Origin of the sequence: Verrucomicrobium sp. BvORR106 (genome assembly GCF_000739655.1) — a bacterium.
Lineage (GTDB): Bacteria > Verrucomicrobiota > Verrucomicrobiia > Verrucomicrobiales > Verrucomicrobiaceae > Verrucomicrobium.
On record NZ_BATR01000093.1, the window covers coordinates 1 to 55,192 of the forward strand.

Consider the following 55,192-nt stretch of genomic DNA (forward strand, 5'->3'; position numbering starts at 1 on the left):
AAGCTCGATAATGTGGGTGACGATCTCTGCGGGGAGATCCAGGGCAGGGCGGAAGCGGATGGAGCGCTCTCCGCAACGCAAGGCGAGCACTCCCACCTCAAAGAGACCACGATGAAACTCATCACGCTCCTCCCGGGTGGGCAGGTCAAAGGCGATCATGAGTCCGCGGCCACGTACGGCAGTGATCATTGGCTCACGTTCCGCCAGTGCTTCAAGGCTGCCCGTCAGGAGTTTGCCGACCCGTCGGGCATTCTCGAGCAAGTGGCGTTTCTCGATCAACCTCAGGAAGTGCGTGGCCCTCACCATGTCCACGAGGCTGCCGCCCCAGGTGGAGTTGATCCTTCCCGAGAGCCGAAAGACATTGTCTGGCACCTGATCAAGCCGGGGGCCCGCCATCACGCCGCAGGCCTGCGCCTTCTTGCCAAAGGCCAGCAGATCCGGCACCACCCGGAAGTGCTCGGCGCACCACATGCGGCCTGTCGTGCCCCCGCCCGTCTGGACTTCGTCGAAGATCAAGAGGACCTCATATTCATCACAGATACTGCGGAGGGTGCGTAACCACTCACCGCGGAAGTGGCGGTCTCCGCCCTCTCCTTGAATGGGCTCGATGATGATGGCGGCGATATCCGTTCCCTGCTGGTCCAGCAGCTTGCGCAGCTGTGAGGAGGTGCGCTCCTCTGTGGCCTCGGCCCGTGCGTTGCGAAGATCGGGCGGCAGGCCGTAGTCCAGCGCGGGGGCTGGGAGCCGCGGCCAGTCGAACTTGGCAAAGTAGTCCGTCTTGACTGGGTCCGTGTTGGTGAGACTCAGGGTGTAGCCGCTGCGTCCGTGGAAGGCTTTTTCAAAGTGAACGATGGCAGTGCCGCGCTCGCCCAGGCCAGCGGCGAGGTTGCGACGGACCTTCCAGTCCATGGCGGCTTTGAGCGCGTTCTCCACGGCCAAGGCACCCCCTTCGATAAAGAAGTAACGCTCCAGAGGAGGAAGTCCCGCCAGGTCATGGAAGGCGCGGACGAACTTGGCGTACAGCATGGTGTACACATCTGAGTTCGCCGCCTTCACCCGGCTGGCGGTGAGGAGATCATGCTGGAAGGCATCCACATCCAGATCCGGGTGATTGAACCCCACCGGGAGGGAACCAAAACATCCATACAGATCCAGCAAGGATCTGCCGCTGGCCTGGTCCACCACCCAGCAACCGTGGCTCTTGTCGAAGTCCAAGACCACGCCGAAGCCGTCCAGAAGGACGTGTTCGCCCAGCTCGCGGAGAGCCTCCGCGGGCTTGTGAAGCCTGCGCGCACTCATAACTCCCGCATTATAGCGGAATGGCTCTACGGGGGCAAGCCCGGTAAAAAGCGGGGCTAGCGCTACTCGCGGCGGATCTTGGCGAGCACGGCAGGATCTGCGCCGATCCCTTCATGTGCAGCAGGGGAGGTTTCCCACCGGGAGCTCTCCTCACTGGACACGAGCTTCTGGAAGTCGCCAAAGGTGGCGGCGTTGAATGTCGTCTTGTCCATCTTCAAACTGTTGAGGTCGTAAACATTGGAGCCGCCTGTCCAGGTGGCGGTCGACCAGATCGCGATGTTTGGTTTGCGGGTGCCGGTGACGATGCTCGACTGAAGACGGACGGAGGCGCCAGGAGTGGCGGTGACGTTCAACCCCTCAAAGGTGCAACGGTCTGCCTCAAACTTCCCGCGGGATCCAAGCCGTATTTCCTTGATCCCATCGGCCGTGCGGCGCAGGTGCAGATTCTTCACCCGGAGGCTGGCGGTCTTGCCTTCCGGCAGGCGACCTCCATCGAAGCTGAGCGCGGAGCTGGCGCTGCTTTCCACCAAGGCATTCTCCAGGGAGTGGTCAAGACCGATGAAAAAGAGATCATGCCCGATGCAGTCTTTGATGAACACATTGCGGTAGTGCGTCACGCTCTCGCCCACGTCACAGAGACCGGTGGAATTCCCGATGCTGACAAAGCCGTTGATCTCACATTGCGCATCTTCGTGTGCGCTGAAGCCATCGTCTCCGCACTCGATGGAGGCGATGTTCTCGAACTTCAGACTGCGTTGGGCACCGTGGACGTTGAAGCCATCGTTCCACACGTGAGTGCTGGTGACGTTCTTTACCACGAGATGGGCACCACGCCCGGCCATGACGACGCCATTGCTGCGGGCTGGGTACCGGATGTTCGCGCTTCCCAGGTCCTGTCCTTCAGGCAGTTTGAGGTAGAAGGCATCCTCCGCTGCGATGTAGGTCCATTCCTTGGGCTGGAGTTCTTCGGGTTTCTTGAAGGGGGCGCTGGGCCCTTTCGAAGTGCGGCCCATGTGGTTCATCTTCCCATCCCACAGGAAGAACCAGCGACCTGCGATGGCGGGGCCCATGTTGGGCAGGATCTTCGTTTTGCGATAGAGACCTTGCCCCAGCGATTCCCAGTCCGCAGCGAGCACGGGTTCGCTGCCATCGAGCACTGCGCCGTGGCCATCCACGGTGATGGGTTTGTCGGCTTCTCCCATCTTCAAGGAAAGATCCAGGGACTCATGATAGGTGCCTGGGGCGAGGTTCAGTGTGTCACCGGGTTGGGCCAGGCGGACGCCTCGGGCGATGGTTTTCACGGGCTGGGTGATGCCATCATGAGTGTCCAGACCGGTTTGAGGATTGACCTGCAACTGCCTGCCGACGGCGGAGGGCTCTGCAAGCAACGGGCTGGCACCGAGGGCGGGACAGAGCAGGAGGGGGAGAAGGCGGGCAATCCGGGGCATGGCGAATTCCCAACTAAGGACGTGGGCGGGGTAATCTTTCGCGGCAATCACCATCGGTGGCGCGCGGCGTCATTTGACTTGCGGGGTACGAAGGGCCGTGGTGAGATGCCCGCGCCGTCAACCGAGCCACTGCCATGCATCGTTCCCTCGCCACGTTTCTCATCTGGACCGCCCTCAGCGGTAGCGCCGCTTACAGCGCCAGCTTCAAGTTTGTCAATGAAGGCCTGGAGATTGACGCAGGCAATCTGGGAAGGCTGACTCTGGAGTATCCTCAGCTGCTGGATGCCGGAAACCAGCCCCTTCACAAGGTGGTGGAAACAACCATCAGTGGCAAGACTGTGAAGCTCCGCTATGTAGGCGGTGGCGTGGCCGAGGTGACACTGGGCAATGACGGAAAGCTTTCCTGCAAGGTGACCCAGATCCCGGCCGATGTGAAAAACATCGGCACCTCCCTGCAACTGCCGATTGCTTACAACCAAGGTGGTTCGTGGAAAATGGGCGGCAAGTCCGGCGAGTTCCCCAAATCCAAGCCTGCCAGTCCGCATCTTTATCAGGGGCATGCTCCGGAACTGGCGTTGACCAACTATGAGGGCAGAAAACTGACGGTGCAGGTGCCGGACAACAGCTTTCTGCAACTGTCTGACAATCGCGAATGGAACTGGTCGATTTTCCATTGGCACAGCTTCACTCCCTATGACGCGAACAAGCCGGAGTTCGTGTATGAGATTGCGGAGACAGGACCGGCGGGGGTGACAAAGCCTCTGGTGGATAGCTTTGGCCAGTCCACCCGTGAGGAGTGGTCCGACAAGGTGAAGAGTCTGGAAGAACTGAAGGCGGATGTGGTGGCCGAGAAGAAGTACTACGACAGCCTGACTCCACCCAAGAGGGATGAATTCGGCGGCCTCCTGGGGAGCAAGGAAAAGCTTGGTCTTAAGGCGACAGGCTTCTTTCATGTGGAGAAGAAAGGGGATCGCTCGATTCTGGTGAACCCGGTGGGCAATGCCTTCTTCCATCTGGGGCTGTGTGTCGTGAATCCCAATGACGACTACACCCTGGTGAAGGGGCGTGAGGCGGCGTATGAATGGCTGCCGAAACCGGAGGGTGAGTACGCCTCGGTATTCCGTCCGGGAAGCAACGGGACGATTCTTTCCTACCACCTGATCAACCAAGTGAGGAAGTATGGCGAACCGTACACGGATGAGAGCTACACCGCGCGGATGATCGCCCGCATGAAGCAATGGGGTTTCAACTCCATTGGCGCCTTTTCCTCGGGGGGCGACAAAGCCCGGGCCACGGCAAAGTTTCCGACCGTCGCGCATCTGCCCATCAATGTGTGGGAGGGCGTACCGCGGATCTCAGGCATTCATGAGACGTTTGACCCGTTCGATGAAAAAACACGCGCTGCGATCGAGACCAACATGGCCCGCGAGCTTCCGGCCAAGGCGCAGGACCCGTTGATCATCGGGTACTTCATCGTGAATGAGCCCATCTATGAGCAAATTCCCCATGTGGTGCCTTCCCTGAAGGGCAGTGAGCATGCCTGCAAGCGTGAGCTGGTGAAGTGGCTCCAGAACAAGTACCAGTCCATAGGGGCCTTCAACAAAGCTTGGGAAGCCAACGCTGCCTCGTTTGATGCGCTGCTGGACGTGGGGCTGACGATGACTGCTGCAGCGGCCAAGGCAGATGCCCAGGCCTTTGCCACGCACTTTCTGGATGAATACCTGAAGCTGGTGAAAACCGCCTTTCGCAAGCATGATCCGAATCACCTGCTCATCGGGAGCCGCCTCCAACCGGGCACGATCAGCCACGAGTGGATCTGCCGGGCCATGGGGCCTCATCTGGATGTGATGTCCTATAACTACTACACCTATGGTGTGGACAAGGACCACCTGCGCAAGGTCCATGAATGGACCGGGGGGCTGCCCATCATGCTGAGCGAGTTCTTCTGGTCCTCACCCAAGGACAGCGGCCTGGATGGAGGACGTGAGGTGGGGAGCCAGCAGGAGCGAGGTCTGATGTACCGCAATTATGTGGAGCAGAGCGCCGCGCTAGGGTTCGTGATTGGCGCGGAATGGTTCACGCTGGTGGACCAGTCGGTGACAGGTCGGTGGTTCTCGGGCTTCGATGGGGAGCGTTCCAACTCCGGCGTCATCTCGGTGACAGATCGTCCCTGGAAGCCGTTGCTGGAGGAGATGATGAAGACGAACTACGACATTTACCGCGTGTGGTTTGGCGAGCGGGAGCCGTTTTCGTATTCCATTCCCGGAAAGCGACTGGTGAAGTGATCGTCAGGAATTGAATTGAAGTTCTTCCTCGAAGAGGATGGGGCCACAAGCCCAATGTTGGCGAGCTTCCAGCGAGCCTACATTGGGTGCCGTTCGAGGATGATAGTCAGGTGGGGAAGCCGACAGCATCTGCTTTTCCTCCTACCGTCTCCGCCGCCTGACGTTCCCGGCAAGATGCCGCGAACAGCATGCAAGATGCGTGCGCTCCCCGAGCTTCCCCTGGATAGAACATTTTCAGAAATCGTCAGGCCGCGTGTCACAACCCATGTTCGCTTGGTAGGCACTTTCATCTTCGAATCACCTCCGTGAATTTCTGAAATTTGCTATCGACATTCCTACTCGATTTTCTTAAAGTATAAGTGGTGTGATTGCCGGAGAGGTAAAAGAAAGGACGGAGCGGAAGCTTTGATCCTGGAAAAAAATCGCGGACGGGAGGAAATCTTCCCAAATGTCGCGACCTCCGGCAACCACACCCTTTCTTTTTTGGGGCGGCAAGGAGACGAAAAAGTCCGCCACCAGAATGCTTCCAGTGGCGGACAGGGATGTGATTAAGGGGCGTTGATGATTGCTCTCCGCAGCTCTCAAGGAGCAAAGAACTTCTGCATGAGGCGGCCCAGAATTTGGCTGCCGCGGGCATTGGCGTGGACCACATCACGCTTGAAGGAGTCCGTGGCATAGCCGCTGGACTTGATGTATTCCCACCAGGGGGCGGTCATATCAAAGAAACCGCACTTCTCCTCTTGGGCGAGCTTCTGTAGATTGGCGCGATAGGGGTAAGCTTTCGCGTCTGGTTTTAGAGTGTAGTTCTGCAGCATGGCGCTGTTGTTGGACCCGAAGGTGGGAGGGAGCAGCAGGACTTCCAAGTTGGGCAGCTTGGCCCGGCTCTGGTGAATGACAGACCGGATGGCTTCAATGTCATCGCGCTGGCTGATGCCGCCGATGACGAGCAGATCCGGATTGTGCTGGATGACGTAGCTCTCCACGCGGTTTTCATCTTTGTACCACCAGCAGCCGGTGGAACCGCGGAGGCTGAGCACTTTCTTGATGCTGCTCTTGGGATAGTCCCGTTGCATGAGCAGTTCGAAGTTGGATGCTGAGGTGTCACCGATGATGCTGTCACCGAGCAACACCATGGTGAAGGAGGGACCGTTGGCGAGCTTTTCCCGGGTCTTCTCCAGATTCGTCCAGCGGTCTTCCGGGGCGGTCCAGGTGACTGGTTTCATCGTGGCATAGATGTTGTCGATGCGCTTCAGCGGATCGATCCCAGCGTTGGGATCGTTCACGGTGCCGTCCACCAGGAACCAGCCTAACCGGGTGTAGATGTCCTTGCTGCCTTCCGGCTTGTCGGCGGCGATGCGGATTTTGATTTCGTGCTCTTTGGAGGGATCAAGGTTTTGCGCCAGCGGGGTGGCGTGGGGACGGGCGTAGGTGAGGCAGTACTTGTCGAAGTTTACCTTCTTCTGCCAGTCGCCTCCGTTGAGGGAGAACTCGAGGTTTCCAGTGTCCGGGCCGATGATGTCATAGATGCCGACCTGGGATCCTTTGAACTTGAAGGAGATGGTGGAGCCCGGTTTGTTGCTCACGGCCAGGTGGGGAATCTGGCTGGCGGAACTCAGCTGCCAGCCGAGCCAGCCTTCGTCCAGGGTGGTCCAGTCATAGGAAACTAGCTTCGCCTTCTCCATGGCCTGGGGCGAGAGTGGAGCGGGCACCTTGCTGTTTACCACGGTGGCGGACGGCGATGTGGTGAAGACCTGACTGAAGAAAGGCTTCAAGGCTTCGAGATAGAGGGCATAGCCAGCGTCCGTCGGGTGAACGTTGTCCTTGGCGAAGGCCTCCATAGTCATGCGACCGCTGAGGATCTCTTCCGCGCCCCGTTTGGCCATGACAACACTGGGGATGCCATAGTGGGCAGCCACCTTCTCATGGTACTGCATGGTGGGCGGCAGTTTGCCCGCCTTGAGATCATCCAGGTGCCCTTTGACCAGGGTGTACACAAACAGGATGTCGGGCTTGGAAGGTGTATTCAAACGCAGCTGCCGGACAATGCCCTCCATGCTGGCGATGACTTCAGCTTCCGGAGCGCCGCCATCGTTGACCGCGAACTCCACAATGACGAGATGAGGGCGCTGGTAGCCGACATCATTCCAGCAGCGGAAGGCACCCAGCCATGAGCCCGTGCCGCCGATGGCGGCATTGTAGGGAGTGAATCGCGTATCGGGATGCTGCTGCTTCAGCCACGTGTGCAGGAGTTCGCGGTAACAAAACTGGGGCTTGCTCGATCCAGCGCCTGCCGTGATGGAGCCGCCGAAGTAGGAGACGCGCACCTCCTCCTTGTTGGCGACCATGCGGGCAAAATTGGGCAGGCCGTCGCGCATCGTGAAGGCGGGGATGCTGGCCAGGGCAGCCAGTTCCGCTTGAGTGGCAGGGGCTGATGCAGGCGCGGGCGTGGCGGGTGCCTGAGCCCGGAGGTCGGCACTGCAGAGGGGAAGCAGAGCCGCGCAGGCAAGAGTGATCGGGAGATACGAATGGGACATGGGACGGGGGAGGAAGAGGGGGCTGGGCCGGATCAAAAAGTGGGGCTTCAGTTTCCTGAAGCCCCACTTTTCACTTTTGACGAATAACTTTTCAATCAGCAGTTACTTCTGCTGGGACTCGTAGCCGGGGAGCGGCTTGCCCTTGTCATCGAGTTTGCCGCAGGCCCAGAGGAGTCCGCGGGCGACGAGGTCCAGGAAAACAGGGTCTTCCATGGTGGCGTTGCCGTGGCCGAGGGTGGTGCCGAAGACCTTGCCCTTGCCGTAGGTATTCACCCAGATGACGGCGTGGTCTTTCTTGGTCTCTTCACCGTAGGCCTGGGCCAGGGGGACGAAGTTCTCCCAGAGCTTCTCGTTCTTGTAGAGTTCATCCGCCTTGTTGAGCCACTCCTTGGGGAAGCCCTGCATCACAGGATGCTCGGCATTCACCGTCTTCACCAGGAGGTCCCGGTTCTTTTCATGGCTCATGCTGGTCTGGCCCAGCGCCTTGCGCCATTCGTCCGTCTTCGCGGCACGGTAGCTGTGGGTGGAGCAGTGCAGCATGACAGCGGGTACGCCATCGAAGTGAGGCTTGGCGATGCGCTCGACAAAGGCCACGTCATCCACGGCGCCGAAGCACTCGTTGTGCAGGATGAGGTCATATCCCTTGGCCCAGTCATCTTTTTCATAGATGCTCACCTTGTGGTTGCGGGCATCCTTGGCTTTCGGGTCCGGGCCCTCATGCACGATGGTGAACTCCACATTGGCGCGGGAGCTCAACCCCTCAGCCAGAATGCGTTTCTGGTTCTCGTAGTCATGGCAGCAACCGCCTGTGACCATGAGGACACGCAGGGGCTTGGGTTTTTCCTTGGGGGCCTCTGCCGCCCAGATGCCGAGGCCGGTGGCTACGGCCACCAGTGCGGGAAGAAACAGACGTCGTTTCATAGATATGAAAACTTGGAACGGATCATTTCAAACTCACTTCTGCGTGGCTTCGTAGCCGGCGACAGGCTTGCCGTCATCACCCAGCTTGCCTGCGGACCAGAGCACGCCACGGGTCACGAGGTCGAGGTAGCGAGCATCACCTACGGTTTCGTTGTTGTGGCCGATGGTGGTGCTGAAGGTGCGGGTCTTCTTCGGGCCGTATTCGTTGGTCCAGGCCACGACGGTCTCCACATCTTTGGTGGTGCCGTCTTTGTTCTTCACGGTCTGCTTGCCGGAGGCCAGGGGGTGGGCGGTGAGGATCTTGATGTTGTTGTAGAGTTCCTCCTTGATGGTGGTCCAGTCGCCCAGGCCCTTGGTGATGGGGTGCTCTTTGTCTGTGAAGGTGATGGCGACCGGCTCCTGGGGCCCGTGGCCGTTGGACTGGAGGCCGATGAGGTCAAACCACAGGGCATCCGGGGAGCCAGACTGCACCGGGTCACGGAAGTTGCCCACGCGATAGCTGTGCATGGCGCAGTGGAGGTTCACTGCCGGGACGCCGTCCTTGTGAGCGTTGAGAATGTTGTCCACATAGGGCTGCTGCTTCACATCGGCAGAGCATTCGTCATGAATGACCACGTCGTAGTTCTTGGCCCAGTCGGCCTTGTTGTAGATGTCGAAGCTGGCCTTGGTGCTCTTGTCATCGGTGTGGGCAAATTCCACCTCGATGTTGGCGCGGGAGCTGAGTCCTTCGGCGAGGATCAGGCGTTGCTTGGCGTAGTCGTGGCAGCAGCCGCCGGTGACGAGCAGGACTCGCAGAGCCTTGGGTTTGGCGGGGTCGGCGGCGCGAAGGAGGGTGGTGACCCCGAGGGAGAGGGCCAGTGCGGCGACGGAGGTGAAGTAGAAGAGGCGGCGTTTCATGAGTGGGTGAAGCAGAGCGGAAATGCTGGCGGGAATTGCCCGCGCAGGCAAACTAAACGCGAGGAGGGGGCGAATATTTGCGCCAAGGTTCACCCGCTTTTGCCCGGCCGTGAGAGGGGCGGGCTGCGAAGTGATACTGCGCCCCGATTCCCAACTCCTCCCGCCATGCCTCAATTGATCCAGACTCCCGCTGAACTCGACGCCTTGCGCGAAACGCACCCGGAACTCGCCCTGGTGGACGTCCGGCTGGCGGAGGACTACCAGGAGGGACACTTGCCCGGGGCTATCAATCAGTGCGTGTTTGAGGTGGTGTTTCTGCACGATCTGGCGGGCAAAGCCCTCCGCCGGGACCAGCCGGTCTGCGTGTACGGCGTGGCTCCGGAGAGCAGGGAATCCTCCACGGCAGCCGCCAAGCTGGAACGTGCCGGGTACGGCCAGGTCTATGATTTTCGTGGTGGGTTGGAGGCCTGGCGGGCCGAGGGGAGACCCGTGGAGGCCCCCTCAGTGTCGCCGGGCGGGCAGGCCGTCCGGGACGGCCGGTTCCCACTGGATCTGGCGGAGAGCAAGGTCGTGTGGGTGGGGCGCAACCTGATCAATCATCACTGGGGGCATGTGGCCATCAGCGAGGGGTACGTCAATTTTCTAGAGGGGGCACCAGACTCCGGGGCGGTGACGGTGGACCTGCGCGAGATCACCTGCGCGGATCTGGCCGGCGGGCCGCTGCATGATGTGCTCATCCACCATCTGGAGAGTGACGACTTCTTTGACGTGGAGAATCACCCGGAGGCGGTGTTTGCCTTTGATCGGGCGGAGGTGTGCTCTGAGTCCCCAGGCTGCCAGAATCTCAAACTCCACGGCACCCTGACGCTGCGTGGAGAGACGCGCGCGCTCACCATCAGCGCGGCGGCGGGCTTTACCCCGGAAGGGAAGGCGGCCTTGCAGGCATCCCTGGCGCTGGACCGCACCGAGTGGGGTGTGCTGTACGGGTCAGGACGTTATTTCCGCAGACTCGCGGGTCATTTGGTAAACGACGTGATCGAGCTGCAACTGCGGATCCTCACGGCCAGTGCGGTCTTGAAATAGATAGAGCCCCTATTTCACGAGCACATCCATGGGGAAGTCGTCATCCGGTTCGATGGCTTCGTTTTCCCACACGGGCTTCCCGTCGTCATAGGTCAGCACCCGGTTGGCACTGCCGGGGGCGGCGTGGGCATTGGTCTTGGGCAGCCAGCGGGCCAGTTCTTGTTTCACGGCGGAGCGGGCGGGATCAGATGCGAGGTTCTGCCACTCATTCGGGTCAGCTGTTTCATCGTACAACTCCTCGCTGCCATCAGCGTAGCGGATGTAGCGCCACTGCTCCGTGCGGATGGTATGGTTGTGCTGGTTGTGCGTGGTGATCGCGGGAAACTCACGGGGTGCCTGCGCATCCTTGAGTTGCGGGACCAGGCTGTGACCTTCCAGGTCTGACCGGGAAGGCAATCCTGCCAGTTCCAGAAGAGTGGGGAAGGTATCGAGCAGTTCTGCGGGGCGTGAGCAACTCTGGCCCCGGGTGATGCCGGGACCTGCCCAGATGAAGGGCACCCGGGTGCTGCGTTCCCAGAGGGTGTTCTTTCCTGTAATCCCTTTTTCCCCCAGGTGCCAGCCGTGGTCGCCCCACACCACAACGATCGTGTTGTCCAGCTTGCCGGTAGTTTGCAGTGCCTCCAGCAGCCGTCCCACCTGGCTGTCCATGAAGCTGATGGAGGCCAGATAGGCACGCACGAGAGGCCGCCATTCATCCAAGTCCTGCAAGGTCTTCAGCCGAGGTTCTGGAAGCTTCCAGTGAAGATAGCCTGCGAACCGCGGCAAATCGTCGCGGTCATCGGATTTTACCAGCGGCAGCTTCACATCTGCTGCAGGGTAGAGATCAAACCACGCCTGTGAAGCAAAGCAGGGCACATGAGGCAGGCGGAATCCTGCGGAGATAAACCATGGTCGGTCGCCCGGCACAGTTTTAAGCTTCTCAATGGCTGCATTTGCAATCTTCCAGTCGGGCTGGTCTTCATCCCGCTCGGGATAGACGCCCCAGTCCATGGCAGGATGGCGACCGGCGATAGGTAGTTTTGCGATGGGTTGCGCAGGCTTGGGCATCCCCGCTGCGGGCCCATATTCTGTGAATTCCCCCGTGCGATCTTTAGGTTTGATTGAGCCGTCGTGGTAGATCTTGCCACAGGTGAAAGTGTAATATCCCGCCTGCATGAACTGCTGCGGCAGCGTGACATGATGCTTGAGGGATTCGACCTGACGGAAGCCTGGTTGCAGACCGTAGACGCCAGTCGTGCTGGGGCGCAGTCCAGTGAGCAGGCTGGTGCGTGAAGGATTGCACAGCGGGGCCTGGCAATGGGCATTGGTGAAGTTCGTCCCCCGTGCGGCCAGACCATCCAGGTGCGGTGTCTTCACCTGCGGATGGCCTCCCAAGCAGCCGAGCCAGTCATTCTGATCGTCAATGGCGATCATGAGCACATTGGGAGGCGGAGCGCTCTGGACCAGGAGCGGAAAGAGGAGGAGCGAGGAGAGGCTGAGAAGAATGCGCATGGTATCAGCAGGAATACTTGGCTATAAAAATTATACCAGGAGCGACCAGGGTCGCCTGCGCTATGAAACGTGAGGCGGGTCAAGGACCCTTCAGTAACATTTCCACTGAAAATAATTTCAAATTGTTGCTCGACACTCTTGTCACATGTATGAAGTCTCCCCATGAGCTTCTGGGACAATCTCAAAGACAAAGTGGCCGGGATGAACGCATCCCTGCAGACGAACATCAGCAAGTTCAAAAATGCCGAGTTTGCGAACGGGACCATGGCCATGTGCGCCATGATCGCGGCGGCAGATGGCACGATCAGTGGTCAGGAGAAGGGCAAGATCGCCACCCTGATCACCAACAACGAGATGCTGAAGATTTTCCCGGCGGCCGAATTGAAGCAGAAGTTTGACCACTTCTGCGACAAGATGACTGCCGACTATGACTTTGGCAAAGTCGAGGCTATCCAGGCGATTGCCAAGCTCAAGAGCAAGCCAGATCAGGCTCGCGCTGTGATTCAGATTGGCATCATCATTGGCGGTTCTGACGGCAATTTCGACTCCGACGAGAAGAAGGCTGTCAAAGAAGCCTGTTCCGCCGTTGGCATCAGCCCGGCAGATTTCGATCTCTAGATCGGATCAGCAAGTTGCATTTGGGGAGGTCCTTGTGACCTCCTTCAGTTTGACCCTCCACGCAACGGACTTTACCAGTTCCGATGACTCCCCTTGCGCGCGGCCAAAAATCCACCCTCTCCAGCCTCGGTGTTGGAATCTCGGGGGTGAAAGTGCAGGTGACCCTGCGAGTCCCGGCTCCTTCGACCGTTGATTTGAGCTGTTTCGGGCTCGATGCCCAAGGACGTCTTTCGGACGAGCGCTACTTCGTTTTCTACAATCAGCCAGCGTCTCCCTGTGGCTCCATTCAAGCCAAGGGGACGGCAGGCGATGTGGATCAAACGTTTGTGTTAAATCTTGCGGGACTGCCCGCTGGCATCAAAAGGCTCGTCTTCGCCGCCACCATCGATGGCGCTGCCAGTATGAAGGACATTTCTAAGGGGTATGTCCAAGTGGGGGATTCCGGCAAGACGGCCGCGGAGTTTCGGCTCCAGCCCGCTGACTACGCCGGGGAAAAAGCCCTGATGTTGATCGAGCTCTATTGGAAGGATGAATGGCGCCTCGCGGCGACTGGGCAAGGATTCAACGGCGGTCTGGCAGCCCTGCTGAAGCACTTTGGTGGTGAGGTGGCGGAGGAAAAGCCGAAACCTGCAACCGCCGCCCCCGTGTCAAAGCCAGCACCTCCTCCTTTGCCAGCGAAGGTGTCCCTGTCTAAAATCACGCTGACCAAACCCGGGCAGACCCATCGCGTCTCTTTGGAAAAGGGCGCAGGAGCCCCTGCCAAGCTGATCGTCAAGGCGAGTTGGACAGACAACGGCGATGACTCCGACAGCAATGACGACCTCGACCTGCGGGTGGGGATGCTGCTGCCTGATGGGCGCATGAAGTTCATTCAGGCGCCCGATTTTGCGGGCAGCTTCGATTCCATGCCCTTCGCCCGCCATCTGGGTGACGTGACAGTGGCGTCACTCAATGCCCCCGCCACCGAGACGGTGGAGGTGAATCCGGCGATCGCCCAGCGCATGGGTGGCAGGGTGGGCATGGTATTCAGCGTCTATTCCGCAGTGTCCAACGGCGCAGTCTCCGTGGCGTCTCTCCGCCCCATCATGAAGATGGAGTACGGGAACCAGGTGGTGGAGTGTGCCTTTGACTTCATGAAAATTGCGGCGTCGAAGGATGACACGGTTTACAGCTATGTGATCGGGCTGGCGGTGATCGATGCCGAGGGTATTACCCTTGAACCCTCTGGCCTGACTTCACATCCCGGCAGCGAGAATACCCCCTGGCTTCAGTGGACGGCGGAGGGGGGCTTAAAGGCCACCATGGACGGTCCGGCCGTGTTCAAAGGCAGCCTTGCTTCCAAGGCGGCGTCTTTCAACAAAAACAATCCGCGGCGGTACATCTGATTTTGAACCGATCGCCGTGTTAGCTGTCCTACAGTTTCCCTCAAAAAGAAGACCAAACCATACATACCTAAACACCATGGCAATCTCACTTAGCAAAGGCGGCAACGTATCCCTCTCCAAGACGGCTCCTGGTCTGACGAACATCCTGATCGGCCTTGGCTGGGATGCCCGCTCCACGGACGGGGCTGGTTTCGACCTTGACGCGAGCGCTTTCCTCCTGACTTCGGAAGGCAAGGTGCGCAGCGATGCAGATTTCATCTTCTTCAACCAGAAGGAATCGGCAGACGGTTCGGTCAAACACCTGGGCGACAACACCACGGGTGCTGGTGATGGCGATGACGAAGTGGTCAAAGTCAACCTCGCTGGTGTTCCGGCAGATGTGGACAAGGTTTCCGTCTCCGTGACCATCCATGATGCCGAAGCCCGCAAGCAGAACTTCGGCATGGTGAGCCAGGCCTTCGTGCGCGTCGTCAATGAAGCGGACGGCGCGGAGATCGTGCGCTACGATCTGAGCGAAGACTTCAGCGTTGAGACTGCTCTGGTCTTCGGTGAAGTCTATCGTCACAGCGGTGAGTGGAAATTCCGCGCAGTGGGCCAGGGCTTCCAGGGTGGCCTCGGGGCCATGGCCAAGAACTACGGCGTCAACATCTAGGGCCGTATATCGTTTCCTGCCGGGGCCACTTCTCCATCAGGTGGAGCGGCCCCGTTTCACCACCTCCAACCATTTTTTCATATGGCCATCAGCCTTCAAAAAGGACAGAAAATCTCGCTTGAAAAAGAAGCGGGTGGCAGCCTCACCAAGATCATCATGGGTCTGGGTTGGGATGCGAAGAAAAAGAAGACCTTCTTCGGCCTGGGCAGCAAGGATCAGGAAATCGACCTTGATGCCAGCTGCGCGCTTTTCGACGAGCAGAACCAGCCGGTGGACATCGTGTTCTTTGGCCAGCTGGCCAGCCGCGATGGTTCGATCCGTCACACCGGTGACAACCGCACCGGCGCTGGGGACGGCGATGACGAGCAGATCGTGGTGGACCTTTCCAAGGTCTCTCCCTCGGTGAAATCCCTGGTGTTCGTGGTGAACAGCTTCACCGGCCAGAGCTTTGCCGAGATCGAGAACGCGTTCTGCCGTGTGATCAATGGTGGGAACAACCAGGAACTCGCGAAGTATGACCTGAGCTGCACCGGCTCGCACACCGCCATGGTCATGGCCAAGGTTTACCGCCACAACGGCGAGTGGAAGATGCACGCCATTGGTGACAACACCTCCGGCCGAACCTTCCAGGATCTGCTGCCAGCCATGAAGGCCAGCCTCTAACAGGCTTCATCAGTATCATGCTGCCAGTATTCTGTTCCACGCCATTCCTCTCTGCGCCCTGATGACCAAACCTTGTGTCTGGTTCAGCAGGGCCAGTTCCAGCCTGCACCCCTTGCTGCTGTTGCTCAAGCAACCCACAGCGGGGGGCGGGCTCCATCTCCTCGTCAGCCACCCCCAGTGGGACGCGCCCGCCATGTGCGGTGCGGATGAGGTTTTCCTCGAACCTGATGGGCTTCAGGGTGATGACTACGTGGACTGGTGCCTGGAAGTCTGCCGTACGCGCAGCATTCAGGTGCTCGTTCCAGGACGGGCACGGCCGAACGTATCGGCAAGACGGGCGGAGTTTGAGGCGCTGGGCACCCAGGTGCTGGTGGCGGCAGATGACGCGACGCTGCGTCTCCTGGAGGACAAGCCCCAGTTCCTTGCCGGGATTCCGGAGGACGTGGCCCTAGTTTCTCGCTTCATCAAGGTCAACACGGTGGCAGAATTCACTGCCGCAGTGGAGTCCTTCCGCGAGGAGGGCGGGACCGCCTGCTTCAAACCGGGCAAGTCGATTTTCGGCTTGGGATTCTATGTGCTCAACGACCGCATCACCCCGGTCAGCCGACTGCTGGACGGGCACGCCAACGTGATCTCGCTGGCGGAGGCCTGTGACATCCTTGGCCGGGAAGAGAGCTTTCGCGACGTCATGGTGATGGAGTACCTGGACGGAGTGGAATACAGCGTGGACTGTGTCGGTCGTACTGGCGAACTCGTGGCCTCCGTGGTGCGAATGAAGCCGAAAACGTCCGTTTCACAGGACACTTCACAGACTGTAGGACACAACGAGCAGATTGAGGCCCTGGCCCGCCGTCTGGTGGCCCGGTTCTCCCTGGATGGTCTCTTCAACATGCAGTTCCGCACGACCAGCAAAGGTGGGCCGCCCCGGTTGTTGGAAATCAACGGGCGCATGTCCGGAGGGCTGGCGCTCGCCTGCCTCGCGGGCGTTAATCTCCTCGAACTCGCCATCGCACTCAAGCTGGGGCAGGACGATGTCGTGGCCGCGTTGCTGGCCAGGCCCGTTCAAACGGTGCGGGCCCAGCAGGGGTTCTGCGCCTTCCTGGCGGACCGGCAGGCATTCAACCTTCAGGAAGCGCCCTTGTGATGGCTGCAGAAACGCTTCCGCCTCACGTGGTCCGGACGGATCCGGGGCAATATGAGGCCACTCTTCCTGGCGGTGTCTTGCGCATGTCCATGCGGCAGGAGGAACTCCCTCTGCCGGAGATTTGTGACTTCGCCCTGAGGCACAATGCCCGTCGTCGATTCCTGTTTGTCAGCAGGGTGTTGGGGCGGCACATGCCCACCCGTCCTGGGGCCATGCAAGATGTTGCCAGACGCCTGGCAGACAAAATTTCCATCGATCCTGTGGATGGGCCTGTCTTGTTCGTGGGCATGGCTGAGACTGCCACCACCCTCGCGCAGGCTGTGTATGCCGCCTGGTGCGAGAGGGGCGGGAAGGGCCTCTACATTGAGAGCACGCGACGCCCCACGGGTGGGCCCATTGCATTTGAGTTCGTGGAAAGTCACTCTCATGCCATGGCGCATCTGGTGCACCTGCCGTCACCTGCGGAGGACCCGGAAGGCCTTTTCACCACCGCTCGCCGAGTGGTGGTAGTGGATGATGAGGCCACCACGGGACGGACCGCACTGGGATTAGTCGCAAGCTATGCTGCCTGGCGGGGCATCGCGGCGGACTCCCTCCGGCGGGAGCTTGCCGTGCTGGCGCGATGGATGACGGATGCCCAGTCCACAGAGTCCGAGTTTGCGGCTTTTCACTCCTTGGTGGAAGGGCGATTTGAATTCATTGAGACAGGGACCTTTGCGGAAGCTCCTCCAGCCGTCCCCCACCCGGATCGGGCGGGCCTGGCGCGGCGAGGGACCCGCCACGGCTTGTCTCACCCCCAGCATCTGCCGTGGCAGTTGGAGGTGACCCCGGGGCATCGCATCCTCGTGATCGGGACGGGCGAGTATGGCTATCAGCCTTTGCTGCTGGCGGCTGATCTGGAGGCCAAAGGAGCCATTGCCTGGGTGCAGGCCACCACCCGTTCTCCGGTGCTGCCTGGCGGTGCCATTGGTCATGTCAGGTCGTTTCCTGCTCTTTCGGGAGAGCGGCACACGGAGTTCCTCTACAATGTGCCGGAAGATCACGGTTATGACCGGGTTCTGCTGTGCTGTGAAGACGTTCTCCCGCCTCTTACGCACCCGATTCATCACATTTCCCGGCTGGAAGTCCTGCCACTTCCCGGCACATTGAGCTCATGAGTCACCGTGACTGGATTGCGACAGACCTGGATGGCACCTTGTTCGCCCGCGCGTTCGCGGGGCCTGAGGCTGTGCCAGCCACGTGGAGGCAGACGGATGAAGGCCCGGTCGCATCGTCATGGATGCCCCGCGCCACCTACGTGCTGATGCGGGCGCTGGCGAATCACTTCGATATCGTGGCTGTCACGGCCCGTGATCTGGATTCCTTCTCCCGAGTTGCCATTGAAGGGATCCATTTCCGCGGAGCCATCTTGGCGAACGGAGCCATCATGGTAGGGCGGGATGGGGAACTCGACCCGGTCTGGAATGACCACATGTCAGGTGTGCTCTCCACTGCTGGAGAGGAGCTGGAAGCCGTGAGGCTGCAGATCGCAGACCTCTCACAAGGAGCAGCCCGCCCGCGTCTTGTCGCGAGCGGCACGCCTCTGCCTGCCTATCTGGTGGCCAAGGCTGATGAAGAGTGGTGGCAGACGGATGCCGGTGTTAATCTGCTCTCCACCCTGCAGGTCCGTCAGTGTCGCGCTGCCCTGCTGAAGAATGAGCTGCAAGTCCTGCCACCTGGGGTATCAAAACTGCTGGGACTTACAGCTTACCAGGACCGTTTCGCCGGTGGCATCCCGCCACTCATGGGACTGGGAGACATGCCTGCAGATCTTGAGTTTATGAAAGCCTGTTCGTTTCTCGGCATTCCTGCGGGAAGCAAGCTGGAGCAATGCATTACGATTCCTTGATGATAACGACCCTCGATCAACCTTCCCAAGCCAGTTTCTCCGGCAGCTACCAGCCGGAGGAGGTGACTTTTTTGCTCCGGAGGATTGAGGTGTCTGCCACCCCACTGGAGGAGCGGGAGCGCCTTATTCAGAGCGGACAGCGGCACTACAGTGAAATGATCGGTCCAGAAGACGCTCCCACACGGCAGAGGATGCGCTTGTTCCGGGAGAGCCTGATCACCAACGGCACCCAACTGGCGCAGGATATCTGCGGCCTGGCGGCGGCCCTCGCGGAGAGTGCGTATGAGGGTGAGGTGGTCATTGCTTCCATTGCCCGGGCGGGCACACCCATCGGTACGCTACTCTGGCACCGCCTGCGCCAGACCCGGCCCGACCTGCGTGTCTCACACTATTCGATCTCCATCATTCGTGACCGCGGCGTGGACTATGCGGCGCTGCGCACGATTCTGCAGAGTCACCCGGCCCAGAGCCTGCGCTTTGTTGATGGCTGGACGGGGAAGGGGACCATTGCCACGGAGCTGCGGCAGTCCCTGGCAGGGAAGCCGGAGTTTGAGGAAATAGATGATGGCCTCTGGACTCCGCTCGATGTCTGTGGCGCGGCCTGCTATGCTCCCAATGCGCGGGATTATCTGATCCCTTCCACCCTGCTGGGGGGCACCGTTTCCGGGCTGGTCTCCCGTTCGGTCCTGCCTCGAGGAGAGGAGGGCGGCAGCGAGTGGCATGGCTGTGTGGAACTGCGCCATCTGCGGCGCTACGATCTGAGCCAGTGGTTTGTCCGCACGATGCTCGAGAAGATGGCCGCCCTGGATTCCGGCGACGCATCCCCCCCCAATGCCTCAGGCGGCCAGCCCCGCTATGTGGCTGCCCACGCTTTTCTCTCCGCCTTGCTGGATGAACATGGTATGACCGATCGCAACCGCATCAAGCTCGGTATTGGCGAGACGGTGCGGGTGCTCTTGCGACGTCTTCCTCGCTTGGTTTTGCTTTCTCCAGACGCTCGTGAGACGGACGCCGTGCTCATCCGGCAGCTTGCCCAGCACCGGGGTGTGTCCCTGGAGGTGCGCCAGATGCCATTTGCCGCGGTCGCTTTAATCGCGAATGTTGCTCAATAACTGCTACTTTAGCCACACATGACTGCCCCCCTCAGCCTGGCTCCTTTGCTCTATGTACCTGCTTCCCGGCCTGGTCTCCAGGATATCTTGGGAGGGAGAAAAAACCTCGGCATCTGCTCCCTGGCCGTCTGCCTGGAGGATGCTGTCCGCCCGGACGATCGCTGCCGTGCTGCCACGGACTTGTGCGAGGTGCTTCATCGCATCGAGTCCACTCCTCCGCGGGCTTTGCTGGTGCGCCCTGCCGATTCAGACATGCTTTCCCGGCTGCTGAACACTGCGCATCTGGACCACATCACGGCCTTCGTGCTGCCCAAGGCCACGGCGGCCAGCATCTATCATTGGATCCAGATCCTGGATGGCCGATTTCCGCTCGTGCCTATTCTGGAATCCCGGGAGACGCTTGATGCCGGTGGCCGGCGAGAGCTGGCCGCGGTCTGCGCGGAGCATCGCGAAAGCATCCTGCGCGTGCGCATTGGTGCGAATGACCTCTTTGCTCAACTGGGCGGACTTCGACGCCCGCGAGGCTTCACGGTTTATGAAACACCTCTGGGCCGGATCATTGATGAATTGATCGAGGTCTTCTGCGCGCACAATCTGCCTTTGTGCGGACCGGTGTTTGACCGCCTGGATGATTTGGAGACGCTGCGCCGTGAAGTGGAGCAGGACATTCATCGTGGCATCTTCTGCAAGACGGCTCTCAATCCCACCCAGGTGGCTGCCATCTGGGCCGCATACCGTCCCTCCGAGGAAGAGCTGGACGAAGCCCGGCTCATCCTGCATCCCGATTCGCCGGCGGTCTTCGGTCTTAACGGCTCCATGCACGAAACGGCCTGCCATGCCGAGTGGGCGAGACGTCTGGTCGTGCGGGATGTCCTGCACCGCGAAGCGGAGGAGCTGTTGGGCTCCCCCGTGATCCAGGCCTTACCCTCGAGCGGGAGTGATGAGGCTTGCTATCCAGTCCACAAAGCCAGCGCGGTTGCGTGAGGCGATGATCACCTGACCGGTGCCGCTGAAGCGGTTCACGAGCCCTTCTCCACTGGTCATGGAGTTCATAATGTTGCTGAAGAAACCGCGTCCGGTTGTGGACGCGGTGATGTTGTACTGAAGGGTGGAATCCCATGCCACCACGTGGCTGTTGTCCACGATGGTTCCGGTGGTGGGATTGACGTCGATGGCAAAGAGCGCGCCAAAGCCTGAGATGGCCAGCTTGCCGCGGCCGGCGCTTTCCATGATGAACCAGCCCCCGGTGCCGCCGAACAGACCTTGAGAGATGCCCTGGGTGGTCGTCTTGATTTCCACGGTGCTTTCCGCTGCGAGGAAGGCACCATCGTTGAGCCGGTACTGTTTGGCACCGCAGTCGAGGATCATCACATCCCCAGGCATGTTGGGCGACAGCAGCACATCGCCGTCGCCGTTGGTGGCGACCACACTCTGCTGGAAGAAGGACTCGCCAGAGGCCAGTCGCCGTGCCAGGGCGCGCATGATGCCGCCCCGGACTTCTCCCTTTAACTCCAGGGTGCCGTCCATGGTGACCATTGCGCCGCGTTCGGCATAGATGGATTCACCACGGGTCATGGAGACATGCAGGAAGGGATCAACGTTACCGACGACTTGGAAAGTGGGCATGGGATGGAGAAAGAAGAGTGACCTGTTGGATGCCGTCTGAGGCCCGGCGTTCAGCCTTCGCTGGCTTTGATCTTGAATTCACCACCGCCACCGGGGCGAAGGATGGCCCCGCAGCCGGGGCAGACGCTGGAGCCGTCTTTCTGCCGGGAAGATCCGCAGAAGACCGTGCCGCAATTCCCGCAGGAGCCGGCGGAAGAGTTGCCACAGTGGGCGCAAGGGGGGCAGCCGTCCACCTCTTGGGAATTGACCGCGGGAAGCCCTGTGCCACCCCGGGTGCTGAAGTCGCAAGTCTCCGCATCCATGATGTGGGATGCTGCGGGAACATAGACCCGGTAGTCAGGCTCCCAGCGGTAGCGCATGAGATAGGGCTGCTTGTTTTCACCGCAGAGGGCTGTAAGGAAGAGCTGGCGGGCGCGGCCATACTCCCCGCTGTAGGAGGGAATGTCGTCGTCCTCGATCTTCTCGACAGAGTCGGGCAGCTTGGCCAGCATGAGTTCGCGCTCGTCGCCATCGGCGACTCCACGGCTGGCGGTGGAAACGGTTTCACTGATCCAGACGAACAGTTTCGCCCAGCCCTGCTCGTCGGTCTGTTGCAGGTTCAGCACCACGTCCGTCATCTCCCGCAGTCCTGCGAAGTCGATGTCATCCCCGCAGCCCACCGCGTAGAGGTTCGCGATCTTAACCGTGCTGTTCATCTCCCGCAGGGCGGTGCGCCAGTCGTCGGTGGGCTGGCCGTCCGTGATGAGGATGACGATGGGCCGGAAGTCCCCCTTGGTCAGGGTGCCGGGCTGCGAGCGCTTCACTTCCTGCAGGATGCGCTCCGAGAGAAGCAGGATGGCGCTGCCCAGGGAGGTGCCGGGTCTCACCAGCAGGCGGGGTGGTTGCACCTCATCCAGGCTCTGCAAGGGTGACTTCAGCTCAGCCCGACTGTCGAAGGTGATGAACGAAATCCAGGCGGTCTCAAGGGCATGCGGATTCTGGCGCAGCGCCTTGAGCATGCTGCTGATGCCGGTGCGCATGCCGCGGAGTCCGTTGCCTATCATGGACTCGGAGCAATCCAACAAAACGTAAACGGGAAGGCGGCGCATGGGACAGAAAGGGGAGGTGGACTTTTGAAACCGGAGGATGGGGATCGATGAAATACAGTGCCGGAGGCCGGCTACACGTTGGCCATCTGGATGTGGACCAGGCGCCCCCCCTCTTCAGGGCTGAGGAGCAGCTTCTGGTCGTTCTTCAGCTCCACCCGGCTGCCGGGCAGGATGGCTTCGCCCGTGCCGACATCTTTGAGCCCGGGTAGGGTCTGGTTCACCAGCAGCCATTTGCCCCCGTGGAAGACAAAGTAGCCCACGGGCTTGCGCTGGGCCTCCGTCAGCCTGGCGCTGGGGAACACCAGTCGGGAGACATGCCAGGGATACAGGTATTGGTTGGAATAGACCATGAGCCGGTGGTTGTCCGGCAGGAACTTCCCGCCTCCGCGGGAGGAGTACAGGTTGAGCACCGGCAGCGGGCCGACAAAGGCGGTGCCGCAGAAGGGGCAGCGAGGCTTGGTGCTGTTGTCAAAGACGAACCATTTCTGGTCGCAGTTCGGGTTGGCGCAGGGTTGGGCGAGATCCACCGTCTTGACCAGCGCCGTCTCCATGTCCTGCACCGTGGGACGCTGGTCCGGAGAGTGCAGGCCGGTAATGAAGGCCTTGTCGAAGACCTCTTTCAGATACGGTCCGCAGACGGTGTAGGGAATCTTCGCGGTGTCGGCAAAGGGGAGGAAGCCCGGCTTGACGGACGTGGGGTCACTCCGGTTCGAGGAATCAGTGGGATGCTCGATGAAGAGCGCCTTTTCCCCCATGCCGAGCTCCTCGTCCTTCTGAGGATCGGCATCGTGGATCTTCCGTCCCCGCAGCGGGTGCCGGTAGAGGAGGTACATGTAAACGAGCACAGCCAGGGCATGGCGGTCCGTCTCGATGCGGGGCAGGTGCTTTTTGGGATCTCCTACCGGCAACTTGAGGGTGGCCATCACCTCAGGGGCGATGAAGTCCGGGGTGCCCACCACATCAGGCGGATAGCGGCCGGGTACCACCAGAGTGTCGATGTCGATGATGCAGGCGTTCCCGCCCGCAGGATCCACCAGGACGTTCTTGTAAGAGAGGTCGGAGTGGGCCAGGCCCGCCATGTGCAGACGCCCCACGGAGCGCGCGATCTTGATGCAGGTGGTGAAGTAGCTGAGCCAGTTTCCTCGTTCCCTGGGGTCGAGGTGCTTCTGCTGGTGATTGGCGGAGGCGAACCATTTCCCCTCCTTCTCCTTTCCCTTGATGCTCAGGAAGTCGTCATTCTTCGACCCATACTGGAAGAAGAAGTGCGACTTGTAAGTGGGCATGACGATGCCGATGTGACCCTGATCCTCGATGATGTGGGTCGGCCAGCAGAAGAGGGGTTCCCAGTAGGCGCCGCCCTCTTGCTGGAAGATTCGTTCCCGGTACACGCCGACGATGTTCCGCAGGCGTTCCATGGAGTTGTAGTCGGGCTTCTTGCGGTACCAGCCCACGACCTGCTTCTTGTCCTTGGAGAAGTACACGTCCTTCATCCCGCCCGAGCCTGCCTGATTGGCGCTGTCGAACTCGAATTCCGTGCCGTCCGTGGCTTTCAGTTTGACGATGCTCATGGTTTCGAAGGGAGATGAGTTTCACAGAGGATCGCGATGGTGCGATCATCGTGGTGACCGGGGGAAAAGAAGTTCATCCACTCGAGCAGGCTTTCTGCGGCCTGATCCCGGGTGGTGGCATCCCTCACCAGAGGCTGCAGTTCGGTCCAGAGTTCCTGCCATTCAGCGGGATCTGCGAGAGCGGACTCGCTGTTAAACTTGGGATCGGAGATGCCGTCTGTAACCAGGACCAGGGCATCAAACTGTGGGACCAGGGCAAACTTGATCCGGTTCATGATGCCTTCTCCAGTGGCCAGGACTTCCTTCATGGTGAGGAAGATGGTCTGCCCGGCAAACTCGCCTCCATCCGGTTGGGTGAGCAGGCAGGTGGCCCCGTCAGGCACGCCGACCACTGCAGCTCCGCCATCACCCACTGAAAAGGCGGCGATGAGCCAGCCGCCCGTGGCCATGGGGCGGGCAAGCGTGATGATCAGCGTGGTGTGGAAATCCCGCAGCGTGGCCTGAGATTCATTGGCTTGGTCTTCAATGGCCTTGCGGGCTGCGTAAGCTGCCCGGCCAAACTGGTTGTACAGCTCACCCTTGACCATCTGGCGCTTGTCAGCGGAATCAGCGTCTGCTGCCCAGGCTTCCGTCAAGGGGGTCAGAGTATCCTGGCCATTCTCTCCGAGGAGGCTGGAGAAATGCTCTTTGACCTTGGCGCAGGCAATTTTTGCCCCTTGCCGGGAATACTTGGCACTGCCTGCTCCATCGGCCACCGTCAGGACATACCACCCGGATTGAGGAAACCACGCCAGGGAAAAGTCATCGTCACGACAGCTGCCCACGTGGGCGTGGGAACGCCCTCGCAGGCTGGCCGCCGCCACCAGATGAGGCGAATCTCCCAGACTGCCGGTATCGGTGTCCGGTTTCCAGAAGAGAGAGGTGGTGTCTGACGCCAGATTCTTCCAGAGAGATCGGGGATCTGCGTTGATGGTGATTTGAAGCGTTCTCAACAGCTTGTCGGGACGGTCAGGGTCCGCACCTTGAATCAAGCAGGCAGCAGGAATCTCATACTCACCCGCCTGGAGAGGGCTGCCAGTGATGCTGATGCCATTGGTGGTCAGACCCTCTGGCAGGGCAGAGACTGGCTCAAAGGATGCAAAGGTGAGGGCTCCTGTCGCCAGATGAGACAGGACGTTCCCGGAGTACTCCCGACCTACCGTGGCGTTGGGGAGCCGGACGGGGTAGGAGGGCAGAGGGGGAGGGCTGGGAAAATCACGTGAAGTCACGGCAGGAGGAACAGGGGGTGGTTCTGCGTCGGACGGAAGGCCGGGCGGGGTTTCGTCCGCCAACTCTGCGGCGAGCGGCGGTGCGGGAGGCTCCAGGTCAGGTGTGGCCTCTTCCGGCAGGGTGATTTCAGCAGGGGCGGGAGCGAGTGCTTGCGCAGCCGGCGTCGTGGGGATTTCCGGCAGGGAGGATTCCGGGACCGGAGGAGGAGTCTGCGTGGGGGCGGGCGGGGAGAGCGCGTGGATCAGTGCGTCCAGTTCCGGGGTGGGTTCGAGCCCATCAACCGTCAACAGGTGCTCGACAAGGGACACGAATCCCTGTGGCCAGGCGCTGTCTTCCCCCAGCCGGCTGAGGATGCTGACGTTCAGCCTCGTGGGAGGCGGGGGCACTTCATGCCCCAGCATCAAGAGATGCAGGACATTGGCCAGGGCCTGCTTGTCGCGCTGTTGCTGTTCTTCCATCGTCACCCCCTGGCCATTGGGGTAGCCGTAGTAAGTCTCGGCGGCGGTCAATGCGTCATCCCAGCCGATGCGGTGGCGGAAGAGGGCCACGTCGAAGTCGCCATTGGGCGCACAGATCAGCCTCTGGGCGCACACGGCCCCATGAGACTTGCCCTCAGCGTGAATCTCCGCGAGGCAACGAAGGAGAGGCAGGACGATGCGGGCCGGGTCGGCCTGGATCAAGTCCCGGTTTCCCAGCAAAAACTTGTGCAGCGGCTGCCGCTGCTCATTCCTTGTGCCGAGGGAATTGATGGCTGCCATGCAGAGAGGTGACAGGAGGGTTAGAACACCAGGTTCACCTCAGGCGGCGGAGGGGGGAGATGGATCTCCGTGCTGGCGCCCATGCTCACATTGCCTGCTGCCACACTGGAGGACACCCAGCGGAAAAAGCTGAGGAAACTACCGCTGTCCATCGTGTCCAGCGTCACCACATGGTCTGCCAGGGGCAGCAGTTCGTCCTTCTTGGCCTTGGGGCCGGCCGCACAGGCAATGATGCTGGCGAACCCGCGCTTCTTCACCTGGGGGACGGTCTCCTTGTAGAGCATGATGTCGGACGGGGAACCGTCGGTCATGACAAAGAGGATCGGTTTCCAGTCCCCTTTGTTCTCGCCCTGAGACTTGAGCACCTCTGTGTCCACTCTCTGGCAAAGGACCTCCAGGGCGGCGCCCAGATTGGTCGGACCCGAATCAGGGCAGACGATCGGGGGGAGCTGGAGGGTCTCCAGGCTGCTGAGGGGCAGGACCACCTTCACATCCCGGTCAAAGGTGATGATGGAAAGGTGCAGGGACTCGAGTGCATGCGGATCCTGGCGCAAGCCGCTGAGCATGGCCTGAAGTCCAACTTTCACAGACTCCAGGGGTTCTCCTTTCATCGAACCAGAGGTGTCGATGAGGAGGTAGACGGGCAGGCGTCGCATGAGGGAAATAAGAAGGGGTTTCGGGGAGCAGTTGAATGACTAGACCACGACCTTGATTTCAGGCGGTGGGGGAGGCAGTTGGTCCAGGCCTTCGACTTCCTTGCCAGCGGTCTCGACAGCCTTGCTGTTGCTGCTGACGGAGGCGGACACCCATTTGAAGAACTTGGCCATGGCCGAATGGTCCGAGGTGTCCAGGCGCACCACTGCATCACCAGCGATCTGCTGAAGCACGGTGGCATCGCCCTTGTTCACAGCACATCCGACGACGACCCCCCACTTCTCCTGCTGGAAGCGGCCAAGGCCCTTCTTCCAGTCGTCCGTGGGGGCGCCATCGGTCATGATGAACACCATGGGCTTCCAGTCACCCTTGGTGGTGGCGGTGGTTTTGGCGAGTTGTTTGGAGGCGACATCCGCGACGAGTGACAAGGCGTCACCAAGCGAGGTGGCACCCTGGGCAGTCAGGGCGGGCACCTGGAAGGCGGTCAGCTCTGTAAGCGGCACCTTCTCCGTGGCATTCGAGTCAAAGGTGATCACGCTGAGGAAGGCGGTCTCCAGCGCATAGGGATCCTGGCGAAGCGCGGAGACCAGCATTTGCACACCGTTTTTGACCTGTTCAATCGGTTCCCCAAACATGGAGCCTGAGGTGTCGAGAAGCAGGAAAACAGGAAGTCGTCTCATGATGGATGAAAAGAAAGGTTAGATGTGGGTTTTCAAGATATCCACGAAGTTATCGGTGGCCTGGCCTTCACCCAGGGCACTGAACTTCCAGCCACTGCCCTGACGGGCCACTTCACCGAAGACCATGATGCACTTGCCATTGTAGTTGGGATCCGCGCCCAGGCTGTACCGGGCGATCTCTTTCCCCTTGGCATCAATGGCTCGCATGTAGGCGCTCTCCACTTCGCCGAAGTGCTGGTTGTTTCTGCGTCCCTGATAGATCTGCACCAGGAAGACGATGCGGTGGTATTGCGCTGGGAGGGCGTTGAGCTTCACCACGATCTGCTCATCGTCATTGTCACCGCTGCCTCCCACACGGTTGTCGCCCGAGTGGTAAATGGCCCCGCTGGGGTGGCGGAGGTTCTGGAAAAAGATGACATCACTCCCGATGAGCTTCTCACCGAGATTACGCACCTTGCCCTGTTCGTTCAGCACAAACGCGATGGCGTCCAGGTCATGTTCCTGGCTGCCACCGGTCAGCTTGGCGAAGAAGCCCTTCTTGCGGATCTTCCATCCCAGCCCGATGGTGATCTGGCTGAGATCGTTGGTGTCCTTTTCCAGACTGATGGTCTGGCCTTTTTGGAGGTTGATGGCCATGCAGGGGGTGGATGAGAGGGCTGAAGAACAATGGCTACGCGTACTTGGTCACATAGGCCTGGAGGCCACCTGTGGTGGCCAGCCCCATGGCTTCAAACCTCCAGGCGCCGTTGCGTTTGTAGAGTCGGCCGAATTCCACTGCGGTCTCGATGGAGAAGTCTTCGTCGAGCTCGTATTTGCAGATCTCGTCACCCGAGGCGGCGTCGTAGATGCGGATGAAGGAGTTGCGCACCTGCCCGAAGTTCTGACGACGGGTCTCGTAGTCGTGAATCGTCACGGTGAAGACGATCTGCTCCACGCGAGGATCAATTTTGCCCAGATCGAGGGTGAGCGTTTCATCGTCCCCGTCCGAGTTGCCGCCCGTGCGGTCGTCGCCTGAGGACGTCACCGCGCCGTCTGGCGACTGCATGTTGTTGTAGAAGACGAAGAACTCGTCTGCAGGAATCTTGTTGTTCGCACCGAGCAGGAACGCAGACGCATCAAGGTCAAAATCCTGGCCCGTCTTGGCCGGATCCCAGCCGAGGCCGACGCCAATTTTCTGCAGTCCGATGTCTACCCGTTGTCCTTTGCTTAGATTGATGGCCATCGCGGTCTTTTCTGGAAAAGATGTTTTGGTTGTGAGGAACCAAGTGCCAGCGCGCAGGCGCTGGCACTTGATCGCAGATTCGGAAGCTGGTCGGTATGGAACCGTTATTTCTCAGCGGCGTCGCCATTTTCACCTTCCTCGGGCGCCTTGACTGCGAGTGACCAGATCACCCCGGTAAGAAGCACGACTGCGACGATGGAAAGACTGACGACATTCGGCAGGTGGAAGCCGAAGGCGCTTCCGATAAGCTTGCCAGACACAAAGATGAGCAGGACCATCACGGCCTTGTCCAGAGCCCAGAAGAGCCCTTGTGCCGCTACCAAGAGGAAGTACAGACTGCGCAGACCAGCGGCCGCCCAGAGACTGGAGGTGATCATCAGGTAGGGGTCGCGAACCACGGCCACGATTACGGGCATGGAATCGAAGGCGAAGATCACGTCGCAGACCTCGATGCAGATCAGGCAGAGAAACAGGGGAGTGACGCCATGGTGGAAGAACTTGCCGCTCTCAATCGAAGGGTTGGTGGAGGCAAATTTGCGGACCGCCAGCACCGACCAGTGACTGGTGTAGTCCACCTCTTCGTCATCTTCACCGCTCTTCCACATCTTCCACACGGTCCAGAGAACCACGAGGGCGAAGAGGATGAGGATGTAAGGGCTGACGTTGACGATCAGGGCACCAAAGCCGAGGAAGAAGAAGCGGAAGATGATGGCTCCCAAAATGCCCCAATAGAGGATGCGGTGCTGGAAGTGCTGCCGGTTTTCCTGTGTCAGGCCGAAGGACTTGAAGATCAGGTAGAAGGCAAAGAGGTTGTCCAGTGCGAGGGCCTTCTCAAGGACGTAGCCGGTCGCGTACAGACTGCCAGCCTCAGCGCCTCGGGAGTGCCAGATGTAGTATCCGAAAGCAGCGGAACAAAGGACCCAGATGATGGACCAAATCAGGGCATTGCCCATGGTGATCTTGTGTCCGCTCTTGTGAGTCAGAAGGTCCACCAGAACCGCCAGGACAAACGGTATGATGAAGACCAGGACGTCAGTGAGACTGATGGACGAGAATACGGATAAGGAGTTTTCCAACATGGTAACAGAGGGGGCAGTTGTTCCAGCGTTTCGCCGATTCCCTAGACATGCGTCTGGGAAGGCGCGCAAGAAGAAAGTCTGGCACCCAAGGCGGGCCAGTGGATTGCTTAGCGGGGTAGTTGGAGGTCTGGAATCAGAACCGCCCTCAGTCTGGGCGTGTTGTGAGAGGTGATTGTGTTTGTAATTACTATGTAGATTCTTTTGTGGTGAGCTTCATCCACTAGAGAGCCTTGGGGAAATGGAGTGTCTCAATTAGGGGATCAAACGGGATTGATAAAATGATCTACTATTGAGACTGATAGGTTTCCTTATTGATGATTCAAAATCAACTTCTTAGCATCATTTTATAGAAATTGGACCCGCTCGTTGGGCCCGCAGTTCCGTTTCCGTCGAGACGAGTCATGGAGTTCACACCTGCCTACGGAGTACGCGCTGAACGTCGTGATGTAGGTACAGGGTATATGCTTAATATTTCGCCATGAAATTTAAACCCACATTGGCCTCTCTCCGGCGGCGTGCTGGAATAGCGCTCGTCCTCGTTCTAGGCTCCGTCGCGCTGGTATCCATGCTCGTGGTGGCCTTCCTCACCCTGGCGCGGACTGAGCAACGGGCCGCTGCGGCGTTCTCGGATACAGCGGATGCGCGGAACCTCTCGGAGATGCCGCTCAATTTGGCGATCGCCCAGATCCGGCGGGCTACTGAGCAGAATGGCGTGACCCAGACCTGGGCCTCACAGCCGGGCATGATTCGAGTGTACGGCACGGAGAAGGATGCCACCACGAGCAACGCCCGCTCCAAGATGGTGGCCATGTACAAGCTGTACAGTGACGACCGCATGGTGGTGATGAAGGAAGGGGTAACCTCGACCACAGGAGGGCTGACTACTACCGAGGTGACCACCGCCCTGAACACTGACGAAGCTGATCTGGCGAACTGGCAAAAGGTGCCGGGGATGTATGTGGACTTGAACGAACCGGCTCCCGTCGTGCTGGCGGACAGCCAGAAGGTGGGCATCCAGTTTCCCATTGCGGATCCTCGGGCCATCTTTCCCCGCTCGGGTGGGGTGGGGGTGGAGGGGTTCAACTTCCGTGGCAACACGAAGGCGACGGTGCCGTTGGCTGGTGCCGCCGTGCCGGGTACGGTGATGCCGGCGGATGAGTCGAACTTGGATGCGCGCCTGCCCATGCCGGTGCGCTGGCATTATCAACTCTCCGATGGTCGGCTGGTCGCACCCACAGGTGGTACCGCCGAGGCGGGACTGGAGTTTCCTGAAACGGACCGCCCTACTGCAGCAAACCCCATTGTAGGCAGGTTGGCATTTTGGACGGATGACGACTCCACCAAGATTAACATCAACACCGCCACTGAAGGCACCGCTTGGGACATGCCTCGCGCTTACACGGACTCCGACGCGAAGTATGCGAGAAAGCAGCCCGCGCAGAACGAGTTCTCCCGCTACCCCGGGCATCCGGCGCAGACCTCGCTGAGCCCCGTGTTCCAGGCCTTCGGCGAGCCCTGGAAGATGGACTTTGGCATGACCGACGCAGAGGTGTCTGCCAGAGTGCAGCGTTATCACGCCATCAGCCCCCGCATCCCCTGGGGTGGGAGCATGGGCGGGACGGTGGCACCCACGGCGGCGATCCCGCTTGTCGACAGCACCGGGGCTCCTGTTAAAGATGATCGCCTGTATGCCACGCTTGATGAGTTGGTGTATGACCGCAACCGGGCCGCGCAGAACCCCGCCCTGACCTGGCGGGACATGGAGATCGGCCGCTTCTTCCTCACGGCGCACAGCCGGGCCCCGGAGCTGAACCTTTTTAACAAGCCGCGGATCCTGCTGTGGCCCACTTCAGTGAATGCCGCGCATCGAAATGCGATGGACAAGTTGCTGCTCTTCCTGGGGACGGGCGGTGGACGCACCTGGTACATCCAGCGCGCGGCGAACTATACCAACAAAGACAATCCCGGCTCCAGCCAGGACCCGAAAGGGGATCTCAAGATTGGGGAGGATTCCTTCGGCAACAAGCCGCTGGTCACCGCGCCGGGCCGCAATTCAGACATGTATGAAAGCTACCTCAAGGCGCTTACTGGAAACAACTCGCCCACCTCCGAGGGGGGCGCGGTGAAGGCGTATGAGGTGCCGGGCTTTGGAGGCAACTTCAAAACCAAGTACACCCCGGTGCGGCGCGATCAGATCCTGACGGAGATGTTCGACTTCTTGCGCTGGTCGGTGAATAGCTACAACACGGGCATGGAACCGAAGTACATGTACCTGCCGCAACGCGGTGGCGGGAACCTGGGGGAATCCACCGCAGTGCCGCTGATCCCGGGCATCAAGAATGACGTCCCCTCGACAGTCACCAAGTCCACCAAGGGGTTCGGCCGCTTCCCTACGATCACTGAGGTGGCGATTGTTTTTGTTGCGGCTGAGAACACGGGCGAGACCCTGCCGGATGGTTTCCTGAAGACCAAGAAGATGCAGGCCTTCATCGTGCTGGAGCCGTTCTCCCCCACGGTGGGCATGCCGAGCTGGTCCGCAAATGTTCGTTACAAGATCACGGGGCTGGACAACTTCAAGGCGGATGGGACGAGCATGGGATTCCCTTCATCAGGTGTGAACCGCGCAAGCACCCCCAATGGATGGGTGGACGGGGGGCACAACACGGCCTTCACCGGGCTGGGTGCCCAGTTCGTCAATGCAGATCTGGGAGGCAGCGGGGACGTGGATGCGGCCGGCAGCAACAAAATCCTGGATCGAACCGACGAGAAAAAGGGGTTCCCGTTTTACAGCGAACTCGTGGATGTGGATGGCAAGGGCCAGTTTGTCTTTAGTGGTGGCGATATCGTAGTGGAGGTGCAGACGGGCTTTGGGGCGCAGGCCAGTGCCCGCATCGTACAGAGGCTGACGCTGAAGTTTCCGCCTGCCACTCTGCAGGTGCCGAAGATGAAGCCTGCTGATGCGACCACCAAGGGGTTGACCGACATCACGAAGCGCTTCTACAAGAAGGTGGATGGAGGGCTCTTCAACTGCCTCATCGTGGAGGGCGATGTGACCCGCAGTGTGGAGATCAACGCGGCGGCCACAAGCCCCACCAAGGGCGATCTGCGACTGCTGGCTGCCACGGAGCAAGTGCCTGCCACCTGGTTCACCACCCATCCAAAATATGAGGATACCACGGTGCGGGCGCTGCACTTCCTGCGACAAGGGGCACAGACCCACGCGGGTCAGATCGGCTACTTTGGTTCAGACGACACCGTCGGGAAGGGGAATGGGACCAACCGCCCTTCTACACAAAACACGGCCGGAGTGCTGGTGAAGGGGATGACTTACTTCCGCGATTGCCCCCCGGCCGTAACGCGTGGACTGGCGGGAGCATTCAACTCCGACAATCGCCCTGGCGACTGGGACAATGGAACGGGCCGCATCGAAGATGGTCCTTACATCAACAAGGCGGACGAGGGCAATGCGGCCACGAACAACCAGGCCAACGACACCGACTTGGGTTACTTCTCGCGCGGATCCTTCAACGTGGAGAGCGGACCCACGTACAGTCCGAATCGCCAGATCGCCTCAGCAGTGGCGTTCGGGTCCCTGCCTTCAGGGATATTTGGCTCGAACCCATCGGAGCTCATCGCGGCGGAGGCCCCGCGCCCATGGCAGACGCTCTTGTTCTGCCCCAACCCGGCCTCCCGTTCGACTGTGGCATTGAACGAGCCCGTGGCGGCGGATCATGAGGGTTTCAAGGGGCCGCGGGATCACCTCTGGCTGGACCTGTGGTGGATGCCGGTGGTGGAGCCATACGCCATCAGTGAAGCCTTCTCCACGGCGGGCAAGATCAACATGAACTATGAGATGCAGCCCTTCCGCCACATCCGGCGGACTAGCGGCCTGCATGCAGCGTTCAAGTCAACAGTGCTCACGGCGATCACCCCACTGTCCGCAGGCGGCACCACCTCGGCGGGGCTGAGCAACGGCAGTGGCAACAACTACAAGGAGGGCACCCGCCACAAGTATGAACTCCGTTATGCGGTGAATACGGATGCCACGCTGGAGGGTTTTGAAAACCGCTTCTCCAAAGGGGATGTGTTCCGATCCGCATCCGAGATCTGTGAGATCTTTCTGGTGCCGCGCAGGTTTCCCGGGGCCAGCTACAATACGGATGCCAAGGTGCCGCCGACCAAGTATGCAGACATGGTGGAGTGGTGGAACGGGGCCGGCGGGCTGGAATCCCCCAGCAGCGGCACGCCGAACGGCTTTGAGCTGACTGGGGACAACTCCCGCGAGGCTCCCTACGGCCAGCTCTATCCGCGGCTCACCACGAAGTCGAACACCTTCACCGTGCACTACCGAGTGCAGATGCTGAAGAAGTCCCGTTCCACGGACGCGACCCGCTGGGTGGAGGGGACGGATGCCGTGCTCTCCAACCACCGCGGTTCCGCCACGCTGGAGCGCTACATGGATCCCAATGACCAGGAACTGAAGGCGGTGATGGTGGGCGGGAGCGACTTCTTCCGCAGCTGGGACCAGCACTACCGGTTCCGCGTGGTCGAGCGCAAGCGGTTTGCTCCTTGAACCGGATCTCTTCCCCAAAAAAACTCCAAAAAACGCTCCTCATGAAAACAACCCTTCCCTACTTCGGACGTGTCCGCCAGCTGGCGGGCTTCACGCTGGCGGAGGTGGCGATCTCCGTGGGCATCGCCACCATCTGCCTCCTCACGTTGCTGGGGCTGGTGCCCTTTGGACTGGACACGCTGCGCAGTTCCGCGAACCGCCAGGCGGAGGCCCGCATGATCCAGACGATCGTGTCCGACTACCAGACGGCCACCTGGATCAAGCAGGATGGGGGAGGGGTGAGGTCCAACATCCTCGCGGACAAGGTCTTTTACTTTGATCAGACAGGGACGCCAGTGGTGAGCGTCACGGATGCTGCGCGCATGTATGCGGTGCAGGCCACGGTGGACAAGACGGAACCGAAGCTCACTGGTGACGCGCTGACCAATCCCTATCTGCGCCGGCTCAATCTGCGGTTCACGGGAGACCGCGACCCGGACAAGGCCTTTGTGGAGGGCTCTGGACGCTACACGGAACGCCCCACCTGGGTGGTGAATGTGGAGCAGACCGGACCCCTGACGAAGACAAAGTGAAAGCACTGCGAAGTCGAAAACCCTGGACGCAATGGACATGAGAAGATTCCTGAAACCCTTGCGAGATGGGCGCGGCTTTACGCTGGTGGAGCTGCTGCTTTCTATGAGTGTGCTGGCCATCATCATGGTGCTGATGGCGGATGTCGTGGTGCGGACGCAGAACACCATGAGCCAGGCGACGGCGCATGTGGGGGAGTTTCAGGAAGCACGTGCTGCACTGGATGCGGTGAGCAGCTCCCTCTCCCAGGCGGTGATGGATGCAAGCTGGAGCTACAAGCGGAATGCCGCCGGTGCCGCCACGGGGTATGAGCGGGTGTCGGACCATCACTTCATCCTGGGGGCTGCCAGTGATCTGGTGGGCACCGGGGCGGAGGCAGGGCAGGCGATGTTCTTCCAGGCGCCGCTGGGTTTTGCGGGTTCATTTACGGATGCCCCGGGTTCGGGGGCACCCGCTGTGGCAGGCACGGAGCGGTTGCACACTCTGGTGAATGCCTGGGGCTTCTACGTGAAGTATGACACGGACCTCACCTACCGTCCGGGCTTCTTGAAGGACGAGACGGCCACGAAGCTCTATCCGGAGCGCAAGCGCTTCCGCCTCATGCAGTACTCCCAGCCGGCGGAGAAGAGTATTCTCTACAGCAAGACGTTTGCCCTGAATCGCAAAACGGCCAAGGCGCAGGCGCTGCAATGGTACCAGGCGGATCTGGTGGCCAACTCCCGTCCGGTGGCGGAGAACATCCTGGCCATGGTGCTGGTGCCTTACTCTGCGAATGTGACAGTGACCAACAGCGGCGAGGGCTACTCGGACGTGAAGGTGGAGCCAGATCCTCTGTACGCGTATGACACTCGCGATTTCCAGTGGAATGGGAGCAACGCGATCAGCAGCTCCCGGCGGCATCAGCTGCCGCCCAAGGTGTTGGTCACGCTCTTCGCCTCGGAGGAGAAGTCGTATGACAAGTATGTGGCCAACTCTGGCGATGACGATGATGCCGCTGCCCAGAAGGTGCGAGATGTCTTCAAAGGACGGTTTGCCAAATACTCTGACTACGAGAAAGACATGACGGAGGTGGAGAAGGCGTTGGGTGGTCTGGGGTTGCACTTCAAGGCCCTGAACGCCACCGTCACGCTGCGTAGCGGCAAATGGATCACGGAGGTCACCCCATGAGTGCGAAAGCATTGTTGCATCGAACCTGTGAGCGTCGCAAGGCGCTGAGACACGCGAAGGCATTCACCCTGGTGGAGCTGCTGGTGGTGATTGCCGTGATGGCGCTGCTTATGGCGATGGCGGGACTGACCGTGCCCGCATCCATGGCGACCCAGCAACTGGGTGGCATGGCCAGGCAGCTGGCGGCGGATCTGGATCACGCCGTGCTGCTGGCGCAAAAGGAGAGCGTGCCGGTGGAGGTGAGGTTCTACCGGTATCCGGAGAAGGAGGGGCTCGGTGGGGAAGAGTACCGTGGCTACCAGATCGCCAAGATCACGGGATGGGCTTCTGATGGGAAACCCAAGCTGCAATTCACCACTGAGGCGCAGAAACTGACGGGCGGCGTGATCATGATGCGGGATCCCCAGTACAGCACGCTGTTGAGCAAGACGCCGGTGAAGAGCGGGCCGGATGATGCGGATCTCGGCATGTCGTACGAGTACGTCTCCTACCTGATCCGGCCGGATGGTCGCACCAACCTGCCTCGCGATGCCAAGACGGTGTTCACCCTGGTGCGGGAGATGCCGGAAGGTTCGCCGAAGGATCTGCCGGCGGACTACCGGTCCATCGTTCTGGATCCGGTCACCGGGGCGGTGGTGCTCTATTGAGAAGATGCGTGGGTTACTTGAGGCTGGTGCGGGCCAGGGCGGCGTTGATGGCGCTGCGTAGTTCCTCGTTCCATTCGCTCTGCACCTTGTCCCGGCGATTGGCAATGGCGGCGTAGCAGACACCGTCTAAGCGCTGTGCACAGATGGCGGTCACGCCGGGGAGACTGCCGTCGAAGGTGTAGGCGAGCCGGCGCTGGTCACGCACTTCACCGCTGATCCAATAGTGCTCCAGAAACCGGCAGTAGTCAGCCGCAGTGCAGGCGAGAGCCCCCGCGCCGTCACGTGCCTCCACGTGGAAGTCCAGCGGCACCTGTTTTTGCGGATATTCAGGATGGTAGCAGTACCAGACCTCGCCCGGTTGCCGGTCCCTGGCGTCTGAGGCGCTGAGGCTGAAGGAGTGGGCTTTCGACTTGCCGGCTACGGTGGTCTGAAGATAGTCCACCAGCGTCTGCTGGCTCAGTTTCTCAATGACGCGGGCGAGCAGGATGTAGCCGTAGTTGCTGTAGGCGGAGCGCTCACCGGGCTCGAAATCCAGTGGCAAGGTCAGGCCGTAGCGGACCACGTGCATGGGCTCTGTTTCCTCGGTCTTGATGCGAAACATCGCCTCGATCATGTCTCCGCGACTCGTGAGATCCCCGGATTTGTCGCGATCCCAGCCGCCTTTGTGCTCCAGCAGTTGTTGGATCGTTATTTTCTTCCACCGCTCGTCGCAGCCCTTGGCCTCTTTCAGTTTATCCAGCTCCAGTACGGTGAAGACGTGATCCTCCATTTTCAGTTTGCCGTCGGTCACCAGCGTGTGAATGGCGGCACTGACCACCGGCTTCGTCAGGGAGGCGATCCTCATTTTAGTCCCGATCGGCAACGGTATCTTGAGTTTGGCGTCGGACCACCCATAAGCGAAATTGTGCAGGACTTTGCCCTCTTTGGTGATCGCAAAGGTGAGGGCTCCGATGCCCTTTTCCGCCATGAACTTCTTGATGGCTTCGTCCACCGGAGCGAGGTCCTGGTTCACCGTCCCCGTGCTAGGGATCGCGTCAGCCCCGGACATGTTGATCGCTTCGAATCGATCCGCTTTGGCCCTGGCTTCTTTTTCAGCGGGAGGAGCGCCGATCGGCTGCGGCAGAGAGGATTTGTTCTGTCGCACGAACGCCTGATCCTCGGCAGTCAGGCGATCCAGGGGCAGGGTGAAACGCTGGCCGGTGCGTACGGCGATGGTGACCGACTTGTCGTCCGACGAGACCATCTCGGCTTCGATCTTTCGCCCCGAGGCGGCTTCCGTCCAAGTACGGGCTTCGGCCAAAGAGGTCAAAGCGGCGGCCACGGCGTAAACCGCGAGAGTGATCAAGGCCTGGCCGGGGGAGTTCCGCTGCATGGGGCGGATTCTCATCCAGCAAGGAGCCGCAGGCAAGTGGGCGAGACGAGTGGAACTGTGCCGCGAATGCTCCCCGGGGCTGGCTGCTACTTCGGTGGCGTGCGCCCATCGCCGAAGTACTTCTCACTACGGTATCTCAGCCAGACGCGGAGCTCCTGTGGGATCTTGTCCTTCTCCGCATCCGTCAAGGTCTCGTAGAGAGCCAGGGCTTTGGTTCGCTCGCCCCGGCAGGCGGCATTGCGATGCGCATCCCACAGGCTGCGAGCGGCACGAATGCGACGGGAGACCTCCTTGATCAGGTCGGTTCCCGTCAGCGGTTTGTCAGAGGGTTTCTTTTTGGCAGGCAAGGGGTGAGGGAGAGAGGGTTAAGCTCCCTTCAACGTCTTGTTGAAGAACTCCAGGGTACGCTCCCAAGCGAGTTTCGCCGCAGCTTCGTCGTAGCGGGGCGTGGTGTCGTTGTGGAAGCCGTGGTTGGCCTTCGGGTAGATGTGGGCGGTGTAGGTCACGCCGGCTTTCTTCAGCGCTTCTTCGTAGGCGGGCCAGCCTTCGTTCACCCGAGTGTCTAGCTCTGCATAGTGCAGCAGAAGGGGGGCTTTGATCTTGGGCACATCTTCTGCGGCGGGCTGGCGGCCGTAGAAGGGCACCGCGGCCTTGATCACGTCCGGGATGCGGTAGGCGAGGGTATTGGAAATCAGTCCGCCAAAGCAGAAGCCGACCACGCCGATTTTGCCGTCGGTGGCAGGATTCTTTTGCAGCCACTCGGCGGCGGCGATGAAGTCCTCCACCATCTCTTTGCCATCGCGTTTGGCCTGCAGTTCCTTGCCTTTTTCATCATCACCCGGGTAGCCTCCTACAGGGAAGAGGGCATCAGGGGCGAAGGCGACGAAACCGGCGGTGCCGAGGCGGCGCGCGACGTCTTCGATGTAGGGATTGAGGCCGCGGTTCTCATGCACCACGATGATGCCCGGCAGTTTGCCGGTGGCGTTGGCGGGCTTCACCAGGAGGCCGCGCATTTTTCCTGCTCCCTTGGGGGAAGGGTATTCTTCGTAACTGGTGGTGATGCGGGCGTCGTCCTTGGCCACCTGGGCGGCGAAGACGTACTTGGGACTGAGGACTTCCAGCAGGGCGGCGGCCGTCATGCCACCCACGGCGAACTTGGATGCCCGGTCCAGAAAGACGCGCCGGTCAATGCGGCTGTGGGCAAAATCATCGTACAGATCCAGCAGTTCCTGGTCGAATTCAGAAGCGATTTTTCGTTCCATAGCCACTCAGCCTAGCGACTGGGGTGGAGTTTGGGAAGTCTCGTCCGATTGCGACGGTGACTGGGACGCGAAAGAATTTTGTCACGTGGGGCCTCCGGGGAAACAAACAGCAGTAAGATGAAGACGTTCCAGGTGTTGGTGCTGACGTGCCTGTGGGCCGTCGGCGGGGCTGGGGCTGCGGCCGCGCAGCGGGGGCAGATCCACGATTCCGACGGACATTCCAATCTGCGTGCCGGGCAGTCGGCTGACGCTGCGGTGATCGCCAAGGTGCCTGCGGGGGAGGTGTTCGACTTCGAGCCTGGTGAGGGCTCGGAATGGTGGCGGGTGACTCTGGCATCGGGCAAAGGGGGCTGGATGCACTATAGCCGCATCATGATGCATGCGGAGATGGCGGACCTTAAAGACGGGGACCCGGGTGATGAACTCGCCCTCTATGGCCAAGGGCGTGGCATCAACTACTACCGCCTGGCCCGTGGGGCGGCCAAAGGCGAGCCCACGGCCGTGAAGGCGTACTTTGCTATCACCGACACGGATGGTGGAACGGCGGAGACGCACTGTGGTTATTTCATGGATGTGATCCATCTCCTCGGAGATGAGAGGTGGAGTGCCTTCCTGGCGGGTCAGTCGCTGGACTATCGCCTCGCGGTGCGGAGTGAGTACATGAAAGCCATGGAGATGGGCGTGTTCGAGCCCATGGGGTATCTCGCCCGACACTTTCCGAAGACGGCGGCGTTGATGTTTCGCAAGGAGATCGTGGACTGGGTGTCTCCAGACGGGAAGTGCGCCGTCCGCAAGGTTTTCAGCACCGCGGAGCCGCGTGAGAACTCGAAGGTGGAGCGGGCGGAGTTGGTGGCCAAAGATAACGGCAGTGTGCTGGCGGAACTCACTCCTGATGACCAGGGCATGGGCATTGACCGTGAAGGACGGGTGTTGTGGAGTCCAGACTCGCGCCGGGTTGCGTTGTATAGTGTCGCGGGAATGTCGGCGGAGACCGTGATCTACCAGGCTGCAGGAACCGCCAAGTTTTCCCGCGTGGAGGTGTCTGAACCGGAACTGCCGGGGCGCGCTGGCGATGCCGAGCTCAAAGGGGCAAAGCAGATCTACACCCACGTGGAGCCATTGAGGTGGGAGTCACCCCAAAGGCTGATCTTGCGTCGGCACGAGTATTGGGAGGGCAAGCATGCGGATGGATCGATCCATTCAATCGGGCGGACCTATCTCATGACCGTGGTCGTGGCCGGCGGTGCCGGGCGGGTGGAGAACGTGGAGGTGGAACGGCGGTAGTCAGTGGGCAGAGGAGAGCGCGGTGGGTTTGTGCTTGCACAACCGCCGATGGGGATCGGAGCGATCAACTTTCGAATGCTGAGTACCGTAAGTGGCCCCATTGCATTTACTGACTTGAGAAAGGACTTCCTCCGTTCACCTACGGTGGTTGTGCAAGCACAAACCGCCGCTCCTTGCATGAGGATCGGCATTTGGTGATTCTGTGAAGACAGATCGACTCAGGTAATCCCGGCGGGACGCCAGCGTCACCTGTCGTGTTAGCAAGCTCTGGGGATGCTTAGGTTGAGATGGGCGTCCAACACCTTGCCCACTGAGAACTGCCTACTGCCCACTGAACTCAAGCCCGCTCCCTCTCCCGTCCCACGCTCAAGGCCCCCGCCGTCGCTTGAATATGCGCCAGGCCCACGGCCAAGGCATCGGCGGCATCGGACGGGGGTGTTTCACGGAGGCGGAGCATGGAGCGCATCATGAAGGCGACCTGTTCCTTGGCGGCGGCGCCTTTGCCCACGGCGGCCTGTTTCACTTCGCGAGGAGCGTAGTCGTAGATGGGCAGACCGTGTTCGGCGGCAGCGATCAAGACCGCACCACGGACGCTGCCGAGGGTGATGGCGGTCTTGTAGCTCTGCACGAAGATGGTGGACTCGATCGCGCAGGACGTGGGGCCAAACTTCTTGATGACCTCGCTCAACTGTTCCCGAATCGCGACAAGGCAGCCGGAGGTGAGGAGCTTGGCGTGATTCTGGATCACGCCATAGGCCAAAGCCGTGGTGGTGCGCCCTTCATGCTGGAGCACGGCCCAGCCGGTATTGCGAAGCGCAGGGTCGACCGCGAGAATGCGGACGGGGGCGGCTGGGGTGGACATGTGGAATGGAACTCGAAGAGGAGAACTTGGACAGAATTAACGGAATTAACGGAATTAACAGAATTCCACTGATCTGAGAGGAGCTTATTCAGGTATGCAGCGGGCCGATGTGGGTTGGTCCACATCGGCTGTCCAAGTTCTAGGAAAAGACAGAGACCGTTGCCACTCAGAGGTAGATCGCCTTGCGCTGTTTCTTCCCGCGGGAGAAGAGCGCGTCCACGGAGAGCCAGCCGGGTCCCTTGATGATGAGCGTGATGGCGATGAGGAGGAAGAGGATGCAGGACTCGGCACCGAAGCTCTGCCCCACGCGATTGCACACCCAGAGTGCCCCCAAGGTGACGGGGATGAAGGCGACCGAGGCAAAGCGGGTGAAGAAGCCGAGGATCCAGCACACGGCGGTGAAGATGGCGATGCCAGCTGCGAAGGCGGCGAGAACTTTTGGCAGGGGGAGGCCGGACTGCTCCACCACGCCGATGACTTCCCAGGGCTCCTGGTGCCAGACGGCGCGCCACGCCAGGAAGGCGTGCTGCCAGGCGTGCATGTAGAGGAGGGTGAGCCCTGCGCCGATGCGCAGAGGGATGACGTCGATCAATGGCTGCTCAGGGCTGCCGGGGGCGGTTTCGTAGGGCATGCCGAAAGGGGTGGTGGAGGTTGCGCAGAGATACGGATCAGAGCGAGTCTGAGAACGTCACAATATCGCCTGGCTCCAGCGGGATCTCACTGTTCAAGTAGTTCACGTGAAAGGCGCGCTGGCCGTTGCGTGTGACATACACGGCCGTGGCCGTGGGATCGCCGGTGCGGCCGCCAGCGTGGCGGAGCACTGAGGCAGGGGTGGCTCCATCAAAGAACTGGATGATGCCGGGCTGCTTGACGGCGCCGCGGAGGCTGAGGAGAGGTGTGTCTTCCACCCGTATGATCTGGACGTTGATCAGAGACTGACCGCGATGACGGCGGAAGGCGCTCTCCAGCGGCAGCACCGCCTCATGCAGGCGCAGGCCGCCTAGCTTGACCGTGCCGTATTTGCCCAGATCCACGAGCCCCTTGTCATCCACCATCACCTTGCCCGCAAACATCTTGCTGGGGGAGATCTGGCCGGCATAGGCCGCAATCTCAAGGGTGTGTCCTGCGCTCAGCGGTTGATTGAGCTGGAAGGGCAGCGAGGGATCGTCAGAAGGAGCCGTGCTGTCGGTGCCCACGAAGGGCACTTTGACCTTCATGTCGGGCAGCTTGGGCATGGAGACCTTGGGAAGCTTTTCCAAGGTGCCACAAGCGGAGAGGGCGAGTGCCAGCGGCAGGCTGAGCAACGAGAGCGGAGAGAGGGGGCGAAGCTTCATGCGGTCCGTCATCATGGACAGACTTCCCCAGGTGACAAGCAGAACTGTGCACCCCGTTTCCGCTCGGGGAATCACAGACCAGACGGATCAAATGGAGGATCAGGCGCGGGCGAGCTTTTCCATGCCGAGCTGCATCAACTGGGCAGCGAGCTCCGGCGTGTAGCGCAGGATGTCGTGGGCAAGGATCTCGAGGTCGAACATGCTCGGCTCGCTCTGGAGACGAGGCTCGAAGGTGAGGTCGGCAGCAGCCAGCATGCCTGACTCAACTTCCGGCGTAAACTGAAGCACCGGAGGAAAGGGGGAGCAGAGTTCCTTGTTCATGAGTGTGGTGGTGATAGGGGGGAAATTAGACCGTCGCGATCTGCACCTTGCCTTCACCCGTGGAGACCCACTCTTTCGGTTTCAGGAGCCCTTTGAGGACCAGCTCCTGAATGGAGTTGTTCAGCAGGTGTTTTGCAACGTCCTGCGGACTTCCCCCACCGAAAATACCCTGCACGGAAAGCACTTCGAGATAGTGCTTGAGCTGGGGCGTGACCGAGATGGTCATGCTTACCGTTTCAACCGTGTTTGCGGGCCGCGCCATGAGTTAAGGCCGGTAAAAACCGGATATTAACCGTGTTTTTACCAGACCTGCGGAATTCCGCAAGTATTAATGGCGTTTAAATGGGGATAATACCGGTCCTTTGGGAGGTTTAAACGGGGTTCTTAACTGGGGGCTGTTTTTGAAAGTCGTTCAGGCTGAAAGATGGATCGCAGATGGCGAAGGTCAAACTGCATGTCCTGAACCACGCCATGGGGGATTTTAATCCCTTCGATATGCATCCAGCCGCGGTAGTTAATTTCGTCCAGGGCCTCTTTCACCCGGCCGAAATTCATGCTGCCTTTGCCATATAAATCGTCGTAGTCCTTCGCATGGACCTCGCAGATCCGCTCCTGGCCGAGGCGGAGGATGGCGGCGTGGACGTCCTCGCTCTCCTTCTGCATGTTCCCCACATCATAGTAGACCTTGATGGCGGGGGATTTCACGGCGTCGAGGATGCGTTCCAGATCGGCGACCTTGAGCCAGGACTCGATCCCGTACGTGATGCCAGCGGCCTCGGCCTTGGGGGCTAGGGTCTTGAGCCGTGCGACGGTGGCGGCAATGCCGACCTCATCCTGGCGGAGATCCCCTTTTCCGAAAAAGGCGAGCAGCACCACCGGGGTCTTGAGCTTCACGGCCACGGGCACGCTATCCAGCACCCACTTCTCGGCGCTGGCTTCGCTCTTGTAGGCAATGGAGTTGAGCACGCCGAGGGCGAGAGAGGGGATGGCAATTCCAGTGGCTTGCGATTTGGCCAGAAATTCCTCCTGGAGCTTGGGATCGTGCAGCGGGAGAGAGCCATCTGCCGCAGGCGTATGGCCGAAGTCCACCTGCACGCCATCGAGACCGATCTCCTTGGCGACGTCGAGCGAGGCGGGATTGGCCGTTTGGCGCAGGGTCCAGTCGCACGCACCAATGCCGGTGAGCTGGCATTTGCCGCCTGAAGCGGCGACACCGTGGGCATTCCAAGCGCCCAAGACGGGCAGCGTGGCAAGGCTCTGGACAAAGTGACGGCGTCTCATCCTTGAGATGGTCTCTAGTTACACCACAACGGGGCGCGGTCGTCAATCCTTTAACAAACCTTTAAGATCTGGGGTGAGGACCTCCTTGTCCGCCAGCAGCTCCTGCCAGGTGACCGCGTGACCCTTGTACGCGGCGCTGCGCACCAGGAGGGAGGTGAGGTTGCTGGTGAGGCTGGGTTCCAGCGTGGAGTTGGTGAAGTCGCCTTCCGTGATGGCCTTGTGGAAGGTGGTCATGTTCTCGCTGATGCCGGTGCGGTAGAGTTCCCGATTCTCGCCACCCCGGTAGAAGGTGTCCGCCCCGCCGCGGATGATGACGTTGCCGCCATACTCGCTGAGGAGGGCTCCTTTGCTGCCGTAGAGGTCGAATCTGATCCCCTCTGGGGCGCCTTGCGCATCGAACTGCCGGGAACTGAAGGTAACGCCGACCTGATTGGGGTACTCCAGCAGGCCGCTGAAAGTATCGTTGGCATCGCCCACATCCACCCGGACCCGGCGGGCGCAGGTGGCGGTGGCCTTGAGCGGACCGGTATTGCCGAAGGCCCAGGACATCATGTCCAGGGTGTGGATGTTCTGCTCCACGACGATGTCGCCACTCAGGGCCTTGTTGAAGACCCAGTTATTAAGGCGATCTTCCGGTGTCGTCCCGGTGCCTTTGGGCTTGAGGCGGCCCGCATGGTAGCGGGCCTCGCCGAAGGCAAGATCGCCGAGCGCTCCGGCCTGCACCCGTTTCATCGCCTCCATGAAGAAGGAGTCGGTGCGGGACTGAAAGTCGATGAGGAAGACTCGCTTCTTGGCGCGGGCCTGCTCGCCGCTGGTGCGCACGCTCTGGATGCCGGGCACATCCACCGCCACCGGTTTGGCAAGATACACATGCAACCCGGCATCCACGGCGGCCTTGGCCTGGGCAGGGTGGAAATAGGGCGGGCTGATGATGGCGATGGCATCCAACCCGCCCTTGGCGATCATTTTCTCTGCGCACTCGAGGCCGGAGAAGGCGCGTTCGGCACCGAGTTGATAGGTGCTGCCCAGCTTCTGAGCCTTGTCCGCGAAGTAGTCTGCGGCACCGCCGATCTCAAAGTAGCCGTTCTCGACAAACATCTTGGCGATCAGTCCGCCGCGTCCGCCACAGCCCACCATGCCGACTTTGATGCGGCTGTTCGCCTGCGAGCCAAAGGCGGTGCGTGCGCTGATAGTGGCCGCCAGGGCGGTGGTGGAGGTTTTGAGGAAAGAGCGGCGGGTGGGCGAGTTCATGGGGGAAAGGGAAACGTCGGCGATTGATGTCGGACGACTACGAACGTGCGGAGGCGGTTCTTGTCATGGGGCGTGGTAGGGCAACCCCATGCGGGATCGGCTGAGCATATAGTGCATGCTCATGGAGGATTCAGTTTTTCCATGAGAGGCAATTGGTCGCTGGACGGGTCGTTGTCGCAGGGCATAGTTTATGAGCCTATCCACATCATGAAAGCGACAGGGAAATGTCCGAAATGCGCCAGTGAGTCGATCATCAAAGATGCTCAGGTCCATGCTCGCGGGTCTGGAAGCTGGAGACAGCCTCTAAAAGTCGAAACCATGGGGAATCCGGACGCGCTGATTTTTAAAGAGGATGTAGAAACTACGGTGTCCGCATGGATTTGTGCCGACTGTGGGTTCACGGAATTCTACACGCATCAGGCATGGCGGTTGCCTCGGTCGTAGGAGAGGAGAGGGGATGCGTGCTGGTTTTCATTGCATCGCGTCACGCGCTGAATGAGCATGATTGGAAAAATCTCCCTACCCATGCCTCTCTCATTGACCAAAGAACAACGGGCGAAAGTCGTCGATTCCCTCCAGCGATTTGCCGATGGCCACCTGGACCAGGAAATGAGTGATCTGCAGGCAGGGGCTTTTCTTGATTACATTCTCAAGGAGATCGCACCTTTTGCCTACAATCAAGGGGTGGAGGATGCGCAGAAGAGCTTGCTCCGGTTCTCCGAAGATCTCTCGGGTTCCTGCTTTGAGGAGCCCATGACCTATTGGGATGAGCGGGGAGCGACGCGGGTGGTGAGACGCAAGCCGTGAGAGGGGGATGGAAGATAGGGGCGGGCGATGCGATTCCTTCGCTCAACTGTGTCGTGAGGGTGCGTCGTACCCGGCTACAAAGCGGTGTCAAGCCGCCGGCACTCCAAGACGCTGGCGCGAATGCGTAGGTGCATTGGGGGAGTGGTAGTGCCTAGAACCTTGTGGGCTAGGTGCTGGCAGATGGGAGTGCTGGGCGGGTTGGTTGACAATTGCCCTTGAGCGACATTGCTGGATGGCACGCCCTTGTTTCACGACAGTGTCTTGGAGTGCCGGTGGCTCGACACCGCTTTCTCACCGTCATCGTGCATCTCCAAGCTGGACGTATGAGCGAAGCCCATTTCAACCGCTCGCGCTTCCCCCAGCCTTCATCAATCCTTCACGTGCAATTCATACTTTGTGCATTGCTGGCAAAACACTGCCGACGCATGTTCCTTTCGAAGTAAACCAACGGACCTGCCTATGACTCCAGCCACTGCCACCCGCCGTTTTCGCATCGTTCTTGGCCTTTTCATCGCGGGGCTGATCGTGAGCGGCGTCACCGCTTTTCCACTGCTCGCGGAAATGAAGCTGCTGGCCAACTCGCTGGGGGTGGGGGATGCAGCTTCCCCGATGGGGCACGACGGCCTCACGTTTTGGATCCTCACGGTGAAGTGCGGACTTGAAGACATGTATGGCCAGTATCCCTGGATCGCCTATGGCACGGACTGGCTGGCGTTTGGGCACATTGTGATCGCCCTGTTCTTCGTCGGTCCCTTGATCAAGCCGAGGGAATCGCGGTTCGCAATCTGGACGGGCATCGCGGCGTGTTTTCTGGTGATCCCACTGGCTCTGATCTGCGGACCGGTGCGCGGTATTCCTTTGTATTGGCGGCTGATTGATTGCTCCTTCGGGGTGTTTGGTGCGGTGCCGTTGTTCTACTGTTTGAGTTTGTTGAAGCGCATCGATTCCACGCGTGAGGTCCAAGGGGCGATTAGATCGCAGACCGCCGTAACTCCTTCGGAGTAGAGTTCGTCATGCATCAACCCGACGTAGACTCGCTCAAGGCTCGCCAACGTCGGGCTTGTAGCCCTATCCTCTTCGAGGAAGAGCTTCTCAGTTCTCAGCCTCCATAGGCTATGCAGGCCCGCCGTGCCGTATGTCAGACCAATGTTAAATAGTCAGGGCGCGGCTTTCACTGACGGCTCACTGCCGCTCTGGCCGCATTCAATCGCCGAACCCTCCTGACCGCCAGAATCGCCAAAGAAACCAGGCAAAGGGCGATCAGGCTGCCTCGAACGAAGCTGGCGGTGGGCAGGGTGATGCCAATGCCGGTGGCGAGAGCCACATACCCCGCCACACAGGCGGGGCACTTGGGAATGAGGGCCAGAGTGGCCGTAGGCAACAGCCAGCCGGCGATCTCGCCACCGCGTCCCCACTTGGAGGCAGAGCGCAGGGGCCCTTGAGCCGGGGCTTTTCCCCGGCTGCAACAGGGTGAGGCTTTCACGCCTGGGATGGGGTTGCGCAGCCACAGCCAGTGGCGCGGGTGGAGCCGGTGGCGATCTCCGGCCAGTAGGGCTTGTCGGAGTCGGCAAACTCCTGCTGGCTTGCCTCATAGCGGTCATGGTAGCGAACCCAGTCCATCGCAAAGGGCAGGTCGTCTTCGTCGCGGCCCTTCGGAACCAGATCGAGGATGCGGTAGGTGCCGAGGAGCTGGTCAAGACCCCGACCGTAGGTGGAGTATGTGTGGAAGATGTCGCCGTTCGCGTCTTTGTAGAAGACGCTGAGACCCGGGGCCTCCTGGCTGGGGAACTCCTGCTCCGTGTAGTTGTAGTGCACCTTTCCTGCGGCCTCCTCAGCGGTGAAGGAGACGTGGAAGTCCTGGTTGAAGTCAGTGTTGTGGGCTGAAACCCAGTTGAAGTGCCAGCCCATGCGTTTCTTGAAGGCGTCGAGCTTGGCAAACGGAGCGTGAGACACGGTCACCAGGGTGACATCGCGTGCCGCCAGGTGGGGCAGGGCCGCATCGTTGTGATCTGAGACGTACGAGCAGCTCGGGCATCCCTCCTGCCAGTCGGGGCCGAACATGAAGTGGTAGATGACGAGCTGGCTGTGGCCGGCAAAGAGGTCCGCCAGGGAGACCTGACCCTCGGGTCCGTCGAAGACGTAGTTCTTCGTCACCTTCACCCACGGGAGTTTGCGGCGTCGCTCGCCCAGTTCGTCGAGGAGCCGGGTCGATTCTTTTTCCTTCTTCAGCAGCTCTTTGCGGGCGGCGATCCATTCGTCTTGTGAGACGATGCGGTGCTGCGGTTGCTGGCTGCTGGATGCGGGTCTGTCCAATGTGGCGTTGGTGCTCATGGTGCTTCTGTTTGTTTGTTTGCTTTGCTTGGCTTGTTTGTGGGCATGACGGTCCCTTTCCAGAGGGGCCTGCCCGTTTCTGGTGATGATGCGTGTCTCACAGGCACGACGAACGAGCGGTCAGCGCCCGGACAAGCGTGCCTGAAAAATCTTCAGAGAAGTGTGGCAGCAGGGGCTGCTACTGTTTCTCCAGATAGTCTGCGAGGGTATCGATGATGCGACCCCAACCACGTGCGTGGTTGTCGCGGCTCTCCGTGGTGGCGAAGCGGGTGTGCGTGAAGAACATTTCCGTCTGCGCGCCACGTGGGATGAACTCCACGGTGATCTCGGTGGTGTTGCCTTCCAGCTCGCCAAACTCGTCCCCACTGCCGTCTTTCTCCCAGTCCCAAGTGTAGACGAGTTTTCCCGGCGGCGTCACTTCCTGGAACACGCCGGCGGCGGTGAAGTACTCGCCATCTTCATCCTGCATCTGGATGCGGAAGCGGCCGCCCACGCGGAGATCCAACTTGGCCGACCGGGTGGTCATCCCGGGCTCGGGCTTCATCCAGAACTGGATGTGCTCCGGTGAGGTCCAGACCTTAAACGCGAGCTCCTGCGGGGCATTCAAGACCCGGCGAAGGATCAAGGTTGCATTGTCCGGCTTCTGCAATTCATTGGTCTGCATCATCTTGTTGGGTCTCCTTCTTTTGTAGTTTTTCCAGGTAAGTGGCGAAGCTGTCCAGGTTGGCATCCCAGAACTTCCGGTATTGATCCAGCCAGGCTTGAGCGTCTTGCATGGGCTTGGGTTCCAGTGTGAGGGAGTGCACCCGCCCGTTGCGTTGCCGCTTCACGAGCCCGGCTTTTTCCAGGACGCCGAGGTGCTTGGAGACTGCCGCCAGCGACATGGCGTGAGGACGCGCCAGATCGGTGACACAGGTCTCTCCAGCAGAAAGCTGGGCCAGCATCTGCCGACGGGTCGGGTCCGCAAGGGCACCGAAGGTCCGGTCAAGCAGTTCTGAGCTATATTCAACCATATGGTTATATATTGCTTGGTTGGGCGGAAACGGCAAGGATAATATTCAACTATTTGGTTGAGGATTTGATTGCAGGGACTTTGGAGTATTCGAGCATTGACGTTTTTGGCGGCTTCGGGGAGCTTTTCCGATGCGCAGGATGCTTTGGATACTGGCATTGATTGTGGTGGTGGGAGCGGGGCTGGGCGTCTCTGCCTACAGGCAATCCCGCGCCTTTCTGCTCACCGCGTCGGATGACCGGTATCAGCTCTGGATGGCTGCGATCAAGGGGTTCAGCGGAACACCGCGCTACGTGGGGAGTATCGGAGACCAATCTTTCTTCCGGGTGGGGGACCTGTTCGTCGCCTGCTACAAGGCGCCCACGGCGAGAGTGAAGCTGCCGTACACGTTCCCGGTGGGCGGCGGTGAGCCTTATCAAGTCACTGCGGCGATGGTGCCTCCTGATTGAGGTCGGGCTTGCAGCCCCAAGCAGGTTGTTGTTTCTGTAAACCTGGGGCGTCTCCCAAAGCTGGTATGAAGCAGGTCCCTTGGCCCTCAGTATCCAGTTGTCTGTTTTGCATTTCAATTCTGGTGTCGAAGGCGTCGCGGCAATCTGACCTGATCTTGACGGATGTCGCGACGGCGTGAATGTGGTGCGCGCTCCTTTTTACGGCTATGACTTCAACCGTTCGACAATCCCTAGGCCTGGTCTCGCTGGTGGTGCGCGACTATGATGAGGCCTTGGACTTCTTCGTCGGCAAGCTTGGCTTTGAGCTCATCGAAGACAAGCCGGTACCAGAGCAGAACAAGCGCTGGGTGGTGATCGCGCCTCCAGGGTCCAAAGGATGCGGCTTGCTGCTGGCCCGCGCTTCGGCCCCGGAGCAGGAATTGCACATAGGCAATCAAACGGGAGGGCGGGTGTTTCTGTTCCTCTACACGGATGACTTCTGGCGTGACTACGAGCGGTTCCAAACACAGGGCATCGAGTTTGTAAGGCCGCCCAAAGAAGAGGTGTACGGCACCGTGGCGGTGTTCAAGGATCTGTATGGCAATCTGTGGGATCTGCTGGAACCGAAATAGAAATCTGCGCTGTAGCACGTTGAATCTTTCTCCATGAAATCCGACTCCCTCACCTGGGCTCCGTTTCAATCTGCTGCTGTGCGTGAGATTTGCGCACACATGACGGAAGCTGAAAAGGCCGGGGCTGCGGCCCGGGCTGCCTTGTATGGCCTGTGGGTAGCTGTGAGCCTTTCGATTCCGTTGCCTTGGGTCTTCATGGCAAAAAGCCATTGGGTCATGGCCATTTGTGTATTGCTGATCGTCACCCACCTGGCGTGCATTCCAGTCTGGCATAAGATGCAGCGGCGCTATCTCTGTGCAACGGCGTGGGCGCGAGCCCAGGGCCTCTTGCCGGACCGGCTGAATTTGTACTCCTTCCGATCTAAACCATGCTAAAACCTATGATCATCAGGCAGAGGGTGCGGCGCGTTTCGCTGTTGGTAGTTCCCCGGGGCACGAGCCTATTGGGACTGATGCTGATGTTGCTTTTCCAAGGGGCTGCTTTGTTTGCCGAACCTCTCGCGCCAGGGTTCTATCCGGTGATATCTGAAGACGGGACCTCGGGCGCAGGCATGCGGGTCTTTGAGGCCGAGAGGAAGGCTGACCGGGTGCTGAATGTTGACTTTGCCAGGGATTTTGATCTCGGGCTGGGCAAGGTGGAAAATGGCATCCGATTCCCAGTGAGGTACAAGTTCGATGAAATTAAGGACTTCCTCAGCGCGGAACGGCACAAGGAATTCGTGGTGGTGAGGTTCGACAAGTCGATCATGTGGAATGAGAAAGTAGTTGTCCAGGACCGCTTGAGCGAGGTGGTCAGCCAGATGAAGGGGGTGGGATACAAGAGGGTGGTGGTGCTTGGTGCCCATGCATCCGGCGTACATGTCCTCATTGACACTGATTCCGAGCCGCGGGGAAAAAGGTGATCCACCCGATCCTGGACTCTTTCCCGGAGGGGTGAATTGAAATGGGCCGCAGCCTTCGGGCAAGGGATGCGTGCGGCCCAACTGCCATCACCTCAGCGGCCTGGTGCCGTGCGGCTCAGCCAGTCGGCAAAGGAGGTGGTGCCCAGGTGAGGATTGGCACCCGGAGTCAGGCTCTGATCATTCACGGGCGTGCCGAAGTAACCGGCGGCATCGTCGGCAATGACGGTGCGGGCGTCCTGATGCGCCTGCAGGTAGGCTTGAACAATTTCGGTGATCGGTTTGGCTTCTGGTCCGGCAAGGTCAAAGGTGCCGTTGAGCGGCTCCGCCACGGCCGCCTCTGCCACGGCCTGGGCGACATCGCCGGAGAAGATGGGCTGCATCAGTGCCGTGGAAAGGCGCACGGTCTCGCCTGATGTGGCGGCCTGGGCGATGCTGCCGACGAACTCAAAGAACTGGGTGGCGCGGACGATGGTGTAAGGAATCGGAGAGGCCTTGATCATGGTTTCCTGAACCATCTTCGCGCGGAAGTAACCGCTGGCGAGCAGCCGCTCGGTGCCGACCACGGAAAGGGCCACATGATGCTTCACCCCGGCGGCCACTTCTGCGGCGGCGAGATTGCGGTTGGAGCTCTCGAAGAACTCCATGACCGCTTTGTCCTCAAAGGAGGGTGAGTTTGACACGTCCACCACGACCTGGGTGCCGACCAGGGCTTCCTGGAGCCCTTCACCCGTCACGGCGTTGATGCCGAGGGAAGGGGAGGCGGGGATGACTTCGTGGCCCAGGAGACGGAGGTTGCTCACCACCTTGGTGCCGATCAAGCCGGTGCCGCCGAGGACGACGATTCTGAGTTTCCCACTGGTGCCGTTGCTGCTGGATGTTTGGTTTTTCATACGGCACCAGCATGCCACGACGACGGAAAATCGGTAGCCACGGCGTGTCTCTATCAGCTATACACTTTTTGCATGACCGCCTTCGAAGACCTCTCGCTGCTTCGCGCCTTCATCAGCATTGTGGAATGCGGGAGCATCTCTGCCGGGGCGCGACGACTTCGCATCACCCAGCCCTCCTTGAGCCGGCAGCTCAAGACCCTGGAAGAGCGCTGCGGCATGGCTCTGCTGAGGCGGGACACGCATCAGATGAGCCTGACGGAGGCGGGACATCGCGTGTTGGCTGATGCTCATGCCTTGCTGGCGCAGGTGGAGGCGGCTGATAAGCGATTGCGGGAAAGTCACACGACGCTGTCCGGACACTTGAGGCTCTTTGCGACGATCGATTTCGGCCAGTTTGGGGCGACCCGGATGATCAGTCAGTTTCTCCTGGCTCATCCCAAGGTGAGTGTCTCCCTGGCGCTGACGAACCGTCCTCTGCACATGATCCAGGAGGGCGCGGATGTGGGCGTCTTGCCCGGCAAGGTGACGGATGAAAGCGTCATCGCACGTCGAGTGGGGGCCTTCTCCTTGATCCTGGCTGCAGCACCCGCGCTGGTGAAACGGCAGCCGCCGGCCAAGAAGCCGGACGATCTGACGCCCTGGCCCTGGATTGCGCTGGCGGGAGCCCAGTTCTGGAACGCACGGGAGCTGGCCCTGCAAGGCCGATCGGGCAAGACACACACCTTGCCCATCAATCCGGTCTTCACCTCAGAAGGGGTGACAAGCTGTCGGGAGGCGGCTCTTTCTGGAGTGGGCGTGACGGTGCTGCCACGATGGATGATCGAGAGCGATCTCAGGGAGGGGAACCTCGTGCAAGTGCTTCCCGACTGGAAGCCTGAAGAGCTCTCTGTCCACGTGATCTATGCCGGGCATCGCCTGCTGCCCGTTCGGGTGAGCGCGTTCATTGATTTTGCGGTGAAGTATTTCTCCAAAGGGGGTGAAGGAGCCATTGGGTGAGGAGTTCGAGGAAGCAAGATGTACAGGTTGATTGAGGTCCGCCCTTGCCGTCTGTGCAGACGGATGATTTCAATTGTTGGCAATGGGTAATTTGCTGTGGTGGCAATGCAGGCTTGCCAGACCCGTTTGACCTCGCTTCAATGGCGCACCTATGAGTTCCGAAGTCGAATACATCACCGTAGCAACTCGTGTCGAAGCGCCTGTGGCGAAAGTCTGGGAGTGCTGGACCAACCCCGATCATATCGTGCAGTGGAATGCCGCATCGGACGACTGGTGCTGCCCCCGGGCCTCGAACGATGTTCGCGTGGGCGGGGAGTTGAACAGCCGCATGGAAGCCCGCGACGGCAGCATGGGGTTTGATTTCTCCGCTACCTATACCGAGGTGGAGCCCAATGCCCTCCTGGCCTTCCGTATGGGAGAGGGGGAAGAAGCGCGCGGCGTGCGGGTGGAGTTCAAGGAGGACGGCGACGGCACGGTGGTGACCGAGACCTTCAAACCCGAGAACACTTTCCCGATCGAGATGCAGCGCGCTGGATGGCAGAGCATCCTGGACCGCTTCAAGGCGCACGCCGAGAGCAGCAAGTAAGTTCGTCGCTTCTGCTGTGCTCAGGACAAAAAGCTGATGGAGCCGGAGAGCCAGGCCATGAAACCATGTGACGTCGGCTCCATCACCACGTCGCTGCTGGGTGCATGGTGCTATCCCGATGGTGGGGATGATGCCAGGCTCTCTTACATGTGGTTCGGAGATCACGGGCAGGCTTTCGAGGCGATTTACAATGCCCACCGTCCTGCGCTGCCCCTCTTCGCCTTTCTACTTTTTGAAGTAGAGTCCCCAACTGAATTTCGCATCCGCACAAGAATAGGCTCTGAAGGCTTGGTGATCAGCTTTCGGTGGGAAGGGGATGAGTTGTGGTTTGCCAATCGTGGCAAGACGTTCCACTGTCGCCGGGTGGCAGATGACGAGGTGCCGGAGTGGTTTCCTCAGTTAGCCGAAAAGTGGAAGATGCGTGAATGAGGTTCCAATGTCTGATCCGACGGCCTACGCCTATTTTGGATTTAAAGGGGACTTCGATCCGTTGGAAGCCTCACGAGCTATTCCAATTCAGCCTGATGAGTGCATCGCGAAGCACTCTCAAAATCCGGAGCACGAAGTGCCCCGGATTTCCATTTTGCGCTATGCTGAAGTCTCCACTTACGACCCTCTGATTGACGCCTACATGCTTGCCGAGAAAGTGGTGGAGAAGTTGGAGCCGCACCAGGAAGCGCTTCGAGGAATGATCGACGCCCACGGTGGCGACGCCGTGCTTGAGGTGGTACTGTACCTTCCTGAGGCAGAGGACGTTTCTCTTCCCATTGTGGGGTTTTCCCAGCGGGTGATTCGCTTTCTGGCTGCAACCGGAGCCTCTATCGATGTCGATTGCTATCGAGGGTGAGGTGCGTGCGTCAGTGCGTCATCTTTCTCGTGTTGACTCATGAACCTTGTTCGTGCGGGCGTAATGGGAAATTGATGCTGAAGGCATCATAGATGGTAGCCAGGGGTCGAGGGAGCAGAGCGACCGAACACCCCTGGTAGTCCCGCCCCCGCCATGCATCCTGAAGGGATGCCAGAAGTTGGGAGGTTCAATGGCAGTATCCCCTCCCGTACTTGGAAGGGTATTTTGTGATTCCCAATCCCGATCCTTTGGTGTGAGATTGGAAAAACCCATTTTGCATCATGCCTTCCACCTTGAGCAAACTCAAAGCCCTTCAGAAAAAGTCCGCTGAGAAGGGCCATTGGCAAGTGGCGGCGGCCATTTCCATGTTGATGGCGGATGAGACCTCGTTGGATGCTCGCATCAACCTCGTCGGGGCGATGCACGAGGTGGGGCTGCTCTCCAATAGCCTGGAGCCGTGGTGGAAGGAATGG

General features: G+C 60.1%; 57 protein-coding genes (1 of these 57 cut by a window edge). 27 read left to right on the forward strand and 30 right to left on the reverse strand.

Annotated features, from left to right (window positions below):
• Together lat and BV106_RS14880 are read right to left on the reverse strand one after the other, a co-directional pair.
• Nucleotides 1-1,299: L-lysine 6-transaminase (gene lat, locus BV106_RS14875; protein ID WP_051945878.1), on the reverse strand; the 1,299-nt coding region annotated here is incomplete at its 3' end.
• Between the two features lie 62 nt (nucleotides 1,300-1,361).
• A complete protein-coding gene (locus BV106_RS14880; RefSeq protein ID WP_265595693.1) occupies nucleotides 1,362-2,747 on the reverse strand; it encodes a hypothetical protein in 1,386 nt (461 codons plus the stop codon).
• Nucleotides 2,748-2,881: 134 nt separating this feature from the next.
• On the opposite strand from BV106_RS14880, the gene BV106_RS14885 reads away from it, so the two are divergent.
• Complete coding sequence (locus tag BV106_RS14885) at nucleotides 2,882-5,032, forward strand: beta-galactosidase (RefSeq protein WP_051945880.1); 2,151 nt, start codon at nucleotides 2,882-2,884, stop codon at nucleotides 5,030-5,032.
• Between the two features lie 581 nt (nucleotides 5,033-5,613).
• Here BV106_RS14885 and BV106_RS14890 read toward each other — a convergent pair.
• The 3 genes from BV106_RS14890 to BV106_RS14900 form a co-directional block, all read right to left on the reverse strand.
• The gene (locus tag BV106_RS14890; protein ID WP_038165971.1) at nucleotides 5,614-7,566 is read right to left on the reverse strand and encodes an SGNH/GDSL hydrolase family protein; all 1,953 of its coding nucleotides are present in this window, start codon (nucleotides 7,564-7,566) and stop codon (nucleotides 5,614-5,616) included.
• Nucleotides 7,567-7,668: 102 nt separating this feature from the next.
• The gene (locus BV106_RS14895) at nucleotides 7,669-8,487 is read right to left on the reverse strand and encodes a ThuA domain-containing protein (protein ID WP_038165973.1); all 819 of its coding nucleotides are present in this window, start codon (nucleotides 8,485-8,487) and stop codon (nucleotides 7,669-7,671) included.
• Nucleotides 8,488-8,520: 33 nt separating this feature from the next.
• On the reverse strand, nucleotides 8,521-9,384 hold the full coding sequence (locus BV106_RS14900) for a ThuA domain-containing protein (protein WP_038165974.1): 864 nt from the start codon (nucleotides 9,382-9,384) through the stop codon (nucleotides 8,521-8,523).
• A 165-nt stretch (nucleotides 9,385-9,549) separates the two neighbouring features.
• Between BV106_RS14900 and BV106_RS14905 the strand changes: the two genes are divergently transcribed.
• Nucleotides 9,550-10,467 (forward strand): YceI family protein, encoded by a 918-nt coding sequence (locus BV106_RS14905; RefSeq protein ID WP_051945882.1) that lies wholly within the window; start codon nucleotides 9,550-9,552, stop codon nucleotides 10,465-10,467.
• A gap of 9 nt (nucleotides 10,468-10,476) precedes the next feature.
• Here BV106_RS14905 and BV106_RS14910 read toward each other — a convergent pair whose 3' ends face one another.
• Complete coding sequence (locus BV106_RS14910) at nucleotides 10,477-11,958, reverse strand: sulfatase (protein ID WP_038165976.1); 1,482 nt, start codon at nucleotides 11,956-11,958, stop codon at nucleotides 10,477-10,479.
• A gap of 162 nt (nucleotides 11,959-12,120) precedes the next feature.
• Here BV106_RS14910 and BV106_RS14915 point away from each other — a divergent pair, with 162 nt between their 5' ends.
• The 9 genes from BV106_RS14915 to BV106_RS14955 all read left to right on the forward strand — a co-directional run bounded on the left by BV106_RS14915 (nucleotide 12,121) and on the right by BV106_RS14955 (nucleotide 20,404).
• Nucleotides 12,121-12,576: a TerB family tellurite resistance protein gene (locus tag BV106_RS14915; RefSeq protein WP_038165977.1), complete on the forward strand. Its 456-nt coding sequence runs from the start codon at nucleotides 12,121-12,123 to the stop codon at nucleotides 12,574-12,576.
• 83 nt (nucleotides 12,577-12,659) lie between these two features.
• Nucleotides 12,660-13,961, forward strand: coding sequence for a TerD family protein (locus tag BV106_RS14920; RefSeq protein WP_038165978.1), 1,302 nt, complete (start codon nucleotides 12,660-12,662; stop codon nucleotides 13,959-13,961).
• Between the two features lie 76 nt (nucleotides 13,962-14,037).
• The gene (locus BV106_RS14925) at nucleotides 14,038-14,613 is read left to right on the forward strand and encodes a TerD family protein (protein ID WP_038165980.1); all 576 of its coding nucleotides are present in this window, start codon (nucleotides 14,038-14,040) and stop codon (nucleotides 14,611-14,613) included.
• 81 nt (nucleotides 14,614-14,694) lie between these two features.
• Nucleotides 14,695-15,276 (forward strand): TerD family protein, encoded by a 582-nt coding sequence (locus tag BV106_RS14930; RefSeq protein ID WP_038165981.1) that lies wholly within the window; start codon nucleotides 14,695-14,697, stop codon nucleotides 15,274-15,276.
• Nucleotides 15,277-15,337: 61 nt separating this feature from the next.
• Nucleotides 15,338-16,420, forward strand: a complete 1,083-nt coding sequence (locus tag BV106_RS14935) for an ATP-grasp domain-containing protein (RefSeq protein WP_051945884.1) — start codon at nucleotides 15,338-15,340, stop codon at nucleotides 16,418-16,420.
• Nucleotides 16,420-17,577, forward strand: coding sequence for a phosphoribosyltransferase domain-containing protein (locus BV106_RS14940; RefSeq protein ID WP_051945886.1), 1,158 nt, complete (start codon nucleotides 16,420-16,422; stop codon nucleotides 17,575-17,577). Before BV106_RS14935 ends, BV106_RS14940 begins: the two co-directional genes overlap by 1 nt.
• Nucleotides 17,574-18,308, forward strand: a complete 735-nt coding sequence (locus BV106_RS14945; protein ID WP_038165984.1) for a hypothetical protein — start codon at nucleotides 17,574-17,576, stop codon at nucleotides 18,306-18,308. Before BV106_RS14940 ends, BV106_RS14945 begins: the two co-directional genes overlap by 4 nt.
• Nucleotides 18,308-19,420, forward strand: a complete 1,113-nt coding sequence (locus BV106_RS14950) for a cysteine protease StiP domain-containing protein (RefSeq protein ID WP_051945888.1) — start codon at nucleotides 18,308-18,310, stop codon at nucleotides 19,418-19,420. Before BV106_RS14945 ends, BV106_RS14950 begins: the two co-directional genes overlap by 1 nt.
• A gap of 18 nt (nucleotides 19,421-19,438) precedes the next feature.
• On the forward strand, nucleotides 19,439-20,404 hold the full coding sequence (locus BV106_RS14955) for an HpcH/HpaI aldolase/citrate lyase family protein (protein WP_051945890.1): 966 nt from the start codon (nucleotides 19,439-19,441) through the stop codon (nucleotides 20,402-20,404).
• On the opposite strand, the gene BV106_RS14960 is transcribed toward BV106_RS14955, so the two are convergent.
• From BV106_RS14960 to BV106_RS15000, 9 genes are all read right to left on the reverse strand, one after another.
• The gene (locus BV106_RS14960; protein ID WP_009963952.1) at nucleotides 20,342-21,046 is read right to left on the reverse strand and encodes a TIGR00266 family protein; all 705 of its coding nucleotides are present in this window, start codon (nucleotides 21,044-21,046) and stop codon (nucleotides 20,342-20,344) included. The two genes, BV106_RS14955 and BV106_RS14960, sit on opposite strands and share 63 nt — an antisense overlap.
• 50 nt (nucleotides 21,047-21,096) lie before the next feature.
• A complete protein-coding gene (locus BV106_RS14965) occupies nucleotides 21,097-22,134 on the reverse strand; it encodes a VWA domain-containing protein (RefSeq protein WP_081891754.1) in 1,038 nt (345 codons plus the stop codon).
• Nucleotides 22,135-22,205: 71 nt separating this feature from the next.
• The gene (locus BV106_RS14970; protein WP_038165987.1) at nucleotides 22,206-23,702 is read right to left on the reverse strand and encodes a serine/threonine-protein kinase; all 1,497 of its coding nucleotides are present in this window, start codon (nucleotides 23,700-23,702) and stop codon (nucleotides 22,206-22,208) included.
• A complete protein-coding gene (locus BV106_RS35635) occupies nucleotides 23,699-25,729 on the reverse strand; it encodes a PP2C family serine/threonine-protein phosphatase (protein WP_051945891.1) in 2,031 nt (676 codons plus the stop codon). The genes BV106_RS14970 and BV106_RS35635 overlap by 4 nt, the downstream gene beginning before the upstream one ends.
• A gap of 20 nt (nucleotides 25,730-25,749) precedes the next feature.
• Nucleotides 25,750-26,385 (reverse strand): VWA domain-containing protein, encoded by a 636-nt coding sequence (locus tag BV106_RS14980; protein ID WP_038165989.1) that lies wholly within the window; start codon nucleotides 26,383-26,385, stop codon nucleotides 25,750-25,752.
• A 39-nt stretch (nucleotides 26,386-26,424) separates the two neighbouring features.
• Nucleotides 26,425-27,063, reverse strand: coding sequence for a VWA domain-containing protein (locus tag BV106_RS14985; protein WP_038165991.1), 639 nt, complete (start codon nucleotides 27,061-27,063; stop codon nucleotides 26,425-26,427).
• A gap of 18 nt (nucleotides 27,064-27,081) precedes the next feature.
• Complete coding sequence (locus tag BV106_RS14990; protein WP_038165993.1) at nucleotides 27,082-27,699, reverse strand: TerD family protein; 618 nt, start codon at nucleotides 27,697-27,699, stop codon at nucleotides 27,082-27,084.
• A gap of 34 nt (nucleotides 27,700-27,733) precedes the next feature.
• A complete protein-coding gene (locus tag BV106_RS14995) occupies nucleotides 27,734-28,285 on the reverse strand; it encodes a TerD family protein (protein ID WP_038165995.1) in 552 nt (183 codons plus the stop codon).
• Between the two features lie 104 nt (nucleotides 28,286-28,389).
• Nucleotides 28,390-29,364, reverse strand: coding sequence for a TerC/Alx family metal homeostasis membrane protein (locus BV106_RS15000; RefSeq protein ID WP_051945893.1), 975 nt, complete (start codon nucleotides 29,362-29,364; stop codon nucleotides 28,390-28,392).
• A gap of 478 nt (nucleotides 29,365-29,842) precedes the next feature.
• On the opposite strand from BV106_RS15000, the gene vccA reads away from it, so the two are divergent.
• From vccA to vccD, 4 genes are read left to right on the forward strand one after another with little or no spacing between them, the layout of a single operon-like run.
• Nucleotides 29,843-33,937, forward strand: coding sequence for a Verru_Chthon cassette protein A (gene vccA / locus BV106_RS15005; RefSeq protein ID WP_081891756.1), 4,095 nt, complete (start codon nucleotides 29,843-29,845; stop codon nucleotides 33,935-33,937).
• Nucleotides 33,938-33,978: 41 nt separating this feature from the next.
• Complete coding sequence (gene vccB / locus BV106_RS15010; protein WP_265595694.1) at nucleotides 33,979-34,509, forward strand: Verru_Chthon cassette protein B; 531 nt, start codon at nucleotides 33,979-33,981, stop codon at nucleotides 34,507-34,509.
• A gap of 37 nt (nucleotides 34,510-34,546) precedes the next feature.
• A complete protein-coding gene (gene vccC, locus BV106_RS15015; protein WP_081891770.1) occupies nucleotides 34,547-35,674 on the forward strand; it encodes a Verru_Chthon cassette protein C in 1,128 nt (375 codons plus the stop codon).
• Nucleotides 35,671-36,321 (forward strand): Verru_Chthon cassette protein D, encoded by a 651-nt coding sequence (vccD, locus tag BV106_RS15020; RefSeq protein ID WP_038166004.1) that lies wholly within the window; start codon nucleotides 35,671-35,673, stop codon nucleotides 36,319-36,321. The genes vccC and vccD overlap by 4 nt, the downstream gene beginning before the upstream one ends.
• A gap of 13 nt (nucleotides 36,322-36,334) precedes the next feature.
• Here vccD and BV106_RS15025 read toward each other — a convergent pair whose 3' ends face one another.
• The 3 genes from BV106_RS15025 to BV106_RS15035 form a co-directional block, all read right to left on the reverse strand.
• On the reverse strand, nucleotides 36,335-37,708 hold the full coding sequence (locus BV106_RS15025; protein ID WP_081891760.1) for a serine hydrolase domain-containing protein: 1,374 nt from the start codon (nucleotides 37,706-37,708) through the stop codon (nucleotides 36,335-36,337).
• Nucleotides 37,709-37,779: 71 nt separating this feature from the next.
• Nucleotides 37,780-38,040 (reverse strand): hypothetical protein, encoded by a 261-nt coding sequence (locus tag BV106_RS15030; protein ID WP_038166008.1) that lies wholly within the window; start codon nucleotides 38,038-38,040, stop codon nucleotides 37,780-37,782.
• 18 nt (nucleotides 38,041-38,058) lie between these two features.
• On the reverse strand, nucleotides 38,059-38,955 hold the full coding sequence (locus tag BV106_RS15035; protein ID WP_038166010.1) for a dienelactone hydrolase family protein: 897 nt from the start codon (nucleotides 38,953-38,955) through the stop codon (nucleotides 38,059-38,061).
• A gap of 117 nt (nucleotides 38,956-39,072) precedes the next feature.
• Between BV106_RS15035 and BV106_RS15040 the strand changes: the two genes are divergently transcribed.
• Nucleotides 39,073-40,239 carry an SH3 domain-containing protein gene (locus BV106_RS15040; RefSeq protein ID WP_038166012.1) on the forward strand — a complete coding sequence of 389 codons (1,167 nt, stop codon included), beginning with the start codon at nucleotides 39,073-39,075 and terminating at the stop codon, nucleotides 40,237-40,239.
• A gap of 337 nt (nucleotides 40,240-40,576) precedes the next feature.
• Here BV106_RS15040 and ruvC read toward each other — a convergent pair whose 3' ends face one another.
• The 7 genes from ruvC to BV106_RS15075 form a co-directional block, all read right to left on the reverse strand.
• Nucleotides 40,577-41,101 (reverse strand): crossover junction endodeoxyribonuclease RuvC, encoded by a 525-nt coding sequence (gene ruvC, locus BV106_RS15045; protein ID WP_038166013.1) that lies wholly within the window; start codon nucleotides 41,099-41,101, stop codon nucleotides 40,577-40,579.
• A gap of 166 nt (nucleotides 41,102-41,267) precedes the next feature.
• Entirely contained in the window at nucleotides 41,268-41,732 is a 465-nt protein-coding gene (locus BV106_RS15050) for a DoxX family protein (protein WP_038166015.1), read from the reverse strand.
• 37 nt (nucleotides 41,733-41,769) lie between these two features.
• Nucleotides 41,770-42,435 carry a hypothetical protein gene (locus BV106_RS15055; RefSeq protein WP_265595695.1) on the reverse strand — a complete coding sequence of 222 codons (666 nt, stop codon included), beginning with the start codon at nucleotides 42,433-42,435 and terminating at the stop codon, nucleotides 41,770-41,772.
• 99 nt (nucleotides 42,436-42,534) lie between these two features.
• Nucleotides 42,535-42,756, reverse strand: coding sequence for a hypothetical protein (locus BV106_RS15060; RefSeq protein ID WP_009960066.1), 222 nt, complete (start codon nucleotides 42,754-42,756; stop codon nucleotides 42,535-42,537).
• Nucleotides 42,757-42,781: 25 nt separating this feature from the next.
• Entirely contained in the window at nucleotides 42,782-43,018 is a 237-nt protein-coding gene (locus tag BV106_RS15065) for a hypothetical protein (RefSeq protein WP_038166023.1), read from the reverse strand.
• Between the two features lie 122 nt (nucleotides 43,019-43,140).
• Nucleotides 43,141-44,037: a sugar phosphate isomerase/epimerase family protein gene (locus BV106_RS15070; protein ID WP_038166025.1), complete on the reverse strand. Its 897-nt coding sequence runs from the start codon at nucleotides 44,035-44,037 to the stop codon at nucleotides 43,141-43,143.
• Nucleotides 44,038-44,079: 42 nt separating this feature from the next.
• Entirely contained in the window at nucleotides 44,080-45,288 is a 1,209-nt protein-coding gene (locus BV106_RS15075; protein WP_038166026.1) for a Gfo/Idh/MocA family oxidoreductase, read from the reverse strand.
• Nucleotides 45,289-45,813: 525 nt separating this feature from the next.
• Here BV106_RS15075 and BV106_RS15085 point away from each other — a divergent pair.
• Complete coding sequence (locus tag BV106_RS15085; protein WP_038166116.1) at nucleotides 45,814-46,095, forward strand: DUF2164 domain-containing protein; 282 nt, start codon at nucleotides 45,814-45,816, stop codon at nucleotides 46,093-46,095.
• 459 nt (nucleotides 46,096-46,554) lie between these two features.
• Nucleotides 46,555-47,100: a hypothetical protein gene (locus BV106_RS15090; RefSeq protein WP_038166028.1), complete on the forward strand. Its 546-nt coding sequence runs from the start codon at nucleotides 46,555-46,557 to the stop codon at nucleotides 47,098-47,100.
• A 166-nt stretch (nucleotides 47,101-47,266) separates the two neighbouring features.
• On the opposite strand, the gene BV106_RS15095 is transcribed toward BV106_RS15090, so the two are convergent.
• The 4 genes from BV106_RS15095 to BV106_RS15110 form a co-directional block, all read right to left on the reverse strand.
• Complete coding sequence (locus BV106_RS15095; protein ID WP_051945897.1) at nucleotides 47,267-47,578, reverse strand: hypothetical protein; 312 nt, start codon at nucleotides 47,576-47,578, stop codon at nucleotides 47,267-47,269.
• On the reverse strand, nucleotides 47,575-48,426 hold the full coding sequence (locus BV106_RS15100; protein WP_038166030.1) for a DUF899 domain-containing protein: 852 nt from the start codon (nucleotides 48,424-48,426) through the stop codon (nucleotides 47,575-47,577). Before BV106_RS15100 ends, BV106_RS15095 begins: the two co-directional genes overlap by 4 nt.
• A gap of 178 nt (nucleotides 48,427-48,604) precedes the next feature.
• On the reverse strand, nucleotides 48,605-49,093 hold the full coding sequence (locus tag BV106_RS35640) for an SRPBCC domain-containing protein (protein WP_265595696.1): 489 nt from the start codon (nucleotides 49,091-49,093) through the stop codon (nucleotides 48,605-48,607).
• Nucleotides 49,077-49,439, reverse strand: a complete 363-nt coding sequence (locus tag BV106_RS15110; protein WP_038166032.1) for a metalloregulator ArsR/SmtB family transcription factor — start codon at nucleotides 49,437-49,439, stop codon at nucleotides 49,077-49,079. The genes BV106_RS35640 and BV106_RS15110 overlap by 17 nt, the downstream gene beginning before the upstream one ends.
• Before the next feature lie 139 nt (nucleotides 49,440-49,578).
• On the opposite strand from BV106_RS15110, the gene BV106_RS15115 reads away from it, so the two are divergent.
• From BV106_RS15115 to BV106_RS15130, 4 genes are all read left to right on the forward strand, one after another.
• Nucleotides 49,579-49,887, forward strand: a complete 309-nt coding sequence (locus BV106_RS15115) for a hypothetical protein (RefSeq protein ID WP_265595697.1) — start codon at nucleotides 49,579-49,581, stop codon at nucleotides 49,885-49,887.
• A gap of 206 nt (nucleotides 49,888-50,093) precedes the next feature.
• On the forward strand, nucleotides 50,094-50,498 hold the full coding sequence (locus BV106_RS15120; protein ID WP_038166034.1) for a VOC family protein: 405 nt from the start codon (nucleotides 50,094-50,096) through the stop codon (nucleotides 50,496-50,498).
• A gap of 33 nt (nucleotides 50,499-50,531) precedes the next feature.
• A complete protein-coding gene (locus tag BV106_RS15125) occupies nucleotides 50,532-50,873 on the forward strand; it encodes a hypothetical protein (RefSeq protein ID WP_265595698.1) in 342 nt (113 codons plus the stop codon).
• Between the two features lie 5 nt (nucleotides 50,874-50,878).
• On the forward strand, nucleotides 50,879-51,400 hold the full coding sequence (locus tag BV106_RS15130; RefSeq protein ID WP_038166038.1) for a hypothetical protein: 522 nt from the start codon (nucleotides 50,879-50,881) through the stop codon (nucleotides 51,398-51,400).
• 92 nt (nucleotides 51,401-51,492) lie between these two features.
• Here BV106_RS15130 and BV106_RS15135 read toward each other — a convergent pair whose 3' ends face one another.
• Nucleotides 51,493-52,290, reverse strand: coding sequence for an SDR family oxidoreductase (locus BV106_RS15135; protein ID WP_051945900.1), 798 nt, complete (start codon nucleotides 52,288-52,290; stop codon nucleotides 51,493-51,495).
• 72 nt (nucleotides 52,291-52,362) lie between these two features.
• On the opposite strand from BV106_RS15135, the gene BV106_RS15140 reads away from it, so the two are divergent.
• The 5 genes from BV106_RS15140 to BV106_RS15160 form a co-directional block, all read left to right on the forward strand.
• Complete coding sequence (locus tag BV106_RS15140; RefSeq protein ID WP_038166040.1) at nucleotides 52,363-53,286, forward strand: LysR family transcriptional regulator; 924 nt, start codon at nucleotides 52,363-52,365, stop codon at nucleotides 53,284-53,286.
• 151 nt (nucleotides 53,287-53,437) lie between these two features.
• A complete protein-coding gene (locus BV106_RS15145; RefSeq protein WP_038166043.1) occupies nucleotides 53,438-53,872 on the forward strand; it encodes an SRPBCC family protein in 435 nt (144 codons plus the stop codon).
• A gap of 57 nt (nucleotides 53,873-53,929) precedes the next feature.
• Entirely contained in the window at nucleotides 53,930-54,301 is a 372-nt protein-coding gene (locus BV106_RS15150) for a hypothetical protein (protein WP_265593462.1), read from the forward strand.
• A gap of 7 nt (nucleotides 54,302-54,308) precedes the next feature.
• Nucleotides 54,309-54,719, forward strand: coding sequence for a DUF4279 domain-containing protein (locus tag BV106_RS15155; protein WP_038166046.1), 411 nt, complete (start codon nucleotides 54,309-54,311; stop codon nucleotides 54,717-54,719).
• Between the two features lie 281 nt (nucleotides 54,720-55,000).
• On the forward strand, nucleotides 55,001-55,192 hold the beginning of the coding sequence (locus BV106_RS15160) for a hypothetical protein (RefSeq protein WP_038166048.1). The gene runs 489 nt beyond the window's last position; the window shows 192 of its 681 coding nt (coding positions 1-192); its start codon is at nucleotides 55,001-55,003; the stop codon falls past the right edge of the window.

Bases quoted from the DNA above. Each gene is read 5' to 3' on its own strand.
- BV106_RS14925 (WP_038165980.1), top strand. From the start codon at position 14,038: ATGGCAATCTCACTTAGCAAAGGCGGCAACGTATCCCTCTCCAAGACG.
- ruvC (WP_038166013.1), bottom strand. From the start codon at position 41,101: ATGTCCACCCCAGCCGCCCCCGTCCGCATTCTCGCGGTCGACCCTGCG.
- BV106_RS14965 (WP_081891754.1), bottom strand. From the start codon at position 22,134: ATGCGCCGCCTTCCCGTTTACGTTTTGTTGGATTGCTCCGAGTCCATG.
- BV106_RS14885 (WP_051945880.1), top strand. From the start codon at position 2,882: ATGCATCGTTCCCTCGCCACGTTTCTCATCTGGACCGCCCTCAGCGGT.
- BV106_RS14910 (WP_038165976.1), bottom strand. From the start codon at position 11,958: ATGCGCATTCTTCTCAGCCTCTCCTCGCTCCTCCTCTTTCCGCTCCTG.
- BV106_RS15070 (WP_038166025.1), bottom strand. From the start codon at position 44,037: ATGAGACGCCGTCACTTTGTCCAGAGCCTTGCCACGCTGCCCGTCTTG.
- BV106_RS15085 (WP_038166116.1), top strand. From the start codon at position 45,814: ATGCCTCTCTCATTGACCAAAGAACAACGGGCGAAAGTCGTCGATTCC.
- BV106_RS14950 (WP_051945888.1), top strand. From the start codon at position 18,308: ATGATAACGACCCTCGATCAACCTTCCCAAGCCAGTTTCTCCGGCAGC.
- vccC (WP_081891770.1), top strand. From the start codon at position 34,547: ATGAGAAGATTCCTGAAACCCTTGCGAGATGGGCGCGGCTTTACGCTG.
- BV106_RS15075 (WP_038166026.1), bottom strand. From the start codon at position 45,288: ATGAACTCGCCCACCCGCCGCTCTTTCCTCAAAACCTCCACCACCGCC.
- BV106_RS14905 (WP_051945882.1), top strand. From the start codon at position 9,550: ATGCCTCAATTGATCCAGACTCCCGCTGAACTCGACGCCTTGCGCGAA.
- vccD (WP_038166004.1), top strand. From the start codon at position 35,671: ATGAGTGCGAAAGCATTGTTGCATCGAACCTGTGAGCGTCGCAAGGCG.
- BV106_RS14955 (WP_051945890.1), top strand. From the start codon at position 19,439: ATGACTGCCCCCCTCAGCCTGGCTCCTTTGCTCTATGTACCTGCTTCC.
- BV106_RS14895 (WP_038165973.1), bottom strand. From the start codon at position 8,487: ATGAAACGACGTCTGTTTCTTCCCGCACTGGTGGCCGTAGCCACCGGC.
- BV106_RS14930 (WP_038165981.1), top strand. From the start codon at position 14,695: ATGGCCATCAGCCTTCAAAAAGGACAGAAAATCTCGCTTGAAAAAGAA.
- BV106_RS15145 (WP_038166043.1), top strand. From the start codon at position 53,438: ATGAGTTCCGAAGTCGAATACATCACCGTAGCAACTCGTGTCGAAGCG.
- BV106_RS15130 (WP_038166038.1), top strand. From the start codon at position 50,879: ATGATCATCAGGCAGAGGGTGCGGCGCGTTTCGCTGTTGGTAGTTCCC.
- vccB (WP_265595694.1), top strand. From the start codon at position 33,979: ATGAAAACAACCCTTCCCTACTTCGGACGTGTCCGCCAGCTGGCGGGC.
- BV106_RS15000 (WP_051945893.1), bottom strand. From the start codon at position 29,364: ATGTTGGAAAACTCCTTATCCGTATTCTCGTCCATCAGTCTCACTGAC.
- BV106_RS14945 (WP_038165984.1), top strand. From the start codon at position 17,574: ATGAGTCACCGTGACTGGATTGCGACAGACCTGGATGGCACCTTGTTC.
- BV106_RS14970 (WP_038165987.1), bottom strand. From the start codon at position 23,702: ATGAGCATCGTCAAACTGAAAGCCACGGACGGCACGGAATTCGAGTTC.
- BV106_RS15040 (WP_038166012.1), top strand. From the start codon at position 39,073: ATGAAGACGTTCCAGGTGTTGGTGCTGACGTGCCTGTGGGCCGTCGGC.
- BV106_RS15100 (WP_038166030.1), bottom strand. From the start codon at position 48,426: ATGAGCACCAACGCCACATTGGACAGACCCGCATCCAGCAGCCAGCAA.
- BV106_RS14915 (WP_038165977.1), top strand. From the start codon at position 12,121: ATGAGCTTCTGGGACAATCTCAAAGACAAAGTGGCCGGGATGAACGCA.
- BV106_RS14920 (WP_038165978.1), top strand. From the start codon at position 12,660: ATGACTCCCCTTGCGCGCGGCCAAAAATCCACCCTCTCCAGCCTCGGT.
- BV106_RS15055 (WP_265595695.1), bottom strand. From the start codon at position 42,435: ATGAAGCTTCGCCCCCTCTCTCCGCTCTCGTTGCTCAGCCTGCCGCTG.
- BV106_RS15155 (WP_038166046.1), top strand. From the start codon at position 54,309: ATGTCTGATCCGACGGCCTACGCCTATTTTGGATTTAAAGGGGACTTC.
- BV106_RS14890 (WP_038165971.1), bottom strand. From the start codon at position 7,566: ATGTCCCATTCGTATCTCCCGATCACTCTTGCCTGCGCGGCTCTGCTT.
- BV106_RS14985 (WP_038165991.1), bottom strand. From the start codon at position 27,063: ATGAGACGACTTCCTGTTTTCCTGCTTCTCGACACCTCAGGCTCCATG.
- BV106_RS15050 (WP_038166015.1), bottom strand. From the start codon at position 41,732: ATGCCCTACGAAACCGCCCCCGGCAGCCCTGAGCAGCCATTGATCGAC.
- BV106_RS14880 (WP_265595693.1), bottom strand. From the start codon at position 2,747: ATGCCCCGGATTGCCCGCCTTCTCCCCCTCCTGCTCTGTCCCGCCCTC.
- BV106_RS15090 (WP_038166028.1), top strand. From the start codon at position 46,555: ATGACTCCAGCCACTGCCACCCGCCGTTTTCGCATCGTTCTTGGCCTT.
- BV106_RS14960 (WP_009963952.1), bottom strand. From the start codon at position 21,046: ATGCCCACTTTCCAAGTCGTCGGTAACGTTGATCCCTTCCTGCATGTC.
- BV106_RS15120 (WP_038166034.1), top strand. From the start codon at position 50,094: ATGACTTCAACCGTTCGACAATCCCTAGGCCTGGTCTCGCTGGTGGTG.
- BV106_RS15065 (WP_038166023.1), bottom strand. From the start codon at position 43,018: ATGGCGCGGCCCGCAAACACGGTTGAAACGGTAAGCATGACCATCTCG.
- BV106_RS14935 (WP_051945884.1), top strand. From the start codon at position 15,338: ATGACCAAACCTTGTGTCTGGTTCAGCAGGGCCAGTTCCAGCCTGCAC.
- BV106_RS15150 (WP_265593462.1), top strand. From the start codon at position 53,930: ATGAAACCATGTGACGTCGGCTCCATCACCACGTCGCTGCTGGGTGCA.
- BV106_RS35640 (WP_265595696.1), bottom strand. From the start codon at position 49,093: ATGATGCAGACCAATGAATTGCAGAAGCCGGACAATGCAACCTTGATC.
- BV106_RS14995 (WP_038165995.1), bottom strand. From the start codon at position 28,285: ATGGCCATCAATCTAAGCAAAGGACAACGGGTAGACATCGGACTGCAG.
- BV106_RS14980 (WP_038165989.1), bottom strand. From the start codon at position 26,385: ATGCGACGCCTGCCCGTCTACCTCCTCATCGACACCTCTGGTTCGATG.
- BV106_RS14940 (WP_051945886.1), top strand. From the start codon at position 16,420: ATGGCTGCAGAAACGCTTCCGCCTCACGTGGTCCGGACGGATCCGGGG.
- BV106_RS35635 (WP_051945891.1), bottom strand. From the start codon at position 25,729: ATGGCAGCCATCAATTCCCTCGGCACAAGGAATGAGCAGCGGCAGCCG.
- BV106_RS15110 (WP_038166032.1), bottom strand. From the start codon at position 49,439: ATGGTTGAATATAGCTCAGAACTGCTTGACCGGACCTTCGGTGCCCTT.
- BV106_RS15140 (WP_038166040.1), top strand. From the start codon at position 52,363: ATGACCGCCTTCGAAGACCTCTCGCTGCTTCGCGCCTTCATCAGCATT.
- BV106_RS15115 (WP_265595697.1), top strand. From the start codon at position 49,579: ATGCTTTGGATACTGGCATTGATTGTGGTGGTGGGAGCGGGGCTGGGC.
- BV106_RS14990 (WP_038165993.1), bottom strand. From the start codon at position 27,699: ATGGCCATCAACCTCCAAAAAGGCCAGACCATCAGTCTGGAAAAGGAC.
- BV106_RS15025 (WP_081891760.1), bottom strand. From the start codon at position 37,708: ATGAGAATCCGCCCCATGCAGCGGAACTCCCCCGGCCAGGCCTTGATC.
- BV106_RS15035 (WP_038166010.1), bottom strand. From the start codon at position 38,955: ATGGAACGAAAAATCGCTTCTGAATTCGACCAGGAACTGCTGGATCTG.
- BV106_RS15125 (WP_265595698.1), top strand. From the start codon at position 50,532: ATGAAATCCGACTCCCTCACCTGGGCTCCGTTTCAATCTGCTGCTGTG.
- BV106_RS14900 (WP_038165974.1), bottom strand. From the start codon at position 9,384: ATGAAACGCCGCCTCTTCTACTTCACCTCCGTCGCCGCACTGGCCCTC.
- BV106_RS15135 (WP_051945900.1), bottom strand. From the start codon at position 52,290: ATGAAAAACCAAACATCCAGCAGCAACGGCACCAGTGGGAAACTCAGA.
- BV106_RS15060 (WP_009960066.1), bottom strand. From the start codon at position 42,756: ATGAACAAGGAACTCTGCTCCCCCTTTCCTCCGGTGCTTCAGTTTACG.
- vccA (WP_081891756.1), top strand. From the start codon at position 29,843: ATGAAATTTAAACCCACATTGGCCTCTCTCCGGCGGCGTGCTGGAATA.